At 49.2% G+C, this 56856-nt stretch carries 53 protein-coding genes, 1 tRNA gene and 1 pseudogene; 32 read left to right on the top strand and 23 right to left on the bottom strand.

Annotated elements, in window-relative coordinates; translation table 11 throughout:
• The first annotated feature begins 198 nt into the window (after window positions 1-198).
• The 15 genes from HMPREF2865_RS08640 (at window position 199) to ylqF (ending at window position 14319) form a co-directional block, all read left to right on the top strand.
• A complete protein-coding gene (locus HMPREF2865_RS08640; protein WP_070646749.1) occupies window positions 199-2424 on the top strand; it encodes a DNA internalization-related competence protein ComEC/Rec2 in 2226 nt (741 codons plus the stop codon).
• A 403-nt stretch (window positions 2425-2827) separates the two neighbouring features.
• Window positions 2828-3448 carry a phosphoribosylanthranilate isomerase gene (locus HMPREF2865_RS08645; protein WP_070646750.1) on the top strand — a complete coding sequence of 207 codons (621 nt, stop codon included), beginning with the start codon at window positions 2828-2830 and terminating at the stop codon, window positions 3446-3448.
• A 36-nt stretch (window positions 3449-3484) separates the two neighbouring features.
• On the top strand, window positions 3485-4087 hold the full coding sequence (locus HMPREF2865_RS08650) for a DNA glycosylase (protein ID WP_070646751.1): 603 nt from the start codon (window positions 3485-3487) through the stop codon (window positions 4085-4087).
• A 4-nt stretch (window positions 4088-4091) separates the two neighbouring features.
• Entirely contained in the window at window positions 4092-4502 is a 411-nt protein-coding gene (locus tag HMPREF2865_RS08655; protein WP_070646752.1) for a hypothetical protein, read from the top strand.
• A gap of 111 nt (window positions 4503-4613) precedes the next feature.
• On the top strand, window positions 4614-5816 hold the full coding sequence (trpB, locus tag HMPREF2865_RS08660) for a tryptophan synthase subunit beta (RefSeq protein ID WP_049322854.1): 1203 nt from the start codon (window positions 4614-4616) through the stop codon (window positions 5814-5816).
• 195 nt (window positions 5817-6011) lie between these two features.
• Window positions 6012-6917, top strand: a complete 906-nt coding sequence (locus HMPREF2865_RS08665; RefSeq protein ID WP_049336442.1) for a DMT family transporter — start codon at window positions 6012-6014, stop codon at window positions 6915-6917.
• A 55-nt stretch (window positions 6918-6972) separates the two neighbouring features.
• Window positions 6973-8262 (top strand): adenosylmethionine--8-amino-7-oxononanoate transaminase, encoded by a 1290-nt coding sequence (bioA, locus tag HMPREF2865_RS08670; protein WP_070646753.1) that lies wholly within the window; start codon window positions 6973-6975, stop codon window positions 8260-8262.
• Window positions 8259-8915: a dethiobiotin synthase gene (gene bioD / locus HMPREF2865_RS08675; RefSeq protein ID WP_070646754.1), complete on the top strand. Its 657-nt coding sequence runs from the start codon at window positions 8259-8261 to the stop codon at window positions 8913-8915. Before bioA ends, bioD begins: the two co-directional genes overlap by 4 nt.
• On the top strand, window positions 8905-9399 hold the full coding sequence (locus tag HMPREF2865_RS08680; protein WP_070646755.1) for a chorismate--pyruvate lyase family protein: 495 nt from the start codon (window positions 8905-8907) through the stop codon (window positions 9397-9399). The genes bioD and HMPREF2865_RS08680 overlap by 11 nt, the downstream gene beginning before the upstream one ends.
• 173 nt (window positions 9400-9572) lie before the next feature.
• Entirely contained in the window at window positions 9573-10493 is a 921-nt protein-coding gene (ubiA, locus tag HMPREF2865_RS08685; RefSeq protein ID WP_070584055.1) for a 4-hydroxybenzoate octaprenyltransferase, read from the top strand.
• A gap of 269 nt (window positions 10494-10762) precedes the next feature.
• Window positions 10763-11212, top strand: a complete 450-nt coding sequence (gene ptsN, locus HMPREF2865_RS08690) for a PTS IIA-like nitrogen regulatory protein PtsN (RefSeq protein ID WP_039862228.1) — start codon at window positions 10763-10765, stop codon at window positions 11210-11212.
• Between the two features lie 3 nt (window positions 11213-11215).
• Complete coding sequence (hprK, locus tag HMPREF2865_RS08695) at window positions 11216-12178, top strand: HPr(Ser) kinase/phosphatase (RefSeq protein ID WP_070646756.1); 963 nt, start codon at window positions 11216-11218, stop codon at window positions 12176-12178.
• A complete protein-coding gene (gene rapZ, locus HMPREF2865_RS08700; protein WP_070646757.1) occupies window positions 12159-13013 on the top strand; it encodes an RNase adapter RapZ in 855 nt (284 codons plus the stop codon). The genes hprK and rapZ overlap by 20 nt, the downstream gene beginning before the upstream one ends.
• Before the next feature lie 34 nt (window positions 13014-13047).
• Window positions 13048-13284 (top strand): lipoprotein, encoded by a 237-nt coding sequence (locus tag HMPREF2865_RS08705; protein ID WP_003684875.1) that lies wholly within the window; start codon window positions 13048-13050, stop codon window positions 13282-13284.
• A gap of 93 nt (window positions 13285-13377) precedes the next feature.
• Window positions 13378-14319: a ribosome biogenesis GTPase YlqF gene (gene ylqF / locus HMPREF2865_RS08710; protein WP_070646758.1), complete on the top strand. Its 942-nt coding sequence runs from the start codon at window positions 13378-13380 to the stop codon at window positions 14317-14319.
• A 54-nt stretch (window positions 14320-14373) separates the two neighbouring features.
• Here the strand turns inward: ylqF and HMPREF2865_RS08715 are convergent, their stop codons facing one another.
• The 8 genes and pseudogenes from HMPREF2865_RS08715 to HMPREF2865_RS08745 form a co-directional block, all read right to left on the bottom strand.
• The gene (locus HMPREF2865_RS08715) at window positions 14374-14967 is read right to left on the bottom strand and encodes a LolA family protein (RefSeq protein WP_070646759.1); all 594 of its coding nucleotides are present in this window, start codon (window positions 14965-14967) and stop codon (window positions 14374-14376) included.
• A gap of 58 nt (window positions 14968-15025) precedes the next feature.
• On the bottom strand, window positions 15026-17248 hold the full coding sequence (locus tag HMPREF2865_RS08720) for an NADP-dependent isocitrate dehydrogenase (RefSeq protein ID WP_070646760.1): 2223 nt from the start codon (window positions 17246-17248) through the stop codon (window positions 15026-15028).
• Window positions 17249-17420: 172 nt separating this feature from the next.
• Window positions 17421-18623 carry a beta-ketoacyl-ACP synthase gene (locus HMPREF2865_RS08725; protein ID WP_070646761.1) on the bottom strand — a complete coding sequence of 401 codons (1203 nt, stop codon included), beginning with the start codon at window positions 18621-18623 and terminating at the stop codon, window positions 17421-17423.
• Window positions 18624-18626: 3 nt separating this feature from the next.
• Window positions 18627-19145, bottom strand: coding sequence for a hypothetical protein (locus HMPREF2865_RS08730; RefSeq protein WP_070646762.1), 519 nt, complete (start codon window positions 19143-19145; stop codon window positions 18627-18629).
• A 124-nt stretch (window positions 19146-19269) separates the two neighbouring features.
• Window positions 19270-19419 (bottom strand): annotated as a pseudogene (locus tag HMPREF2865_RS12060) (NAD(P)-binding protein); the annotation flags it as partial.
• Window positions 19420-19546: 127 nt separating this feature from the next.
• Complete coding sequence (locus tag HMPREF2865_RS08735) at window positions 19547-21865, bottom strand: MMPL family transporter (RefSeq protein ID WP_070461617.1); 2319 nt, start codon at window positions 21863-21865, stop codon at window positions 19547-19549.
• 93 nt (window positions 21866-21958) lie between these two features.
• Entirely contained in the window at window positions 21959-22576 is a 618-nt protein-coding gene (locus HMPREF2865_RS08740; RefSeq protein WP_070646763.1) for a 4'-phosphopantetheinyl transferase family protein, read from the bottom strand.
• Window positions 22577-22628: 52 nt separating this feature from the next.
• Entirely contained in the window at window positions 22629-23141 is a 513-nt protein-coding gene (locus HMPREF2865_RS08745) for a hypothetical protein (RefSeq protein WP_234395987.1), read from the bottom strand.
• 198 nt (window positions 23142-23339) lie between these two features.
• Here HMPREF2865_RS08745 and HMPREF2865_RS08750 point away from each other — a divergent pair.
• Window positions 23340-23432 (top strand) — tRNA-Ser (locus HMPREF2865_RS08750).
• Between the two features lie 80 nt (window positions 23433-23512).
• Window positions 23513-24073 (top strand): pseudouridine synthase, encoded by a 561-nt coding sequence (locus tag HMPREF2865_RS08755; RefSeq protein ID WP_070646764.1) that lies wholly within the window; start codon window positions 23513-23515, stop codon window positions 24071-24073.
• Between the two features lie 55 nt (window positions 24074-24128).
• Here HMPREF2865_RS08755 and HMPREF2865_RS08760 read toward each other — a convergent pair whose 3' ends face one another.
• Together HMPREF2865_RS08760 and radA are read right to left on the bottom strand one after the other, a co-directional pair.
• Entirely contained in the window at window positions 24129-24935 is an 807-nt protein-coding gene (locus HMPREF2865_RS08760) for a DUF4198 domain-containing protein (protein WP_070646765.1), read from the bottom strand.
• Between the two features lie 151 nt (window positions 24936-25086).
• Entirely contained in the window at window positions 25087-26463 is a 1377-nt protein-coding gene (radA, locus tag HMPREF2865_RS08765) for a DNA repair protein RadA (protein WP_070646766.1), read from the bottom strand.
• A gap of 79 nt (window positions 26464-26542) precedes the next feature.
• Here radA and HMPREF2865_RS11780 point away from each other — a divergent pair, with 79 nt between their 5' ends.
• From HMPREF2865_RS11780 to HMPREF2865_RS08780, 4 genes are read left to right on the top strand one after another with little or no spacing between them, the layout of a single operon-like run.
• Window positions 26543-26740: a hypothetical protein gene (locus HMPREF2865_RS11780; protein ID WP_083309592.1), complete on the top strand. Its 198-nt coding sequence runs from the start codon at window positions 26543-26545 to the stop codon at window positions 26738-26740.
• A 48-nt stretch (window positions 26741-26788) separates the two neighbouring features.
• Window positions 26789-27913, top strand: coding sequence for a DNA cytosine methyltransferase (locus HMPREF2865_RS08770; protein ID WP_070646767.1), 1125 nt, complete (start codon window positions 26789-26791; stop codon window positions 27911-27913).
• The gene (locus tag HMPREF2865_RS08775) at window positions 27910-28950 is read left to right on the top strand and encodes a restriction endonuclease PLD domain-containing protein (RefSeq protein WP_049344001.1); all 1041 of its coding nucleotides are present in this window, start codon (window positions 27910-27912) and stop codon (window positions 28948-28950) included. The genes HMPREF2865_RS08770 and HMPREF2865_RS08775 overlap by 4 nt, the downstream gene beginning before the upstream one ends.
• Window positions 28951-30840 (top strand): Z1 domain-containing protein, encoded by a 1890-nt coding sequence (locus HMPREF2865_RS08780; protein WP_070646768.1) that lies wholly within the window; start codon window positions 28951-28953, stop codon window positions 30838-30840.
• 69 nt (window positions 30841-30909) lie between these two features.
• On the opposite strand, the gene HMPREF2865_RS08785 is transcribed toward HMPREF2865_RS08780, so the two are convergent.
• Both HMPREF2865_RS08785 and HMPREF2865_RS08790 read right to left on the bottom strand, forming a co-directional pair.
• A complete protein-coding gene (locus HMPREF2865_RS08785; protein ID WP_036490379.1) occupies window positions 30910-32382 on the bottom strand; it encodes a S41 family peptidase in 1473 nt (490 codons plus the stop codon).
• Window positions 32383-32597: 215 nt separating this feature from the next.
• Window positions 32598-34397, bottom strand: coding sequence for a peptidoglycan DD-metalloendopeptidase family protein (locus HMPREF2865_RS08790; protein WP_070646769.1), 1800 nt, complete (start codon window positions 34395-34397; stop codon window positions 32598-32600).
• Window positions 34398-34570: 173 nt separating this feature from the next.
• Between HMPREF2865_RS08790 and HMPREF2865_RS08795 the strand changes: the two genes are divergently transcribed.
• From HMPREF2865_RS08795 to HMPREF2865_RS08825, 7 genes are all read left to right on the top strand, one after another.
• Window positions 34571-35116, top strand: a complete 546-nt coding sequence (locus HMPREF2865_RS08795) for a CreA family protein (protein WP_070646770.1) — start codon at window positions 34571-34573, stop codon at window positions 35114-35116.
• A gap of 29 nt (window positions 35117-35145) precedes the next feature.
• Window positions 35146-35694, top strand: coding sequence for a YqgE/AlgH family protein (locus HMPREF2865_RS08800; protein WP_003680465.1), 549 nt, complete (start codon window positions 35146-35148; stop codon window positions 35692-35694).
• Window positions 35687-36142, top strand: coding sequence for a Holliday junction resolvase RuvX (gene ruvX / locus HMPREF2865_RS08805; RefSeq protein WP_070646771.1), 456 nt, complete (start codon window positions 35687-35689; stop codon window positions 36140-36142). Before HMPREF2865_RS08800 ends, ruvX begins: the two co-directional genes overlap by 8 nt.
• A 162-nt stretch (window positions 36143-36304) precedes the next feature.
• Entirely contained in the window at window positions 36305-36727 is a 423-nt protein-coding gene (locus tag HMPREF2865_RS08810) for a YidB family protein (RefSeq protein WP_070646772.1), read from the top strand.
• 149 nt (window positions 36728-36876) lie between these two features.
• Complete coding sequence (locus tag HMPREF2865_RS08815; RefSeq protein WP_039862234.1) at window positions 36877-37425, top strand: carboxymuconolactone decarboxylase family protein; 549 nt, start codon at window positions 36877-36879, stop codon at window positions 37423-37425.
• Window positions 37426-37549: 124 nt separating this feature from the next.
• Window positions 37550-38641, top strand: coding sequence for an acyl-CoA dehydrogenase family protein (locus HMPREF2865_RS08820; RefSeq protein ID WP_070646773.1), 1092 nt, complete (start codon window positions 37550-37552; stop codon window positions 38639-38641).
• Window positions 38642-38725: 84 nt separating this feature from the next.
• Window positions 38726-38896, top strand: coding sequence for a rubredoxin (locus tag HMPREF2865_RS08825; RefSeq protein WP_070646774.1), 171 nt, complete (start codon window positions 38726-38728; stop codon window positions 38894-38896).
• A 53-nt stretch (window positions 38897-38949) separates the two neighbouring features.
• On the opposite strand, the gene dapC is transcribed toward HMPREF2865_RS08825, so the two are convergent.
• The 4 genes from dapC to HMPREF2865_RS08845 all read right to left on the bottom strand — a co-directional run bounded on the left by dapC (window position 38950) and on the right by HMPREF2865_RS08845 (window position 43548).
• Window positions 38950-40140: a succinyldiaminopimelate transaminase gene (dapC, locus tag HMPREF2865_RS08830; protein ID WP_070646775.1), complete on the bottom strand. Its 1191-nt coding sequence runs from the start codon at window positions 40138-40140 to the stop codon at window positions 38950-38952.
• A 121-nt stretch (window positions 40141-40261) separates the two neighbouring features.
• Window positions 40262-41434, bottom strand: a complete 1173-nt coding sequence (locus HMPREF2865_RS08835; protein WP_004520097.1) for an NAD(P)H-dependent flavin oxidoreductase — start codon at window positions 41432-41434, stop codon at window positions 40262-40264.
• 340 nt (window positions 41435-41774) lie between these two features.
• A complete protein-coding gene (locus HMPREF2865_RS08840) occupies window positions 41775-42455 on the bottom strand; it encodes a YiaD family glycine zipper/OmpA-like lipoprotein (protein ID WP_004520099.1) in 681 nt (226 codons plus the stop codon).
• Between the two features lie 217 nt (window positions 42456-42672).
• Window positions 42673-43548 carry a YoaK family protein gene (locus HMPREF2865_RS08845; RefSeq protein ID WP_070646776.1) on the bottom strand — a complete coding sequence of 292 codons (876 nt, stop codon included), beginning with the start codon at window positions 43546-43548 and terminating at the stop codon, window positions 42673-42675.
• 161 nt (window positions 43549-43709) lie between these two features.
• Between HMPREF2865_RS08845 and HMPREF2865_RS08850 the strand changes: the two genes are divergently transcribed.
• The 3 genes from HMPREF2865_RS08850 (at window position 43710) to ileS (ending at window position 48080) form a co-directional block, all read left to right on the top strand.
• Window positions 43710-44099: a hypothetical protein gene (locus HMPREF2865_RS08850; protein WP_049331430.1), complete on the top strand. Its 390-nt coding sequence runs from the start codon at window positions 43710-43712 to the stop codon at window positions 44097-44099.
• A gap of 123 nt (window positions 44100-44222) precedes the next feature.
• Window positions 44223-45149 carry a bifunctional riboflavin kinase/FAD synthetase gene (gene ribF, locus HMPREF2865_RS08855; RefSeq protein WP_070646777.1) on the top strand — a complete coding sequence of 309 codons (927 nt, stop codon included), beginning with the start codon at window positions 44223-44225 and terminating at the stop codon, window positions 45147-45149.
• 138 nt (window positions 45150-45287) lie between these two features.
• Window positions 45288-48080 (top strand): isoleucine--tRNA ligase, encoded by a 2793-nt coding sequence (ileS, locus tag HMPREF2865_RS08860; RefSeq protein WP_070647198.1) that lies wholly within the window; start codon window positions 45288-45290, stop codon window positions 48078-48080.
• Between the two features lie 361 nt (window positions 48081-48441).
• Here ileS and HMPREF2865_RS08865 read toward each other — a convergent pair whose 3' ends face one another.
• The 3 genes from HMPREF2865_RS08865 to HMPREF2865_RS08875 all read right to left on the bottom strand — a co-directional run bounded on the left by HMPREF2865_RS08865 (window position 48442) and on the right by HMPREF2865_RS08875 (window position 49491).
• Window positions 48442-48849 (bottom strand): MliC family protein, encoded by a 408-nt coding sequence (locus HMPREF2865_RS08865; RefSeq protein WP_070461602.1) that lies wholly within the window; start codon window positions 48847-48849, stop codon window positions 48442-48444.
• 241 nt (window positions 48850-49090) lie between these two features.
• Window positions 49091-49216 carry a type B 50S ribosomal protein L36 gene (gene ykgO, locus HMPREF2865_RS08870; protein WP_003685279.1) on the bottom strand — a complete coding sequence of 42 codons (126 nt, stop codon included), beginning with the start codon at window positions 49214-49216 and terminating at the stop codon, window positions 49091-49093.
• Complete coding sequence (locus tag HMPREF2865_RS08875) at window positions 49216-49491, bottom strand: type B 50S ribosomal protein L31 (RefSeq protein ID WP_004464264.1); 276 nt, start codon at window positions 49489-49491, stop codon at window positions 49216-49218. Before HMPREF2865_RS08875 ends, ykgO begins: the two co-directional genes overlap by 1 nt.
• Window positions 49492-49664: 173 nt before the next feature.
• Here HMPREF2865_RS08875 and HMPREF2865_RS08880 point away from each other — a divergent pair, with 173 nt between their 5' ends.
• Complete coding sequence (locus tag HMPREF2865_RS08880) at window positions 49665-51161, top strand: TrkH family potassium uptake protein (RefSeq protein WP_070646778.1); 1497 nt, start codon at window positions 49665-49667, stop codon at window positions 51159-51161.
• A 54-nt stretch (window positions 51162-51215) separates the two neighbouring features.
• On the opposite strand, the gene galU is transcribed toward HMPREF2865_RS08880, so the two are convergent.
• The 4 genes from galU to ampD form a co-directional block, all read right to left on the bottom strand.
• Complete coding sequence (gene galU, locus HMPREF2865_RS08885; RefSeq protein WP_070646779.1) at window positions 51216-52079, bottom strand: UTP--glucose-1-phosphate uridylyltransferase GalU; 864 nt, start codon at window positions 52077-52079, stop codon at window positions 51216-51218.
• 127 nt (window positions 52080-52206) lie between these two features.
• Complete coding sequence (ligA, locus tag HMPREF2865_RS08890) at window positions 52207-54675, bottom strand: NAD-dependent DNA ligase LigA (protein WP_070646780.1); 2469 nt, start codon at window positions 54673-54675, stop codon at window positions 52207-52209.
• Between the two features lie 139 nt (window positions 54676-54814).
• Window positions 54815-56083 (bottom strand): cell division protein ZipA C-terminal FtsZ-binding domain-containing protein, encoded by a 1269-nt coding sequence (locus HMPREF2865_RS08895; RefSeq protein ID WP_070461598.1) that lies wholly within the window; start codon window positions 56081-56083, stop codon window positions 54815-54817.
• A gap of 177 nt (window positions 56084-56260) precedes the next feature.
• Window positions 56261-56827 (bottom strand): 1,6-anhydro-N-acetylmuramyl-L-alanine amidase AmpD, encoded by a 567-nt coding sequence (ampD, locus tag HMPREF2865_RS08900; protein ID WP_070461597.1) that lies wholly within the window; start codon window positions 56825-56827, stop codon window positions 56261-56263.
• Between the last annotated feature and the right edge of the window lie 29 nt (window positions 56828-56856).

Here is a 56856-nt window from a genome sequence, read left to right on the forward strand (position 1 = left end):
ACCGGGGTTCGATTCCCCGTGGGCGTGCCAGTTTATAAAAAAGCGCAATCTGTTTCAGATTGCGCTTTTTTGCATTTATCGGTTTTGAAATGATTTGAACCTCTCTTTTTATCTGCTCATGCAGGTTGGCGTTTGTCATAATCTACTAAAAGCATTTATTATTACGCATCTAATAATCATAATTTAAGGGAAACGTTCATGGCGTGGCGGTTTGTGTTGCCTGCTTGGGTGGTTGGGGTAGTGCTTTCGTTTGCGTTGCCGTTTGTGCCGCCATGGTGGGTTTGGTTGTCTGTAATCATTGGCGCGCTTGCGTTATGTCGAAAATTTGCTGTGGCTTGGTTGGCTCTGGCCGTCTGCATGGGCATGGCGTTTGGTGTGTGGCGGACAGGGCTGGTGTTGGCCGGGCAATGGCCTGTAGGGGAGGTGGCGGCTAAAGTTTTGATGGTTGAAGTGGCGGATATGCCGCGTGATGATGGTCGGCGCGTGCAGTTTGCGGCAAGGGCTTGGGATGAGCGTGGGCAGGCTTTTGATTTGATGTTGTCGGATTATCAGCGGCGCGATTGGATGGTGGGCAGTCGGTGGTCTGTATCGGCGCGGGTAAGGCCGGTAATCGGTGAAGTGAATGTGCGCGGTTTGAACCGTGAAACATGGGCTTTGGCCAATGGTATCGACGGCATGGGTACTTTGGGGCGCGACAGGAAACTTGTGCGGCAAGGCGGTGGTTTTGGTTTGGCTAATATGCGTGATGCGGTAAGCCGAAGTTGGCAGAGAATAGGGGACAAATATCCTGAGTTTTCAGACGGCATAGGGCTGATGCGTGCTTTGAGTATTGGTGAGCAATCGGCGTTGCGGCCGCCTTTGTGGCAGGCATTCCGGCCTTTGGGGCTGACGCACTTGGTCAGTATTTCGGGCTTGCATGTAACGATGGTGGCGGTATTGTTTGCCTGGCTGATTAAGCGAATTTTTCGTTATTCGCCGTGGATTCCGGCAAAACCGCGTGTGTGGATATTGGCTGGTGGTGTTGCCGGGGCTTTGTTTTATGCGCTTTTGGCCGGTTTTTCCGTGCCGACGCAACGCAGTGTGTTGATGTTGGCTGCGTTTGCGTGGGCATGGTGGCGCGGCAGTGGCGGCTCGGGTTGGACGGCATGGTGGCAGGCTTTGGCCGTTGTTTTGTTGTTGGACCCGTTGGCCGTATTGGGCGTGGGAACGTGGTTGTCTTTCGGTTTGGTTGCTGCTTTGATTTGGGCGTCATCAGGCCGTCTGAAAGAGTCGGGCTGGCGGTTGGCTGTACGGGGGCAATGGGCGGCAACGGTGTTGTCGGTGGTATTGCTGGCCTATTTGTTTGCTTCGTTACCTTTGCTCAGTCCGTTGGTTAATGCCCTGGCTATTCCTTGGTTTTCTTGGGTGTTGACGCCGTTGGCTTTGCTGGGTTCGGTTTTTTCTTTTGAACTTGTCCAGTTGGTAGCGGCATTTCTGGCGGAATATACTTTGCGTGGTTTGGTATGGCTGGCTACGGTATCGCCTGAATTTGCCGTCGCAGTGGCGCCTGTGCCTTTGCTGGTGTTGGCGATGATGGCGGCTTTGCTGTTATTGCTGCCTAAAGGAATGGGCTTAAAACCTTGGGCATGTCTGGTTTTATTGGGTTTTGTGTTTTACCGTCCTGCCAAGCTGGAGGAGGGAGTGGCAAGAGTTACAGTGATGGATGCAGGGCAAGGTTTGTCGGTGTTGATACAAACGCGCAACCGCAATCTTTTGTTTGATACGGGAACGGAGCAAGTGGCGCAAACAGGTATTGTGCCGAGTTTGAACGCTATGGGTGTGCGCCGTTTGGACAGCCTGATTTTGTCGCACCATGATATTGACCATGACGGCGGTTTTCAAAGTGTAGCGGCTGTCGGTACCGATAAATTGCTTGCCGGACAACCTGAGTTTTATCCGAATGCAGAGTTTTGCCAAGAAGACAAATGGCAATGGGACGGCGTAGATTTCGAGTTGCTCAGGCCGTCTGAAAATGCAGGTAAGGAAGATAATGACCAAAGCTGCGTATTGCGTGTCGTAGCAAACGGCAAAGCCTTGTTGATAACCGGCGATTTGGGCGTGAAGGGCGAGGCAGGTTTGATTGAGAAATACGGCAATGCGCTGTATAGTCAAGTGTTGGTATTGGGACATCACGGCAGCAGCACGGCTTCGTCAGGCAGCTTTTTGCATACGGTTTCGCCACAATATGCCGTGGCATCCAGCGGCTATGCCAATGCCTACAAACATCCGACCGTTGCCGTACAAAATCGTGTCCGCGCGCATGGTATTACTTTGTTGAGAACGGATTTGTCAGGAGCGTTGGTGTTTGCTTTGGGACAGGACGATATATTTCAAGGCCGTCTGAAAAAGGATAAGTTTTATTGGCAGAAGAAACCGTTTGAGTAAAAAGGATAAAAGGCTGTCTGATAGATTTTTCAGACGGCCTTAATATTTTTTATTGACGGGCATTATCCAAATTTTGTGTGAATCCAATTGTGGATAGTTTGGTTTGATATTTGATAATAAAGAATAAATTAATCGTGATGAAAAAATAGGCAATTTGAAAATAGGGTAATAATCACAAAGTTCTTAGTAATTATCAGCATGATGTTCTGTATATCAAGTGGGAGCTGAAAGCAGCACAGAGTTTGTGCGTTTCTATAATGAAGACGCTGCGCAGCTGACAGCCGCCAATATTATCGGCTGATGGTTGTTTTAAAGTTTAAGGCCGTTTGCACCTGATATTTCATGTTCAGACGGCCTTAAACTTATATAATATCCAACCCATCTGTTTAAAAAGGCAATCCCCATGAACACCATACGCACCAAAATTTGCGGTATTACCCGACCTGAAGACGCGCTGGCCGCTGCCGAATTGGGCGCGGATGCCATCGGGCTGGTGTTTTACGCCAAGAGTAAACGGGCAGTGAATATTGAGCAGGCGCAGGCGGTTGTGAAAAACCTGCCTCCGTTTGTATCGGTGGTGGCCTTGTTTGTGAATGAAAACGAGCAAACCATCCGCGAGATTTTGCGTCAGGTGCCGATAGATGTGATTCAGTTTCACGGCGATGAAGACGATGATTTTTGCCGTCGGTTTGACCGCCCGTATTTGAGGGCCGTGCGCGTACAGTCCGCTGCCGATATTCAGACGGCCTGTGCCAAATTTCCGAATGCCCGCGCCTTGTTGTTTGATGCCTATCATCCGACTGAATACGGCGGTACGGGACAAAGTTTTGACTGGACCATGTTGCACGGCAATATCGGCAAACCGTGGATACTTGCCGGCGGATTGACTGCGGAAAACGTTGCCGAAGCGGTAAAAATCAGTGGCGCGGCGGCGGTGGATGTGTCCGGCGGCGTGGAAATCTCCGGCGGGGTTAAGAGCAGGGAGAAAATGGCGGCGTTTATTCAGGCAGTAAAGGCCGTCTGAAATTTTGTTTGAATTCAAAGCAACCGGAATACAGCTATGCAAGAGCCAATCGTCGAGTCCCACCCCTTCGCAGCCTTGTTGCCGCCGCAGGCAACAGTCATGATGATGGGGACGTTTCCGCCTAAAGAAGAAAAACACGCGATGCAGTTTCATTATCCGAATTTTCAAAATGATATGTGGCGTGTGTATGGGCTGGTGTTTTTCGGCGATGCGGCTCATTTTCAAAAGCAGGGCGAAAAGGCGTTTGATGCCGATAAAATCAAAGCGTTTTTGAGTGAGAAGGGAATTGCATCCTGTCCGACCGTGTTGAAGGCAATACGCGAACATGGCAATGCTTCGGATAAGTTTTTAAAAGTGATAGAAACCGTCGATTTGGCGGCAGTCTTGGTGCAAATGCCCGAGTGTCTCCATCTTTGCACTACCGGCGGTAAGGCAACCGAAGTTTTGTTGGAGATTCAAGGCAGCGGCATGAAGATGCCGAAGACCGGCGAAACAGTGCCGTTTCCCTATGCTGGACGTGATTTGACCCTGACGCGCCTGCCTTCGACTTCGCGTGCCTATCCTTTGAGTTTGGCGAAAAAAGCGGCGGCGTATCGGGCTTTTTTTGAAATGGCTGGATTGACTGTTTTTCAGGAGTAAGGCGATGGATCGTTATGAAATCTCTTTAATGGCGTTTATGGCTTTGTGGTGGCTTTTTAATGTCGTCTCAGTGTGGCTGAAGGCCAAACAATGGCATATAAAGGTATTGCTGGGCGGAACGCTTTTGTATGTGATACAAATATCTGCAGTCATTATGTCTGTTAACGGCCTTAATTGGATATTTTTGAACATAAGCACTATAAATACCAATGAGTTGATTATTGCTTTGCTTGTGCTTAACTTTCTGGGTTGTTGGTTGCTGGCACTGTGGCTGGGGATGTTGGTATTAAAACTATGCCTGAGAAGTAAAAACGAAGAACAATATATCGCGCCTCCGTTGGGTACGGCATTAGTTGCAACATCGAGCTGTACGCTGTTATTCCTATTTTGTCTGCTGATATTATTATTCAATTAGTTGCCGACAAGATGAATGGAAAACGGCTATAATTGCTGACAATTTTACTTTCAGACGGCCTTGTACTGAATCAGGCCGTCTGAAACCATAAAACGAACAAGGAAAAATCCCATGAAAAATTATCACGCTCCCGACGAGAACGGCTTTTTCGGCGAACACGGTGGCCTGTACGTTTCCGAAACCCTGATTCCTGCTTTGCAAGAATTGGCAGAAGCCTATAAAGCAGCGAAAGAAGATCCTTCATTTTGGGAAGAGTTCCGCCATGATTTGAAACACTATGTCGGCCGTCCCAGCCCTGTTTACCATGCCGCGCGATTATCTGAGCATTTGGGCGGCGCACAAATCTGGCTGAAGCGTGAAGATTTGAACCACACCGGCGCGCACAAAGTCAACAACACCATCGGTCAGGCATTGCTCGCCCGCCGCATGGGTAAAAAACGCGTGATTGCCGAAACCGGCGCGGGTCAGCACGGCGTGGCCTCCGCCACCGTTGCCGCACGCTTCGGCATGACTTGCGATGTGTACATGGGCGCAGACGATATCCAACGTCAAATGCCCAACGTGTTCCGCATGAAATTATTGGGTGCGAACGTGGTCAGCGTCGACAGCGGCAGCCGCACTTTGAAAGACGCGATGAACGAAGCCATGCGCGAATGGGTTGCGCGCGTGGACGACACATTCTACATCATCGGCACTGCCGCAGGGCCGGCGCCGTATCCCGAAATGGTACGCGATTTCCAATGCGTGATCGGCAATGAAGCCAAAGAACAAATGTTGGAAGCCATCGGCCGCCAACCTGACGTTGCCGTTGCCTGCGTGGGCGGTGGCTCGAATGCCATCGGTTTGTTCCATCCCTATATCGAAGAAGAAAACGTGCGTTTGGTCGGCGTAGAAGCCGGCGGTTTGGGCGTGGATACACCAGATCACGCCGCACCGATTACCAGCAAAGCCCCTATCGGCGTATTGCACGGTTTCCGCAGCTATTTGATGCAGGACGAAAACGGCCAAGTCCTGGGTACGCACTCCGTTTCCGCAGGCTTGGACTACCCAGGCATCGGTCCGGAACACAGCCATTTGAACGACATCAACCGCGTGGAATACACCGTTGCCAAAGATGACGAAGCACTCGAAGCCTTTGATTTGCTCTGCCGTTTCGAGGGCATTATTCCTGCGCTGGAATCCAGCCACGCCGTAGCTTGGGCGGTGAAAAACGCGCCGAAAATGAGCAAAGACCAAGTGATTTTGGTCAACCTCTCCGGTCGCGGCGATAAAGACATTAACACCGTGGCAAAACTCAAAGGCATTGAGTTGTAAGCCTTATTGATTGAGCAGTAAAGGCCGTCTGAAAAAGCTGGGTTTCAGTCTTTCAGACGGCCTTTGTTTCCGTAATGATTCAGCGTAGTATTTTATCTGCGCAAACTCTATCAAGTATCGGCGGCTAAGGAAATTTATCCTTCCAAACTGCGCGTGTACGCTTTCTAAACCGATTATCCAAGTTATCCATTTATTATGAAACATTTGGCAATCCATCTAAAACTATTGGGCATGGCAGCGTTTTGGGGCGCATCTTGGCCGATGGGGAGGATGTTGGGACAGGCGCTGCCGCCTTTAACGGGTGGTATGCTGCGCTTTTTAACGGCGGCAATCTTGCTTTTGGGCTGGCTGTTTGCACGGTATCGGTTGCGTACTTTGGCGGTTTTGTCGCGCAAACAATGGCTTGGATTGGCACTGGCGGCGGCATTCGGGGTATTTGGTTTTACTGTGTTGTCTATGCTGGGTTTGCAGCGGATTCCTGCTTCAAGGGCGACGGTGTTGGTCACGTTCAATCCTGTGTTGACGATGTTTTTTGCGGCTTTGTTGTTTGGCGAGAAGCTCAACGGCAAGATTGTGTCGGGTATGTTGTTGGCAGTGGCAGGCTCGATATGGGCGGTCACGCATGGCGAGATTGCGGCATTTTTGTCGGGCGGCGGCATAGGGTGGGGCGAAGTGCTGGTGTTTTGCAGCCTTTGCTGTTTGGTTACTTATACGATGATAGGCAGGGCGGTGTTGCAGGGGATTGATGCGCTGACGGTCACTGTGGCCACCGCTTGGTTGGGTGCAATGATGTTGCTGCCGCCTGCGCTGATTTCAGACGGCCTGCCGTTTGGTATGCTTGCCGAAATGGACGGCAGGGGCTGGTTTGCTTTGATTGGCCTGTCTGTCGGCGCAACGGTTTTGAGCTATGCGTGGTATTTTGAAGGCGTAAAGACTTTGGGTGCCGGCAGCGCGGCGGCGTACATTACTTTGGTGCCGGTATTCGGCATTTTATGTTCCGCTTGGTTTTTGGGCGAGGCATTGCATATTTCCTTGGTTGCCGGCTGTTTGGCGGCAGTGGGCGGATTGGCGTTGATGCAGTACGGAAGACGTGCCGTCTGAAAAGGTAAAGATGTTATATAATAACGAAAATTGTCAATCTGTCTTTAAAAAGAATATGTCCGAACCGTCTTCCCTGCTCGATTTCGACCGCGCCCATCTGCTCCATCCCTATACGTCCATGACCGACCCGTTGCCTGTTTATCCGGTGCACCGTGCGGAGGGCGTGCACATCGAATTGGCGGACGGTACGCGGCTGATTGACGGGATGTCGTCTTGGTGGTGTGCGATACACGGCTATAATCATCCTGTTTTGAATCAGGCGGTTGAGGCGCAGATTAAACAGATGTCGCATGTGATGTTCGGCGGTTTGACGCACGGGCCGGCGGTGGCGTTGGGCAAATTATTGGTCGGGATTTTGCCGCAGGGTTTGGACCGTATTTTTTATGCGGATTCGGGTTCGGTTTCGGTGGAAGTCGCGCTGAAGATGGCGGTGCAATACCAGCAGGCGCGGGGTTTGACGGCGAAGCAGAATATCGCGACGGTGCGGCGCGGGTATCACGGCGATACTTGGAACGCGATGTCCGTCTGCGATCCGGAAACGGGGATGCACCATATTTTCGGCAGCGCTCTGCCGCAGCGTTATTTTGTCGATAATCCGAAAAGCCGTTTCGATGATAAATGGGACGAGGTGGATTTACAGCCTGTCCGCGCCTTGTTTGAAGCGCATCATGCGGATATCGCCGCCTTTATTTTGGAACCGGTCGTGCAGGGCGCGGGCGGCATGTATTTTTATCATCCGCAGTATCTTCGCGGGTTGCGCGATTTGTGCGACGAATTTGATATCGTGTTGATTTTTGACGAAATCGCCACCGGCTTCGGGCGCACAGGTAAGATGTTTGCCTGCGAACACGCGAATGTCGTGCCGGATATTATGTGTATCGGCAAGGGTTTGAGCGGCGGCTATATGACGCTGGCGGCGGCAGTCACTTCGCAAAAAGTTACCGAAACGATTTCGCGCGGCGAAGCGGGCGTGTTCATGCACGGACCGACATTTATGGCGAACCCGCTGGCCTGTGCCGTTGCCTGCGCTTCGGTCAAACTGCTTTTGTCCCAAGATTGGCAGGCAAATATCCGCCGCATCGAAAGTATCTTAAAAGGTCGTCTGAAAACCGCATGGGACATTCGCGGCGTGAAAGATGTGCGCATTTTGGGTGCCATCGGGGTAATTGAGCTGGAAAAAGGCGTAGATATGGTGCGTTTTCAAGCGGATTGCGTGGCGCAGGGCATTTGGGTGCGCCCCTTCGGCAGGCTGGTGTATCTCATGCCACCTTACATTATTTCAGACGACCTCTTGACCGAACTTGCCGACAAAACCGTACAAATTTTGAAGGAACACAGCAAATGAAAGGCGTTTACTTCGTCAGCGGCATTGATACGGACATCGGCAAAACCGTCGCCACCGGCGTGTTGGCAAAACAATTGTTGCAGCAGGGCAAAAGCGTAATCACGCAAAAGCCTGTGCAAACTGGTTGCCAAGACATCGCTGAAGACATCGCCGTCCACCGTAAAATCATGGACATACCCATGCAGGAAGCCGACAAGCAAGGGCTGACCATGCCCGAAATCTTCGGCTATCCCGCCTCGCCCCATCTCGCCGCCCGTCTTGACGGCAGGGCTTTGGATTTGGACAAAATCCGTACCACCACTCAAGAATTGGCGACGCAATACGAAATCGTCTTGGTCGAAGGCGCGGGCGGATTGATGGTGCCGCTGACGGAAGATTTGTTGACCATTGATTATATTAAGCAACAGGCTTATCCCGTCATCCTCGTTACCAGCGGACGGCTCGGCAGCATCAACCACACCCTGCTCAGCTTTTCCGCGCTTAAACAATACGGCATCCAGTTGCACAGCCTGATTTTCAACCATATTCACGACAGCAAAGATGAGACCGTTGCCGGCGATACCTTGGAATACCTTAAAGGCCGTCTGAAAGATGAGTTTCCCGAAGCCCAATGGCAGGAGTTGGCCAAGACAGAGGTGTCAGATGGAGCTTGATATACCGCGTGGCACGCTTTGTTCATATGTCGAAGCTTCAAGTCTTTTGTCGTCTAAGGCCGGACATCTGCTGACCGCTTCTTCGCTAACTGCCGCTCTGCGCGCATCCGGCAAGGATTTTTCAGTCGAGCCGGTGTATTTGGGTTTGACGAAGGGTGTGGAAAACGGAGACGAAATCTTTGTGCGCGATGTTTTGCTGAAACTGGACGGCGAAACAGTGATACAAGCCAGAAGTGCGTGCCGACCGGATAGCCGTCTATGGACAGAATTATTGGATTGCGGAACGCAGCCTTTGGGTGAGCGCCTGTTTGACGGTACATTGCCGTTGAAACGTTCGGATTTTGAGTTTCTTCGTTTTGAAGATTTAGACCATCCATCTTTCAGACGGCCTATTACCGCGCGCCGTTCGTATTTCGATTGGAACGGCGAAATATTGGAATTAACAGAATATTTCTTATTGAAATTAATAGATTTATACCGCTAAGGCCGTCTGAAAATAAAACCGATTACCGATGTTTGTCATAATTCTGTTATAATACAATAAATTAAATTGTTAAGATCTGTTTAATTTCAGACGGCAATACATTATAATAAGAGCTAAGGCTCTAAAAAACCGTTCCTTCCGAATCGACACATAAACAACGACACATTACATCAATGAACATAAGGCGATTTTTCCTACAATTTTTACCGCGTTACGCTGTCGGACGGATGGTGATATACGCCAAACTGATGCGTATCGACAAACCTATTGGCACACTGCTTTTGCTGTGGCCGACTTATTGGGCATTGTGGATTGCGTCTAAAGGTGTTCCCGACGCGGATATTTTTATTGCCTTTAGCGCAGGCACATTTTTGATGCGCAGCGCAGGTTGCGTGGTGAATGACTTTGCCGACCGCAATTTTGACGGTGCAGTAGAGCGCACCAAAAACCGCCCGTTTGCCAAAGGTTTGGTTTCTAAAATCGAAGCGCTGCTTTTGACCGTCATGCTGTGTCTGATGGCGGCTTTATGCTTGGTGCAGCTCAACCGCTTTACTTGGCTGATGAGCCTTCCGGCCTTGTTCCTTGCCATCACATATCCCTTTACCAAACGCTTTTTCCCGTTGCCGCAGTTTTATTTAGGACTGGCATTTTCGTTCGGCATTCCTATGGCCTTTGCCGCCGTGCAAGGCCGAGTGCCTCCCGAAGCGTGGCTGATGTTTACCGCCAATGCCTTATGGACGTTGGCTTACGACACAATTTATGCCATGGCGGACAAAGAAGACGATTTGAAAATCGGCATTAAAACTTCGGCAATCACATTTGGCCATCACGACATTACTGCCTCTATGCTTTGCCATTTTTGGTTTACGGTATTGATGGCGGTGTTGGGTATTAAAATCGGTGCAACTTGGCCGTATTGGTTGATATTGCCGATAACTGTTTATTGGCAGTATCAGCAATATGTTGTCATCCGTACGCGCAATCGCCAGTTGTGCTTCCAAACGTTTTTGGCCAACAACCGCATCGGTTTAGCGTGGTTTTGCGGATTGGTCTGCCATTATTTCTGGTTGTTTTTGGTTTCCAAACTGTTTTAAAAGACTAGGTTGAGGCCGTCTGAAAAGAAAGGGAAAAGGGGTATGCCGAACATACCCCTTTTCATTTGAATCATAGTTTGGCCAGTGATAGCATTTTTACTTTAAATTCAATATAAGCAAACAGTTGGATTATTTTTAGCTTGTTAAAAAATATCAAAAACAACATGGAAAATGTTAGCAGGGCGAGTGTAAATTACGCCTTCAGGATTGAGATTTGCACCGACAATCGGTACAATCCCATTGTTTTGCGACATTTAAAAGAGATACACATGAGCCTGATCGGCGAAATTTTACCTTTGTCCCATATCGTTTTGGATTTGGAAGTCAGCAGCAAAAAGCGCCTGTTTGAAGAGGCCGCCCAGCTGCTGGAGAATGAAGCAGAATTACCGAATACCAACGTGTTCGACTGCCTGTTTGCCCGTGAAAAGCTTGGTTCGACCGGTTTGGGGCAGGGGGTGGCGATTCCTCACGGCCGTCACGCATGCGTGAAAAAAGCCACCGGTGCGTTTATCCGCACCAAAGAGCCTGTTGCCTTTGATGCGCCCGACGGCAAACCCGTTTCCCTGATTTTCATCCTGCTTGTGCCTGAAAACGCTACCGGCGAACATTTGGAAGTCTTGTCCAAATTGGCCGGCAGATTCTCTCAAAAAGCCATCCGTGAAGCATTGATGGCCGCGACTTCTGCCGAAGAAGTACGCACACTCCTGACCGAAGAGTAATTCATGCCCAGCATATCCGTCCGCCGCCTGTTTTCCGATAATCAGCACAAACTCGAACTTGCTTGGGCTGCCGGTAATTCCGGCGCGGACAACCGTATCGGTGTCGAAGCCGATAAACCCGTCTTGGCCTTGGTCGGCCACTTAAACTTTATCCATCCCAACCAAATTCAAGTTGTCGGCGTAGCCGAAGCCGAATATTTACGCCGTCTGGAATCGGGTGAGCTCAACTATGATTTCGGCGAGCTTTTCGATATCCCCATGTCTTTGGTCATCGTCGCCAACGGCTTGCCAGTTTCGCCCAAATTACGCGATTATTGCCATACCAACAGTATCCCCTTGCTGACTTCCAAACAGGAAAGCCCGCACCTGATGGACGTTTTGCGGATTTATCTGCAACGTACATTGGCTGCTTCCACCATCAAGCACGGCGTATTTTTGGATGTATTTGAAGTGGGCGTACTCATTACCGGACAATCCGGCTTGGGTAAGAGCGAATTGGCATTGGAGCTGATTTCGCGCGGCCACAGCCTGATCGCCGATGATGCAGTCGAACTCTTCCGTACCGGCCCGGAAATGCTGGAAGGCCGTTGTCCGCCTATGCTGCGTGATTTCCTCGAAGTACGCGGTTTGGGCATACTCAATATCCGCCATATTTTTGGCGAAACCTCCATCCGTCCGAAAAAAATCCTCCAGCTGATTATTAATTTGGTTCCGGCCGACGACGGATACATGAAACAACTCGATCGATTGAGCATCCGTACCGAAACTGAATCTATCCTCAACGTCAGCGTCCGTTCCGTTACCCTGCCTGTTGCAATCGGTCGAAACTTAGCAGTATTGGTTGAAGCTGCAGTACGCAATTACATCCTTCAATTGCGCGGTAAAGACAGCACCAAAGAATTCCTCGAACGCCATCAAACACAACTCAAAGAAAACGAACAAAATCATGAAAATCGTCCTGATTAGCGGCTTATCCGGCTCAGGAAAATCCGTAGCCCTCAAACAACTCGAAGATTTAGGCTATTATTGCGTCGATAATCTGCCTTTGGAAATGTTACCTTCGCTGGTGTTGTACCATATTGAACGCGGCGAAGAAACTCAGCTCGGTGTCAGCGTTGATATCCGTTCCGGTATCAATATCCAAGAAGCGCAAGAGCAAATCCAATATTTACGTGACGAAGGACATCAGGTCGAAGTCCTTTTTGTTGAAGCAGAAGAGGGCGTTTTGGTGCGCCGCTTCTCAGAAACCCGTCGCGGACATCCTTTGTCCGGTCAAAACCTGACTTTGTTGGAAAGCCTGCAAAAAGAACGAGAGTGGCTCTTCCCGCTTAGAGACATCGCATATTGCATCGATACGTCCAAAATGAACGCACAGCAGCTGCGTTATGCCGTTCAACAATGGCTCAATATTGAACGTGTCGGCTTGCTGGTTATTCTTGAATCCTTTGGTTTCAAATACGGCGCTCCTAATAATGCCGACTTTATGTTTGATATGCGCAGCCTGCCTAATCCGTATTACGATCCGGAATTACGCCCTTTTACCGGCATGGACAAACCTATTCAAGATTATTTGGGCCAGCAGCCGTTGGTTCAAGAAATGGTTGATGACATCGACCATTTTATTAGCCGCTGGCTGCCGCGCCTGCAACAAGAGAGCCGAAGTTATGTAACGATTGCCATCGGTTGTACCGGCGGGCAACACCGCTCCGTTTATGTTGTGGAAAAACTGGCCGAGCGCCTCAAAGGCCGTTACGAACTCCTTGTCCGCCACCGTCAGGCACAAAGCTTGGCAGGACGCTAACTTGCCGTTTCAGACGGCCTCAAAGGAAGAAACCATGAAAAAAATCAGTCTGACCGCATTATCCCTGCTTATCTTGACCGCTTGTGCAACAGAGCCTGTTACTGCTTACCGTTGGCACCGTACCGGTGCAAGCGAAGCCGAAGTTTCCCGCCAAATCAATACCTGCAAATCACAAGTTCAAAATGGAACCAAACGTGGCAATACATCCAAAACGTTTGAGCAATGTATGGATGAAGCAGGTTATTACAGCTACGAGCATGGCAATCTCTAAATCCTGATTAACCGATTATCCAAATACCGAGGCCGTCTGAAAAACAATGATTTTTCAGACGGCCTCAGATACGAATAGAAAGAATAAAAAGACATGGCTATCCAATGGTTTCCCGGCCACATGAACAAGGCAAAAAAAGCCATTGCCGAACGCATTAAAAGCGTTGATATGGTGATTGAGATGCTGGACGCGCGTATGCCTGCTTCCAGCGAAAACCCCTTGCTTGCCCAGTTGTCCAAAGGCAAGCCAAAACTCAAAATCTTAAACAAGCAAGACCTTGCCGATCCCGAGCGCACCAAAGTTTGGCTCGAACACTACAACAGCCGTCAAGATACCCGCGCCATTGCGCTTGATTCTTCCGAAACCGGCGCGCACGGCAAAATTACCCAAGCCTGCCGCGCTATGATTCCGCATCGCCAAGGTATTGAGAAGCCGCTGCGTGTCCTGATTTGCGGCATTCCCAACGTCGGTAAATCTACCTTGATTAACGGTATGATCGGCAAAAAATCTGCCAAAACCGGTAATGAACCCGGTATTACCAAAGCCGAACAGCGCCTTTTCCTTGCCGACGATTTCTGGCTTTATGATACCCCCGGTATGTTGTGGCCAAAAATTATCGTCGAAGAAGGCGGCTATAACCTTGCAGCCGGCGGTGCAGTCGGACGCAACGCGCTGGACGAAGAAGAAGTGGCGCTTGAGCTTTTGGATTCCCTCCGCCGCCATTATCTGGCCCTGTTGCAAGAGCGTTATCAAGCCGACAAAGATCCAAGTAGCCATTGGGACGATACTTCTTGGCTGGAGTGGATTGCCAAAAAACGCGGTGCGGTTTTGAGTGGTGGACGGATCAACTACCAAAAAGCCGCTGAAAATATCCTGACTGATTTCCGTGAAGGAAAAATCGGCAGAATCACGCTGGAAACGCCAAACCAATGGGAAACTTGGCTGAAAAAAGCCAGACAGAAAGAGGCCGAACTCAAAGCCATTCGCGAAGCCAGAAAGGCGGAAAGAAAAGGGCAGCAGCCTTCAGCCGATTAATCTAAAAGGCCGTCTGAAATCTATTTTCAGACGGCCTTTTGTTGGGATAGACAATTACAGGGCAGTACGGCTGAAGCTGTCCAGAGCTTTATCGGTTTGGATTTGGTTGAATTGCATGATGGTTTTGTCGCCTTGCTTTTCGTCCAATTCGATTTTTCTTACCAGCGTATCGCCGTTGATTTCGATACGGTTGAAGATTTGGCGGGTAATGGTGGTTTTCGGAGTCAGGGTCAACGTCCATTTTTTCTCGTTGCCGTTTAATTTCAAATCAAATTGTTTTTCCAAACCTTGAGTATTGCCGCCCAAAAGGTCGAGGAAGAGTTTGATTTGGCGGCTTTGGCCGTTGAGCTTGCTGGCATTTGGGTTGACCCATTGGCTGCCGTTCCATTGCATGATGCCGTCTGAACGCACGCGTAGGGTGGTTTCAAATGGTTTTTGCATTTTCCAGAGCAGGCCTTTTTGTGGGACAAGGGTAAAGCTGCCGCTGGTGGTCATGGGTTTGCTGAGGGATTTGAGTTGGCGTTGTTGGACAAAATTGCCTTGCACGTTTTGCGGTTTTTGCAGGGTTTGTGCCAATTCGGCAGGGGAAAATGCCCACAAAGCCGGAGCGCTGATGAGGAGAGTAAGAGAAAGAATGGTTTTTTTCATTGTGCTTCCATAAGATTTGAGGCCGTCTGAAAGTTCAGACGGCCTTTTGTTACTTTAATTATAAGGCTGACAAGGCCTGATTAAAGGTTGCGCTTGGACGCATCGCTTGTGCGGCTTTTTCAGGATTGGCTGCGTAGTAGCCGCCGATGTCGACCGCTTTGCCTTGTACGGCAGAGAGTTCTTCAACGATTTTGGCTTCATCGGCAGTCAAAGCGGCTGCCAATGGAGCAAATGCGGCTTTCAGTTCGGCATCTTTGTCTTGCGCCGCCAATTCTTGCGCCCAGTAGAGGGTGAGGTAGAAATGGCTGCCGCGGTTGTCGAGTTCGCCCGCTTTGCGTTTAGGCGATTTGTCGTTCAACAGCAGTTTTTCGGTGGCTGCATCCAAAGTGTCGGCGAGGACTTGGGCTTTGGCGTTGCCGGTTTTTTGCGCCAAATGTTCAAACGATACGGCGAGTGCGAGGAATTCGCCCAAAGAGTCCCAACGTAAGTGGTTTTCTTCGAGGAATTGTTGAACATGTTTCGGTGCAGAACCGCCCGCGCCGGTTTCAAACATACCGCCGCCATTCATCAATGGAACGATAGACAGCATTTTCGCGCTGGTACCCAGTTCCAAAATTGGGAACAAGTCGGTCAGGTAGTCGCGCAGGACGTTACCGGTTACGGAGATGGTGTCTTCGCCGTTTTTCAGACGGCCCAAGCTGAATTTAGCGGCTTCTTCAGGAGCGAGGACGCGGATGTCGAGGCCGTCGGTATCCAGTTCGGCAAGGTAGGCTTTAACCTTGGCGAGCAGGCTCTTGTCGTGCGGGCGGTTTTCGTCGAGCCAGAACACGGCTGGTGTATTGCTCAGACGGGCGCGGTTAACAGCGAGCTGTACCCAGTCTTTAACCGGAGCGTCTTTGGTTTGGCACATACGCCAGATGTCACCGGCTTCAACGTCGTGTTGCATCAGGACATTACCTGCTGCATCAATGACTTGAACTTGGCCGTCGGCTTCGATTTCGAAAGTTTTGTTGTGCGAACCGTATTCTTCGGCTGCTTGCGCCATCAGGCCGACGTTAGGAACGGTACCCATGGTTGTCGGATCGAATGCGCCGTGTTCGCGGCAGAAGTCGATGGTTGCTTGGTAAACGCCGGCGTAGCTGCTGTCCGGAATCACGGCTTTGGTGTCTTGCGCTTTGCCGTCTTTATCCCACATGCGGCCGGAGTTACGAATCATTGCAGGCATAGAAGCATCGACGATGACATCACTAGGAACGTGCAGGTTGGTAATGCCTTTGTCGGAATCAACCATGGCCAAATCAGGGTTGGCAGCGTAAACGGCAGCGATTTCAGCTTCAACGGCGGCGCGGGTGTCCGCATCCAGTTTGTCCAGATTAGCAAGCAGGTTGCCGAAGCCGTTGTTGACGTTGACGCCTGCGGCAGCCAATTTGTCACCGAATTTTTCAAAGACAGGCGCGAAGAACACTTTGACGGCGTGTCCGAAGATAATCGGGTCGGACACTTTCATCATGGTGGCTTTCATGTGCAGTGAGAACAATACGCCTTTTGCCTTCGCGTCTTTCACTTGTTCGGCAAGAAAGGCGAGCAGGGCTTTTTTGCTCATCACGGTCGCGTCGATGATTTCGCCGGCTTTCAGGGCAACAGGCTCGCGCAGCTCTTTTTTGTTGCCTTGTTTGTCGGTGAACACGATGGATACGGAAGTCGCTTCAGGTACGGTAACAGATTGTTCATTATGAAAAAAGTCGCCGCTTTGCATGGTGGCAACGTGGGTTTTGGAGTCTTTGGTCCATGCGCCCATGCTGTGCGGATGTTTTTTCGCAAAGTTTTTCACTGCTTTAGGCGCGCGACGGTCAGAGTTGCCTTCACGCAGGACAGGGTTTACCGCGCTGCCTTTGATGCGGTCGTAGCGTTCGCGTACGGCTTTTTCTTCATCGGTTTGAGGGTCAGCAGGATAGTCGGGAACGGCAAAGCCTTTAGACTGCAATTCTTTAATCGCGGCCGTCAGTTGCGGTACGGATGCGCTGATGTTCGGCAGTTTGATCACGTTTGCATCGGGTTGTTTCACCAGTTCGCCCAATTCGGCAAGCGCATCAGGTACGCGTTGCGCTTCGGTCAGGTATTCTGGAAACGCCGCTAAAATACGGCCGGAGAGAGAGATGTCGCTGGTTTTGACATCAATATCGGCGTGGCGGGTAAACGCCTGCACGATTGGCAATAGGGATTGAGTGGCCAATGCAGGAGCTTCGTCGGTGTAGGTATAGATAATGGTGGATTTAGTCATGGGATTATTCTCTATGTAGGTTAAGTTTTTCTTTTCGGGCACATCGCGAGAAGAAACGTGCTAAGCCTATTATGGCATATTTCGGCGGATTTGGTTGTTGTTTTGATGTTATTGTTTTTTAAGTTGCGGAAAAGAAAAAGGCCGTCTGAAAAGACAGCCTAAATATAAGGACTTATCCGATAATCAAAACAGCATTGCTGCCGCCGAAGGCAAATGACGAGCTGGCGGCAATGCGTTTTTCAGACGGCCAGCGGCTGTTTTCGTCGGTCAAAGCGATGTTGGGCAGCTCGGAATCGGGTACGTTGTCCCATTGTTGCGGCGGCAGTTTGCCTTCCGGATTGTATTGGCGGTTGGCCATCAACCAAGCAAACGCGGCTTCAATCGCACCGGCTGCGCCCAAGGTATGGCCGGTGGATGGCTTGGTTGACGTGCAAAGGGTGTGGCTGCCAAATACTTCGGCAACGGCTCGGCTTTCCATGCTGTCGTTGTGCTGCGTGCCGGTGCCGTGCAGATTGATCCAGCCGATGTCTTCCGCTTTCAAACCGGCTTTATCCAAAGCGGCCTGAAAAGATTGGGCTGCACCCAAACCATCGGGGCGGGGCGAAGACATATGGTAGGCATCGCTGCTTGCGCCGTAGCCCAGCAACTGCATTTCGCCGTCAAAATCAGCATCGCGCGTCATTACGAAAAATGCGGCCGCTTCGCCGATATTGATGCCGTTGCGATTGGTAGAAAAAGGCTTGGCGATGCCGTCTGAAAGCACTTCCAAAGAGGCAAAACCATTAATCGTCAGCGGAGAGAGCGTATCCGCGCCACCACAAATCACGGCATCACACAATCCGGCACGAAGCAATCGGGCTGCGCTGATGAGGGCACGTGCGCCGGAAGTGCAGGCGGTGGAGACGGTATAGCGTAAGCCGTCCAAACCGTAAACTTGGGCGATAAATTCGGAGGGAGAAGCCATGGTGTGTTGCAGCTGTTTGAATGGAACATCCTTCCACTCACCACCTTGGACAACGTGTTGGAACAAGGGGATATTTTCGTCTGCGCCACTGGTGGACGTACCGGTAACGACAGCAATCCTTTCTTTGCCGTAACGGGCAATGGCCGTCTGAATCAGTCCGTCTATTTGCGAAAGCGCGTGCAGGATAAGTTGGTTGTTGCGGCTGCGATGCGCTTCGGGAATGTTATCGGGCAGAGGCATCAGGGTTTCTTTGACTGCACCGAAAGCATGTGTTTTGCCTTTTACCCATTGGTCTGAAAAAGTCAGAGGCGTGTTTTCAGACGGCGTGAGTAAGGCATCGGCATGAACTTGCAAGCCGCTACCCAATGCGCTGGTCAGTGCCGGACGGCTGAGATAAACAGGAGTATTCATGAATTAGTCTTCTGCAATCGGGCTGACCGTCCAGAAAGTTTGGTCGGGGAAGCCGATAAGGAATTGTTCGGAATGGTGGGCGACACACCACAAATCACGCTCGCGGTAGCTGAACACCGCGCCTTTGCCGTCAGGGCAGAAGCTTTGATGGGTGGCGTTTTGTTGGCGGGCTTCAGGGTAAAGCGTGGCGGCGTGTTCGGCGGCCAAAAGCGGCAACAAGGCGGCAAACAGTCGGCGCGAACTGGCATTTGGCATCACAAAGCCGTCGTTTTTCCAGCCTTTGGTACTGACCGATTGACGCGATACCGGCGCCCCCAGTGCATCGGTTTGGACAAAGCGAATGCCGTCTGAATGAGGTTCGACTGCCAAGAGATTGGTTTGAACGGTTTGCCCCGCCGCATTAGTCTGCTCAAGTTTGAACCATTGGCCTTCTTTGGAAAGCGGCGGCAGCGTTTGCGGATGGGGGAGCGAGGTCGCGCATGCTGAAAGCAGCAGTGCGGCAAGCAAAGGGATAAATCGCATAAGGTTTTATCTATCGGTCAAAATATTTAATGGTGTGGATGAAGTTTCAGACGGCCTGTTCCGTTTTCAGTCTAGGCCGTCTGAAAGGCATTCGTCCTTTATTCTACCTTCAAATCGCCCACCAATGCGGCAGCAGGCTCTCGCTGATGACAAAGCGCAGGAAATGTTGTTTTTCCAATACGCAAACTTTAAAGCCTTGTTTGTTCAGCAAAGCGGAAGCAACCGAACCTGAAGAGCCTTAGCCGATAACGGCAACGTCAAATTCGACGGGTATTTGAAAATACCTTTGATTTTAATAATGCTTAAACCGCTATATGAAATTTTTCAGACGGCCTTTTGCAATTTGGCGATAGAAGTCGAAACAAAATATAGCTTCAATTTTAATCGTCTTCATCTTTTGTCTAATTTTTCAACAATGTGCCTGCCAGCCAAATATTGAATGCCACACCGATGGTAACCGTCATGCCGAACGCGGCAACAGCGGGCGTGTTGCTGATGGCGAGCAGGGCAAAGGAAATGGCTGTCGTCGCGGCGGCAAGCAGCATACCGCCTAATTTTGCCGGGGCGCTATGGTGTGCTGTGGCAGCATAGACGGCATAGTCCACGCCGATGGCGGATACTAAAAGCAGTCCGAACATGGCAAACAGGCTGACGGGAATGCCGGCCAAACCGAGTACGGCAACGGTGCAGATGGCGGCGGCCAGCGGCACGGCAAGGATTTTGCTGCCGCGTTTGAAACCAAACATTTTCCACAAAAGTAACCATGCCAACGCATAGGAAGCCAGTTTCAACCATGCGGCCTGATTGCGCGTGTGGTGGAAAAGCTCGTTTAAGTGGGCGCGCTTGTCTGCCCAATGTACGCCGGAGACGTGTTGCGCCACGGCGCGTACGGCGGCTTCATCGGTCATGCCGTTCAAACGCACGACGGCAGCAAAACGGCCTGGTTCCACTTCGCCCAAATACAAGGAACGCCAAGCTTCTGCCAAATCGGTATTCAGGCCGTCTGAAAGCGACAATGGTTGCGTATCAGCAGCTTGCAGCAGGGCATCGCGTACGGTTTTGCGCGGAATACCTATTTCGGTAAGCGGTTTCCAGCTATCAGGCAACTTGGTCAATTCGCGCAGGCGGTTTTGCAGTTTTTGCTGCTCCGTTGTTGGCAGGATGAATTGGTCGGGCGATTGGATCCCGGAAAGTTTGCCTTGCGCGATTAAGGGCTGCAGGGCGCGGCCGAGTTCGGCGGTTTTCTTCAATAGGGCATCTTCGCTTTGTGCTTCGGCCACCAAATATTTGCCGCCAAAATCCGTGCCGCTCAACTGGCCGATCTGTTGTACTTCGGCCAACATCGCGGTCGGCATATTGACCCATTGACGGATGTCGTCACGCCAGTCGCTGCGCCACAGCCCGACTGCCAGCAAAATTCCGCCCACGATTAACCAGCCGCGTTTGTGCAGGCGGTTTTTCAGACGGCCTGACAAGGAGTAGAGCTTTTCGGTTAATGCGGCAAAAGGCACGGTTTTGGCACGGTAGCGGCGAAACAGCGGCGGCAGCCATAAAACGGTGGCACCAAACGCGCCAAATAAGGCAAAGCCTGAAAATACGGCGGTTTGGCGAAGTACAGGCAAAGGGGTGAACCACAGCAGCGCGTAGCCCAAGACGGTAATTGTCAGGCTGACGGCAAAACTTGGCAAGACATGTTTCATTGCCGATTCAGCCTGCCAAACGGTCTTTTCAGACGGCCCAAATACCGACGGAGCAAGCCAGTGCAACGGGAAATCCACCAACATCCCCACCAAGCTGGTGCCGATAACGATGGTCAGGATATGCACTTCGCCGAATACTAATAAAGCGACCGCCAATCCGGTCAACATACCAGCGGCCAGCGGCAAGGACAGCAAAAATACTCGGCCGCTGCGGAAGACCCACAACAGCAGCGCAAAGGTCAGCCCAAGCCCGACCATACTCATCAACCGGCTTTCTTTTTCTGCGGCTGCTTTGGATACGGCGGTGAACAATGCGCCACCTGCGTTTAAGGTTTCCGCGCCGTTTTCCGAAGCGATTTGACGGCTTTGCGTCATCAGCGGTAAGAGGGCGTCGTTGCCGGAAAATTGATCGCCACCTGCGAGCCGTCCGCGCAAAAATACCCAAGTTTTGCCTTTGTCTTCGGCAAACAGCATGCCGTTGTCCATGTCCCACTGCAAACGGCTTTGCGGATTGGCTTTGTCGGCAACAAAGCGTCCGAAGCCCAGCCAGTCTTGTTCTAAAGACAAAGGGGAGGGGGCGGCAAACGGATTGGCTGCGGCTTCTGCACGCGCTTGAAAATAGGCTTGCGGCTGCTCAAACAACAGGCGGATTTCGTCTTGCGGCAAAACCGCCAAGCTCAGCTTCTGCATATCCGCCCGCACTTTGTCCAAATTCGGCGTCATACTGCTGTCGACTTGTTCAAATATGCCGCTTTTGCGCCATGCGTCGGCAATTTGTGAGGCCGTCTGAAAAGCGGTTTCGGCATCGGTACTGCCGGCAAGCAAAATAACTTGCGAATTGAGCTGCGCTTCTGCGGCTTTATCCGCGGCCGTCAGCAAGGCATCGGGTTGCTGCTCGCTTGGCAACAACGCGGTCAAATCGGTTTGGATACGCGTTTGTGAAGCAAAGGCATAAACCAAAAACAGGGTAAGAAACAGGATAAGGGCAGTATAGAGGCGGTTTAGGAGGCGAAGATTCATCGTTCAGACGGCCTTTTGCAAATGCTGCTGTTGGTGTGTGGAATAAGTAAAAGTGCAGTAAATTAAATCAGATTATTATTATTTTGTCAGTTGTTAGATAGTTTGCCGGTCGGTTAAATCATTGGATTTGAGCGAACCGAAAAACTGCCATTGCAGAGCGACGGCTTTTCCCTTCCAAACGCAGGCAAGTGCCATCGTATCCGCCAAAATCGCGCTTGTGCCGTGCCAATCGGTTTGCTTTCCAGCGCGTAAACCGACGGGTTGCCCTGAATCGAAAACATAGCCGACCGATTTCATGTCTGACGGGAAATCCAAATTCGCCGCTTTAATCAATGCTTCTTTGAAACACCACAATCGGTAAAACGTTTCAGACGGCCAGTTTTCCGTTTCCAAAAAGTCTTGTTCTTCCTGAGTGCAGACCAAAGCCGACAACGCTTTGAAATCGCGCGGGCGGATAAATTCGATATCGACACCGGCTATTAAGGGATGAGGCGCACACAATAAAGCGGCAAAGCCCTTACTGTGGCTCAGCGATACAGTCGGTAAATCGGTTTGCTGTTTTAATGCGCGGCTGACTTGCCAGTCTTGACGTTGCGCCAGTTGCGGCGTGGCAGCCAAACGTTGTGAATCAGCTGCGTTTAGAGACGCATGGTCGTAGCAGGCGGCAAAAGAGGGATCGGCCAGCAGACAGTGAAGGGGTGTCGTATCCATAAAATAGAAAAATGCCAAACTTCATATTGAAGTCCGGCATTTTTGACATTACTTAGTGGAAGCTGCCTTTTAAAACCACACGGCTGTTGAATGTAGCGATGTGGCATTCGTACTCGTTACCGCCTTTGGTTACTTTGTCAAAGTAGCTAACCAGGTGAACGGATTTGGCTTTTTTGCGATGTGCAGTGCTTTGGAAGCGTTTAACCGCGCTCAGGAATGCGCGTTGGCAGGTTTCATCAGGGGTTTTGCCGACTGAGTTGGAGATTTGACGGGAAGTCAAAGTTGCGCCGGATGTACTGCCGTAGTGAACGCGGATGCTAGGATCCAAAGCGGATTTGGCTTCGGCAGAGTTCAAAGCTACATCGACTTTACACATATAAATGTCGTTTTGACCTTTGCCATTGACTTTATGGCCTTCACCCATGCTGCGGCAGGCAGAACCGGCGGCAGTTGTTTTTGGAGTAGAAGTTTGAGAGGAGGAAGTGGATGGTTGGGAATTGCCGGATTGTGAGCACGCGGCAAGCATCAGGGCGGATACGGCAACCAAAGCAGAAAAACGTAACATACGAACTCCTTTGTAATAATGGGCGTAGAAAAAGTTTACAGAAAGCAGAATCATTTTAACATATATGAAAGAAGTATAAAAACAGAATGGTGCAAAAAATATTATATTTTTATTTAAATGATTTCATGGTGTTAAGAAAGTTTGGGGCGGTCATGCTTGACGAAGGAGGGCAGAAAGCGTATATTGCGGTCTTCCTTAGGAGTAATGGCTGAGAGGCTGAAGGCACTTCCCTGCTAAGGAAGCATGTGGGGTCAACCTGCATCGAGGGTTCGAATCCCTCTTACTCCGCCAAATATGAAAGACACCGTTTATACGGTGTCTTTTTTATTATCCGGAATTTCTTGGAATCTAAGGCCGTCTGAAAGTGTGAAATGAACGATTTGATTATCCTAAACAAGCCTTATGGCGTGATTTGCCAGTTTTCTGCACATGAAAAACATCAGTGCCTTAAGGATTTTGTCGAGAAACCGGGATTTTATCCGGCCGGACGTTTAGACACGGACAGCGAGGGTTTGCTACTGCTGACCAATAATGGCCGTTTGCAGGCGCAGATTGCCGACCCGAAATTTAAGCAGGTTAAAACTTATTGGGCGCAGGTGGAGGGTTCTCCAGATGAAGCCAAATTGGATTTATTGCGCCGTGGAGTAGATTTGGGCGATTTTGTCACCCGTCCGGCCGAGGTCAGGGTATTGGAAGAAGGCGAAGCGGATGCTTTATGGCCGCGCGTGCCGCCGATTCGCGTGCGTAAGTCTGTGCCTGATTTTTGGGTGGAAATCAAAATTTCGGAAGGGAAAAACCGCCAAGTGCGAAGGATGACGGCGAAAGCAGGCTTTCCGTGTTTGCGCTTGGTTCGCGTGGCAATAGGCCGTCTGAATCTGTTTGATTTGAATTTGGAATTGGGACAATGGCAGTTTGCACCGCATCGTCCTTAAATAGAATGAATAAAGGCCGTCTGAAATATTCAGACGGCCTTTTGTTATGGAAAAATTAATGATGTGAATGACCGATCTGGAAGGTCATTGTGGTGTAGTTGGCCTGTTTTTGGCACACGCTTTGATCGGGGAAATCGGCTTTGTGTTCTACGCTGGCTTTCCAGAAGCCTTGGCGCAATGGAATGATGCTGACTTCGCCTTTGTCATCGGTGGTATCGGAGAAGGCTTGGGCTTCGGTTTTATGGGTTTTGCTGCGGTCGCTGGTGTCGAAGCCGTCAAATGTGGCGGTAACGGTGGCGTTAGGCAGTGGCTCGCCATTGAAGAGGACGCGGACTTTGAAGCGTTCGCCGACGTGGACGTTGGCAGGGTTGTCCAAAGGAACGATTTCCAAATGTTGGCCGACTTGCTTCGTGATGATGGCGGTATCTGCGCTTTCGTGGCCGACATTGACGATGTTTTTACCGAACATACGGGTTTGTTCGCAATAGCTTGCATCAGGCATTTCTTTGATGCTTGCCTGCTTCCAGCCCGCGCTGTTTTTTGACCAGAAGGTCGGTTGGTATTCGGCGGTTACCAAGTAGCTGCCGTCTTTGACCGGCAATTTGCTGCGGTATTGGTAATTGTATGTGCCTTTTTGAATCATGTTTTCTTTGCCTTTTTCAGTCACCAGTTGCATAGGTTTGCTGAAAATGTGCAGGCGGTCTTTGGTGATGGGCTCAAGCTCCGGGAATTCACCATAGCCCAATTCGGCTTCAAGGTATTCGCCGCCATGCGTGTGGGCGGTTTCAACCCAAACGCGGTGGGCGTGTGCGGCAGTGCTGAACAGGAAGGCAGATGCGATAAGCAAAGCAGTTTTTTTCAAGATTTCTCTCCGATTTTCGATGTGTAGAAAAGATAGAATAAAGCGTTCGTTATAATATAACAAAATTATTTAAATTTAAAGAGAGGCCGTCTGAAAACTTTCAGACGGCCTTTTAGATGATTGTTTTTTTGAATCAGATTATCGAAACGGTTTAGTCCCCGTCACGACAAACATCAATCGCTTCCTGCAAACTGCTGACGCCGTAGATTTTCAGGTTCGGAAATTCTTTGGCATTGCGCGGCATATTGGCTTTGGGGACGATGGCGCGTTTGAAGCCGAGTTTTTCCGCTTCTTTGAGCCGCTCTTGTCCGCGTGCAACAGGGCGGACTTCGCCGCTTAAGCCGATTTCGCCGAAAACCACGGTTTTTTCGGGCATGGGGCGGTTGCGGAAGCTGGAGAGCATGGCGAGGATGACAGCAAGGTCGGCGGCGGGTTCGCCGATTTTGACGCCGCCGACGGCATTGAGGAACACGTCTTGGTCGAAACAGGCGATGCCGCCGTGACGGTTGAGGACGGCGAGCAGCATGGCGAGGCGGTTTTGTTCAAGGCCGACGGTGAGTCGTTTGGGGGTAAAACCGTGTGCATCATCGACCAGTGCCTGAATTTCGACCAAAAGCGGGCGGCTGCCTTCCTGTGTGACCAAAACACATGAACCTGGGGTGTCGTCACGGTAGCTTGCAAGGAAGATAGCGGACGGGTTGGATACGCCTTTCAAACCGTTTTCGGTCATGGCGAATACGCCCAATTCGTTTGCTGCGCCGAAACGGTTTTTGATGGCGCGTATCATGCGGTAGTTGGAGTGTTGGTCGCCCTCGAAATACAGCACGGTATCGACCATATGTTCCAGTACGCGCGGGCCGGCGATCGCACCGTCTTTGGTAACGTGTCCGACCAATATCATGGCGATGCCCATCTGTTTCGCCATACGCGTCAGTTGGGCGGCACATTCGCGCACCTGAGACACGGAGCCTGGGGCGGAAGTGATTTGGTCGGAATACATGGTTTGGATGGAGTCGATGACGACGACTTCGGGCTGATGCTGTTTCAAGGCCGTCTGAATCGCTTCCATACGGATTTCGGCAAGCAGGTTCACGCCTTCGGTAGGTAGTTCTAAACGCTGTGCACGCAGGGCGACTTGTTGGGCGGATTCCTCACCGGAAACGTACAGCACTTTGCGGCTTTGCGCCATTTTGGCGATGGTTTGCAACAGCAACGTAGATTTGCCGATGCCGGGGTCGCCGCCGAGCAGGATGACTGCGCCATCTACCAAACCGCCGCCCAATACGCGGTCAAGCTCGCCCATGCCGGTCGGATTGCGCGGCACTTCGGTGGCGGTGACGGCGGAGAGGGATTGGACGGTCGAGGTGTCTGCCGCCCAAGATTGGAAGCGGGCGTTTTTCGGTTCGGGCGCGGCAAGGCTTTCCTGAAGCGTGTTCCACTCGCCGCAATGCGGGCATTTACCCTGCCATTTCGGGGAAGTGCCGCCGCATTCGGTGCATTGGTAGATGGTTTTGGGGGCTTTTGCCATGATGTTTTCCCTGTGGAAGATTTGATGTGTGAAAAGGTCGTCTGAAAAGTGAGGAAGGTTTTCAGACGGCCTTGGGATTATGAATACTTTATTTATAATTTCAAGTATTCATCACTTGTTTAATGCAGCGGCATTTGCTGTTTTTTTGCGGCATAATAGGAAAAATTTACATGGAAATTTTAGAAAAATGATTTTATTTCAAAATAACGATGGTAAGCTTGCCTTGCCTTGCCTTGCCTTGCCTTGCCTTGCCTTGTCTTGCCTAGTTCTCTATTAAAATCCCTTCAAGGGTTTTTATCAAATCTATGCATAGGAGTGAAATCCTATGCCATCTAAACAAATCGCAAATTTTAATTCTTCTGACAATAAACCCAGAATTCTATCTCTATTTTCAGGATGTGGAGGTTTAGATTTGGGTTTTCACCAAGCTGGTTATGAAACTGTTTGGGCGAACGATTTTTCCCATTGGGCTTGCGAAAGTTTCCGTAAAAATATCGGCGATGTCATCGTAGAAGGTGATATTGAACAAATAGATCCTAACGATCCAACTATTCCCGATTGCGACATCATTTTAGGCGGATTTCCTTGCCAAGATTTTTCTATGATTTGGAAACAGCCAGGCCTAGAGGGTGAGCGTGGCAATCTTTATAAAAGCTTTTTACGTTTTGTAAATGCAAAAAAACCGAAAGTTTTTGTTGCTGAGAATGTGAAAGGTTTGTTGACTGCTAACAAGAAAAAAGCCATCCAGCAAATTATTACCGACTTTGAAAATTGCGGTTATTACGTTCAGGCGAAGCTGTATAACTTTGCTGAATTTGGCGTACCTCAATTTCGTGAACGTGTGCTAATTGTCGGAGTACGTTTGGATACAGGATTTGATTTTCATCATCCAGAACCGACGCACAATGAAACTGGCGAAAATGGCTTAAAACCATATGTAACTGCTGGTCAAGCGATATCTAATATTCCACAAGATGTTAGTAATAATGAATTGTTGAAAATTAGTGAGCAAACTCGTAAACGTTTAGAACTAATCCCAGAAGGAGGGAACTATAGCGATATTCCTAAAGAGCATCCTTTGTATGTAAAAAGTATGTTAAGCCTTGTTTATCGGCGAATGCACCGTGATAGACCTTCTACAACAATTATTGCTGCGGGTGGCGGTGGTACTTGGGGTTATCACTTCCCTGAACCGCGTGCTTTTACTAATAGAGAACGAGCAAGGCTTCAAAGTTTTCCTGATGATTTTGAGTTTGTTGGTTCAACGACGGAAGTACGTCGTCAGATTGGCAATGCGGTACCGCCTCAAGGCGTGGTTGAATTAGCAAGAACCCTCTTACCAATTTTTTCAGGTAACTATAAAAAAGTAGATTTATATAAGAAATTAAAAGCAGAGAAGGACGTTTTATTTCATGACCGACTAAGCAAAATTCGAGGGGGAAAACGATGAATACTGTTTTTTCTAATATTGCTAATGCACGAATTACAGATAAGCCATTAAATAAAGTTTGGATGGATTTATTTATGTCTGCCAATGAAATTTTAATGGCAACAGGCTATGTTTCTAATGATGCAGTCAAAGAGTTACATAAAATTTTAGAAGATAGCGAACATAACCAGAAAATCAAATTATTGGTTGGTATGCATTATTTAGAAGGGTTTAGTCGTCCTCAATACAACAGTCTTTGTGAATTAAATTATTTTTTGCAAGATAAGCAACGTGGGGCAGTATACGTTTCTCCACGTGTGAAATTTCATGGAAAAATGTATTCGTTTAAGAATCAGAATGAAACTCATGGATTGATTGGTTCTGCTAATCTTACTTGCTTTTGGGATAATACTGAGCGAACCTATGAAACAATGGTTCATTTGAATGATGTTCAGACGGCATCTAAATTACATAAAAATATAGATCAGGTTATCCAGCAATTGGGTGTGGCTATTAATCAAGTAGCAAAACCAACTGATTTTAAAGAACATAATGTTCATTTGGAGAATTGTCTGGGAGTTGAAAAAGTAAATGATTCTATACTTGAGCAACTTTTTTCACAAATATCGACTTATCACTTTGATTTACCAGTTAAAACTTTCCCAGAAAGCAGTTTAAACCGATTTTTTGCCAAAGGCCGTAAAAATAAACGCGGATTTTATTTACCTAGGCCATGGTATGAAGCAGAGTTGATTGTATCAACAAAATTTTTAGGTGCAGAAGGATACCCAAAACAAAAAGAATTTACTGTTATCACGGATGATGGTTGGCAATTTGAATGTAATACCACAGGACAAAATGGTAAAAATTTCAGTTCAAAAGGTGATCAAACCATATTTGGTAAATGGGTTAAAGGACGTTTAGAGGCGGCTGATTGTTTAAGAACAGGGGAACCTGTCACAGAAGAGACTCTACATAAATACGGTAACGATCATTTTGAGTTCCGTTCAACCGACAATCCTGATGTTTGGCTACTCTCATTTAAGGGGAAAAACTAAATGTTGCAAACCTACTTGAATCAATTGACCCCTCCTGAATTAGCTGATTCTGTTAAAAATACCGTTGATGGTTTTATGGGGAAATTATCACAAACCGAGCCGAAAACCGCTCAAAATGTTTTATTGCTGGGCAATGTTCAAAGTGGCAAAACGGCACAGGTTTTGGGTGTGTTAAGTGCGCTGGCTGATGATGGCGACCACAAAGTTTTTTTGTATCTTACTACTGACAGCGTAGATTTGCAGGAACAAACAGTCAAGCGCGCCGAAGCTAATCTGAAAAATTTTATTGTGTTGTCTGAAAATGATGACCGAAGTTTTATACAGGTAATGAAGGCAAATAATCCCATCTTGGTCGTGATTAAAAAGAATTCTCGTGTATTGAAACGTTGGCGTAATTTGTTTGCCAGTCAAAGTAGCCTGAAAGGCTATCCTTTGGTTATTGTGGACGATGAAGCCGATGCTGCCAGCCTAAATACTAATGCTGATAAGCCAGATAAAGATACCAGTACTATCAATAAACTGCTAAATGACATTAAGAATTCCTGTTGTCAAAGCCTATTTATTCAGTTGACCGCCACACCTCAATCGCTTTTATTGCAACATGAAGAATCTGATTGGCAACCTGAATTTATCTATTTCTTTGAAGCTGGTGAAAAATACATCGGTGGCAACTTTGTCTTCTCTGATCCTCCAAGCTATATCGTTCGCTTCATTGACAGTGAATTGGACGATATGAAAGATACGAGTGGTGAAATTGCCGAAGGGGTAAAACAGGCATTACACAGTTTTCTGCTTACTTGTGCAGAGTTTGCTTTATGCGGTAAAACCAATTGTAATTTTGCTTTACATCCAAGTTATAAAATCCAAGACCATCAAGCCTTCTCTCAAAAAATCCAAGCTTTTTTAAATGATTTGGTACAAGCGATTAATAGCGGGGAGAATCTTGCAGACAGCTTTAAAGAAGACTATTTGGATTTACAAAAGACCAAGCCTGATATTCATCATTTTGAGGAAATTTATGAAAAACTAACAGAACTTTTAGAAAACAAGCAAATTTATACTCTCGTCGTCAACTCGCAGACAGAATCAGATTTTGATTTAGAAAGAGGCTTTAATATTATTATTGGTGGGAATGTGATTGGACGAGGCTTAACTATTCCAAAACTACAAACGGTTTATTATAGTCGCACAGCCAAAAAACCGAATGCAGATACTTTCTGGCAACATTCGCGTATTTTTGGATATGACCGTGATAAATCATTATTACGACTTTATATTCCGTTTGATGTCTATTACTTCTTTGTACAACTCAATCAAGCAAATAATCTGATTATTGAGCAGGCAAAAAATTCAGACGGCAATATTCAGGTTATTTATCCGAAAAATATTAATCCGACTCGAAAAAATGTATTGAAATTCGACAGTATCAATCAAATTGTGGGTGGGGTGAATTATTTTCCACTTCATCCAAACGAGGATAATTTGTTGGAGATTAACAAGATTTTGCCTTCTATTTTGAAAGATGAAATTCAATCTGATTTATATCAAATAGATATAGAAGATTTATTCTTGGTTCTAGATAAATTGGGTCATTATGTCCCAGACGACTGGAATAAGGAAAAATTTATTGCTGGTGTAGAAGCATTAAAGGCACAACGTCCAAGTTTTAAAACCTATATTTTGATCAAAACTGGACGTAAACTTTCTCGAGCAACTGGCACAATGCTTTCGGAAGACGACCGTAAATTAGGAGAAAAATATCCTAATGATTTATTCCTTACACTTTATCAAGTAGTAGGAAATAAAGACAAAGGTTGGCAGGGAGAAGATTTTTGGTTGCCTAATATTAAGTTGCCATATAAGGGACTGGTGTATTGGGGAGTGAAATAACATAGAAAAGGTCGTCTGAAAACAATCATATCGTTTTCAGACGACCTTTTTTATTGAGAAATAACAGGTTTATTTTTTACTGTCTTTATCTGCATCTTTTTTCGGCGCAGGTTTTTTCGCTGCCAAGCCCAAAGATTTTTGCCATTCGGCTGGATTTTTCACCAAGTCCAAGGCTTTGCGGAGCTGATCGTCTTTGGCCGGATTGGGAATGCGGCGGCTGGAGATGTCTTCGTCTTTGTCTTTTTTGGACTTGTCTTTATCGGCTTTGGTTTCTGTGTTGGCAGGCGTTTCGTTGCTGCTGTTGACGTCTTGGCCACCCAGCGGATTGCCGATATGGCCGACCAAATCAGCTTCGCGGCTTTCAAAGGCGCGGTCTTTGTCTTTGACTTCAACGTCAGGAACAATGCCTTGCGCTTGAATCGAGCGGTCGTTTGGCGTGTAGTAAAGGGCGGTGGTCAGTTTGACTGCGCTGCCGCCAGAAAGCGGAATCAGGGTCTGTACTGAGCCTTTGCCGAAACTTTGTGTGCCGACGACGACGGCGCGTTTGTGGTCTTGCAATGCACCGGCAACGATTTCGGAAGCGGAGGCTGAGCCTGCGTTAATCAGGACGGTCATAGGAATGGTTTTCAGCTCGGCAGGCAATCCGGCCAACGGGTCTTTGCCGCTGGTGGTAATGTAGTCTTCGGCAGTTGCTTTGAGTACCATGCCTTCTTTTTTGTTGCGGCCTTTAGTGCTGACAACAGTTACGTCAGGTTGCAGGAAGGCTGCGGATACGCCGACTGCACCGTTGAGCAGGCCGCCCGGGTCGTCGCGCAAGTCGAGGATGATGCCTTTGAGCGGGCCTTTGTTTTCTTTGACAAGGGCTTGTGCGGCTTCGTTGAGCGCTGCAACGGTGCGCTCTTGGAATTGGGAGACGCGGATGTAGCCGTAGTCTTTTTCAAGCAGATGATGGCGCACGCTTTTGACTTTGATGATGGCGCGGGTCAGGTTGACGACGATGGGTTTGTCGGCATTTTTGCGTGAAAGGGTCAGGGTGATTTTGGTACCCGGTTTGCCGCGCATTTTTTTGACGGCTTCGCTGACGGTCAGGCCGCGTGTAGAGGTATTGTCGATTTTGACGATGAAGTCGCCGCTTTTCACACCGGCGCGTTCTGCCGGAGTGTCTTCAATCGGGGCAACGACTTTGACGAAGCCGTCTTCTTGTCCGATTTCCATGCCCAGGCCGCCGAATTCGCCGCTGGTGGATTCTTTCATTTCGGCATAGCCTTTTTTGTCCATATACTCGGAATGCGGATCGAGATCGGACACCATGCCTTTCATTGCGCCTTCAAAAAGCTCGGCATCGGGTTTGTCTTGGTAATAGTTGGCTTTGATTTGGCCGTACACTTCTGCCATGGTGCGGATGGTTTGCACGGGCAGAGCCTCGTTGTCTTTTTTGTCTTTTTCGGCGGCAAAACTTTGTACACTCAGACTGAGGGCGATGCCGCTAAATGCGCCGAGAGTGTAGATTGCAACTTTTTTCAAAGTGGATTTTGTTGACATTCGTTTGACTTTCTTTTTGTGTACGGTAAGCAAAGTGGTTTTTGTTTTCTCTGAACCCGTTGACTTTATGTGATTTAAACGCTTGGAACAATAAGTTTAAGGTAAAAGTTTGTTGTTTAATGTGCTGAACAGGCGTGAAAATCGTGTTTTATTGTAGTTTATGATGAAAATTCAGACGGCCTGAAGGGGAAAATTCACTCAGGCCGTCTGAAGCATCAGTTAATCCATGAAAGCGGATTCATGACTTGTCCGTTGTAGCGGACTTCAAGGTAAAGGCCGGTTTCGCCCGACGGCAAAGTGCCGCTGGTGCCAATCTTGCTGCCGGCATTGACGGCGTAGTTTTGGGCGATGTCGATTTCGTTCAGGCCGGAGTAAATGCTGACATAGCCGTCGCCGTGGTCGAGAACGACTACTTTGCCGTAGCCTTCAAGCTCGCCGGCAAAAGTAACCGTGCCTGAGGCAATGCTGCTGACCGGAGCAGGAACAGTATTGTAGAACACGCCTTTCCAAACTTCGCCATCGCCGCGGTCTTGACCGAACAGACCTGCCAGTGTGCCGTTGACCGGTTTTTTCAGACGGCCTTGCATACGGCTGAAGCTGTTGGCGTTGCTGACGGTAAAGCCTTGGGTGTTCGGGGCTTGCAGTTTCATGTCTTCGTCAGTTAGCGTGGACATGGCGGCGCGTTCGGCTTCGGCTTTTTGCTGGGCGGCAGCCTGCTCTTTGCGGGCTTTTTCAGCGGCGGCCAAACGGGCTTCTGCGGCTTTTTTACGTGCTTCGGCTTCGGCTTTGCGTTGCTCGGCTTTGCGTTTTTCCAAATCTTTCAAGAGATTGTTGAGGCGCTGCTCGTTTTCTCTGTGGTTGATTTTCTTTTGCGCTTCCTTGGCCATTTGCGCGTTTTGACGGCGGCTTTCGGCTTGTTCGGCGGTATTGGTTACGCCTTGTTGACGCAATGAAGCCTGAATATTGGCTTGCAGTTTTTTCAGGTAGGCCAATTCATTGTTGATTTTTTGCTCTTGCGCTGCCAGCTCTTTCTGTTGTTTTTCCAAGTCTCTCATGACTTGGTCGTTGGCGTTGTTGATATAACGCGTGTAACGCAGAAAGCGGGTTTTTTGACCGGCATCGGCGTTTTTCAGGAAGAGGGCGACCGCGTTGGGCTGGCTGTTTTTATAGTTGCCGGACACAAAGCGCGAAATTTGGGCGCGCGTGTTGGACACTTCGGCTTTCAACTGGTTGGCATCGGCATTGAGTTTTTGGAATTTTTCCCATGCGTCGCGTTGTTTGCGGTTGATGCCGGAGAGGTTGTTGCGTGTTTGTTGCAGCTGTTTGAGCGTGGCATTGACATGGATAATGAAACCCTCGTTGCGTTTGGCAAAGGATTTCTTGGTTTCCATGTCGTTGGCAGCGGCAGTTACGGCTGCTTTGAAATCGTTGTCGGCTGAAGAAGTGGCTTTGGGCTCAACTTTAGGCTCGGCTTTTTTGTTTTGCTCTTTGGCTTTTGTGTCTTTTTTGTCGTCAACAGCTTTTTTAGCAGGTTCTTTGGCTTTGGTTTCCTTAGGTTCTTCTTTTTTTACGGGTTCTTTGGCTTTGCTGTCTTTTTTATCTTCAGCAGTTTTTTTGTCTTGTTCTTTGGCTTTGCCGGATTTTGCAGCTGCGGCTTTTTTGTCTTTTGCTGTTTCTTTAGGCTCTTCGGCTTTACGGTTGGCCTTTTTATTGTCGGCAGCGGATTCGGCGGCTTTAGCCGTTTTGTTTTTGGCTGAAGCGCGTTCGTTTTTGTCGGCGGTTTCCTTCTCTTTGGCAGCTTTGGCTTTAACCGCTTTTTTGTCTTCCTCTTTTTCTTTTACCGCTTGTTTTTTTGAGGTTTCTTTTTTTACATCTGCCTTAGCAGCTTCTTTCTCTTTTTTTACGGGCGCAGCTTTTTTGACGGCAGCCGCTTTTTCTTTCGGCGCGTCTTTGGCAGCATAGGTTGGCAGGGAGAAACTGAGCAACAGGGCGAGAATGAGGGGTTTGTAACGCATGGTTCGATCTTGCTATCAAAGTAGGAACAATAGGACGGATTATACTGTCTGTCAGGCCGTCTGAAAATAATATCGGGTTGCAATATGGACGAACGGTCTTATATAGTAACGATAGAGTGGGCGGACGGGGTTTAGTCTGCCTGGAAACTGACAGTCTGCATCGACAGGATATTATGAAAAAATATTTATTAGTAGTGTTGGGCGCCATGGTTTTGGCGGCTTGCGGTGACAATACCGATAAAATCGGACGCGCCAGTACGGTGTTTCATATGCTGGGTAAAAACGACCGTATTGAAGTGGAAGGTTTTGACGATCCTGATGTGCAGGGGATTGCCTGTTATATTTCGTACGCAAAAAAAGGCGGTTTGAAAGAAACGGTCAATCTGGAAGAAGATGCCAGCGACGCATCGGTTTCCTGTGTACAAAGTGCGGAAGTCATCCGTTATAACGAGGCTGCGGTTTTGAAACCGCGACAAGTGTTCAAACGCAGTGCCAGCATAGCATTTAAGAGCCAACAGATTATCCGCTACTACGATCCGAAACGTAAGTCTTTTGCTTATTTGGTATACAGCGATAAAATCGTTCAAGGTTCGCCGAAAAACTCTTTGAGCGCGGTATCGTGTTTTGCCCATGCGAAAACCGATACGCCGGTACCGGCAGGCGGCGCGGTTTACGGTGCGTGCGTGGTGGACGCGCCGGTTGCCGACGGACAAAAATAATAAAATCAGCTTAATAGATTAAGAAGAATATGAATTTAGCCAACCATTTCCTGATTGCCATGCCTCATATGGACGATCCGTTTTTTACGGATACGGTCATTTATGTATGCGAACACGATGAAGAAGGTGCGCTGGGCATCGTCATCAACAAGCCTTCGCCGATTACCATGGACATGATTTTCGCCGCCGCCGACCGCAATATCCCATTGCGCCTGCAACATGAAAACGTGATGATGGGCGGGCCGGTTCAGATTGAGCGCGGCTATGTCGTGCATACGCCGATCGGTCGCTGGCAAAACAGCATGGTGGTAACTGATAATGTGGCGTTGACTTCTTCGCGCGATGTAATTGAAAACTTGTCTAAAGAAGGTGCGGTGGACAAGGCTTTGATCAGTATTGGTTATTCAAAATGGGGCAAAGGGCAGTTGGAGCGCGAGCTGGCAGAAAATGTTTGGTTGACCGTCCCTGCGGACGAGCATATTCTTTTTGATGTGCCATACGAACTTCGTTATGCCGCCGCTTTTGAAAAATTGGGCGTTAATCCGAACGCCTTGGTTTCAGGAGTCGGCCATGCCTGATGCACCAAAAGGCACGGTTTTGGCCTTTGACTTCGGCGAGGCGCGTATCGGCGTGGCGCAGGGCGATGCCGAGTTGGGCATGACCCATCCGCTGGCAACGGTAACCGGCAACAGCAATGATGAAAAATTCGAGGCCATTGCCAAGCTGGTCAAAGAATGGCAACCCAAGTATTTTGTGGTCGGCCTGCCGACGCATACCGACGGCACGGAGCATGAGCTGACCCGTTTGAGCCGCAAGTTTGGCCGCCGTTTGCACGGACGTTTTAATTTGCCGGTTTATTGGGTGGACGAAAGGATGTCTTCCCTATACGCGGAAAGCCTGCTTGCTGAAGCCCAAGTTTTTGGTCGAAAACAAAAATCCGTGCTTGACCAAGTAGCCGCACAGGCGATTTTGCAAGGCTTTTTTGAAGGTGGCGCGGCCGAGTTTTTCAATGGCCGCGAAGAATAGCGTTATTTATCATAAAGGCCGTCTGAAAATGGGTTTCAGACGGCCTTTGTTTTGTTACGGCTTTGGGATAAAAGAGGTTTAGTTTGGTTAAGCCTAATTTTTTCAGCACAAATTTTGCTACACTCCGTTTTCTTTTTTAGACACAAATACAAGGAAAAAGTTATGGCACTCATGGACAATCTTTTGAATGCGGCTACTCAAATGTTGGGTGGCAACAGCGAAAACGGCGCACAAGGTTCTCTGACCGATATGGCGATGGATTTGGTGAAACAGCAAGGCGGCGTGGGCAACCTGATCAACCAACTGCAACAAGGCGGTTTGGGCGATGCCCTGAGCAGCTGGATTTCCAACCAATCCAGCAACCTGCCTGTGTCCGGCAGCGACCTGCAAAATGCTTTGGGTAGCGATACGGTAAACCAAATCGCGCAAAAATTCGGCGTGGATGCCGGCCAAGCAGGCGATTTGTTGGCAAAAGTGTTGCCAGACTTGGTCGATAAAGCGACGCCTAACGGCACGGCTCAAGATGCGGATGGCTTCGGCTTGGACGACATCGCTTCTATGCTACTGAAAAACTTTATGAAATAATGAGTTGAATCATTTGATAAGGCCGTCTGAATCCGTTCAAACGGCCTTATAACTTTTGGTTCGCGGTAAATAACCAATAAGTCTTTTTCTGATGGAGACGGATGGCTTATGATGTGCACTTCATTTCACCAGATAAGAAGGTTATACACATGTCCCGCTTGACCATACACACAGTCGAAACCGCTCCTGAAGCCGCTAAACCACGCATTGAAGCCGTATTGAAAAACAACGGCTTTATTCCTAACCTGATCGGCGTTTTGGCCAATGCGCCTGAAGCTTTGGCGTTTTATCAAGAAGTTGGCAAGCTGAATGCGGCCAACAGCCTGACTGACGGCGAAGTCGAAGTTGTCCAAATTATCGCCGCCCGTACCAACGAATGCGGTTTCTGCGTTGCCGGCCACACTAAACTGGCTACCCTGAAAAAACTGTTGTCCGAACAATCCATCAAAGCCGCACGCGCGTTGGCTGCGGGTGAGTTTGACGATGCCAAACTGAGTGCTTTGGCGACATTCACCCAAGCCGTTATGGCGAAAAAAGGTGCGGTATCCGACGACGAGCTGAAAGCATTCTTCGATGCCGGTTACAACCAACAGCAAGCCGTTGAAGTAGTTATGGGCGTTGCTTTGGCAACCTTGTGCAACTACGTCAACAACCTTGCCAAAACTGAAATAAACCCTGAATTGCAGGCATTTGCCTAATCTCATCAAAGGCCGTCTGAAAATTCAGACGGCCTTTTAGTAAAAAGCAAGGATATCCTTGTTGCCAAGAATAATTCATGAGTAGAACCATCTACGCTTCAAACCTTATTCAGAGGAAAAAATCATGACACGCGAAGCTTTACTGAACAATGTTGCCGAACTTGTTAAAAACAAATTAAAACCATTGGTGGACGACATCGACCGCAAAGGTCTGTACCCGAAAGAATTTATGCTGGAATTGGGCAAAATCGGCGGTTTTGCCGCAACCGGTACGGTTGAAGAAGGCGGTAACGGTTTGGGTTTGGCAACGCAAATCGCCGTATTGCGCGAAATCGGTAAAGAATGCGGTGCGACTTCGTTCAGCGCATGGTGTCAGGCGGCTTGCGCGTGGTATCTGCATCAATCGCCCAACCAAGCGGTCAAAGACAAATACTTAGCCGATATTCTGCAGGGCAAAGTCTTGGCTGGTACGGGCATGTCCAATACCGTCAAACACCTTGCCGGTATTGAAAAACACAATCTGCAAGCCGAGCGCGTTGAAGGCGGCTACAAAGTCAACGGCGCTTTGCCTTGGGTATCCAATATCGGCGAAGACCACATTTGGGCGAATACCGCCCAAGTCGGCGACAGCTATGTGATGTTTATCACCGGCGGTCAATGGGAAGGCGTTACCCTGCAAGATTGCCCTGAGTTTTGCGGTTTGGAAGGCACGCGCACTTACAGCCTGAATTTTAAAGACGTGTTTATTCCCGATGAAGATGTGATTGCTTCGCCTGAGCAGTTCCAGTCTTATATTCCGACCATTAAAGCCGGTTTCATCTTGCTGCAAGTGGGTATCGGCGCCGGTGTGATTGACGGTGCGCTCGGCATTATCCGCATGGCCAACGTGGTAAACGCTGAAGTGAACGCTTACCTCGACCACAGCTACGATGATTTGAAAGCTGCGTTGGACGACGCATGGGTGGAAACCGAACGTCTTGCCGATGAGGCGTGGAACAACAAACCTGATACGCTGGCAACCTTGAAACTGCGTGAAGCGGCTGCCGTATTGGCATTGAACGCCACTCAATCTGCCGCATTGCATGCAGGCGCGAAAGGTTATCTGATGCGCAGTCCGGCGCAACGCCGCGTCCGCGAGGCCATGTTTGTCGCCATCGTAACACCGGCCATCAAACACCTACGCAAAGAAATCGCCGCTTTGGAAGCAGCGCAATAAATTCAAAATATCAACAATAAAACACACGAAAGGCCGTCTGAAAATACGGTTTCAGACGGCCTTTTAAAATAGAAGGAACACAAAATGGCTCAATATATGTGCGGCCCTTGCGGCTGGATTTACGATGAAGATGTCGGCGACTCCGAACACGGCCTGCCGGCAGGTACCAAGTTCGAAGACATCCCCGACGACTGGAAATGCCCTGAATGCGGCGTAGGTAAAGAAGATTTCTACCTTCTGGACTTCACCATATAAATTACCCGATTATTTAATAAAAAGGCCGTCTGAAATTTCAGACGGCCTTTGTTTTATCGGCGGTATAAAGCAACCATGGTTTCAGCCGCTTTAACACAGCTTTTTACATCGGCAACCAAAGCGATGCGGACGTAGCCTTCGCCCGGATTGCCTTGCTCGGTATCGCGGGCGAGGAAGCGGCCGGGCAACACTTGGATAGCGGCTTTCTGCCACAGGTTGCGCGTAAATGCCAAGTCGTCGCCATCGGGAACTTTCAGCCAAATGTAGAACGACGCGTCAGGCAGTTTGACATCGAATGCCTGTTGCAAAATCGGAATGACGCGGTCGAATTTTTCTTGGTAGAGGCGGCGGTTGGCAATGACGTGTTCTTCATCGTTCCAAGCGGCAATGCTGGCGCGTTGGACGGGAATGCTCATCGCGCTGCCGTGGTAGGTGCGGTAGAGCAGGAAGTTTTTGAGCAACTCGGCATCGCCTGCGACAAAGCCGGAACGCAAACCGGGGACGTTGGAGCGTTTGGACAGGCTGGTGAACATAATAATGTTGCGCGTGCCGCGTCCTAATTGCGCCGCAGCCTGCAAGCCGCCGATTGGTTTGTTGCCGTCAAAATAGATTTCGGAATAGCATTCGTCAGAGGCAATAACGAAGCCGTATTTGTCTTGCAAATCAAAAATTTCTTTCCAGTCTTCTAATTGCAGGACGCTGCCGCTCGGGTTGTTGGGCGAGCAGACGATCAGGACTTTGGTGCGCCGCCATACGTCTTCGGGCAGACTGCTCCAATCAGGGTTGAAGCTGGGCGCCGGACAGTTGGCAAAATGGATTTCGCCGCCGCCCAAAATAGTCGCGCCTTCGTAAATTTGATAGAAAGGATTGGGGCTGATAACGACCGGTTTGGGGCCGTCTGAAGCCGGATTTAAAACGGTTTGGATAAAAGAGAACAAAGCTTCCCGGCTGCCCAATACCGGCAGGATTTCATTGTCGGGATTGAGTTTCAAACCATCATAACGGCGGGCCACCCATTCGGCGCAGGCTTGGCGCAGTTCGGGCAGGCCTGCGGTCAGCGGATATTTTTCCAGTTCGTGCAGGGAGGCGGTCAGCGCGTCGGTGATGACTTTGGGCGTCGGGTGTTTCGGCTCGCCGATTTGCAGATGAATGGGCGTCACGCCTTCGGGTGCATCAATGCCTCGCATGGCTTCACGCAGGCGGGCGAAAGGATAGGGTTTGAGATGGTTTAATAATGGGTTCATGATGTTTCTGCCGGATAAATTAGGCAATAATCTTAGCATTTTTTAGATGGATTGGGACAAAAAGGCCGTCTGAAAACAGGGTTTAAATGTTTTTCAGACGGCCTTTTGAATATTGATGCGTTTATTTGGCAGGGACGACGGGCAGGGAACCGTTCAAAAGATAATGAATGGTTTCTTGAACCGTACGGATGGCGTTGCCAAACGGCAATGGGTCTTTACCGCGGAAAAACAGGCCTTTATCGACTTCGCCGCGGAATGCCGCAGAAAGTTGGATGTCGATACAGAATTGACCGGCTTTGGCCAAACCGTCGCGCAAGCCGCAGCTGGTCAGGCAGTTCAGGCCTTGTGTGCAACGGCGCGGATCGTTTTTGGCATTGGCTTGCAATTTGGCCTCGCGTTTGATGTAGTTGTCGAGGAATTTTGTGCGCACGCCGCGTGCAGGCAAACCGGCAACAGACATGAATTCAACCACTTTTTCGGTTTCCGCACCGGCCAGCGTTTTCTTGAAGTTGATGTGGGCATCGCCTTCTTCGGTCACGGCAAACGCGGTACCGATTTGAACGGCGGACGCGCCCCAGTTTTTCAAGGCTGTTTTGACTTTTTCAAAGTTTGCCATGCCGCCGGCGAGTACCAACGGGATTTTTTCGCTTTCCAAGCCCAAGTTTTTGAATACTTCAAACGTTTCTTCAATAACGCGTTTGAACTCGAATTTGGCATCGTTCACGCCGTCAACGGTTGCCGCGCCCAAGTGGCCGGCTGCGTGGGCTGGGTGTTCGATAACGATGGCATCGGGCAAAATGCCTTTTTTCATCCAACGTTTTAAAACGATGTTGATGCCGCGTGATTCGGACAAAATAGGGAAAAGGGCGACATCTTTGTGGTAGCCCTCGGCCATTTCCGGCAAATCCAAAGGCAAACCTGCGCCCATCACAATCGCGTCTGCACCAGATTCGCAGGCCTGACGGACGTAGGCGGCATGGTCTTTGACGGCTTTCATGACGTTGACGGCAATCATGCCTTTGCCTTCTGAATCGGCTTTGGCTTTTTTGATTTCACGGTCAAGCGCGATGCAGTTGAGGCGGGTGTATTTTTCTTCGCTGGAATCGATTTTTGATTCGGCCAGCAAATCTTCGTGCAAGTGGCGCAAATCGACGCTGGCGATGGTACCTACGCCGTTTTCGCGCGCAACCGCGCTGGAGAGTTTTGATGCGGAAACGCCTACACCCATACCGCCTTGTACGACGGGAATCAGTGATTTGCCACGGATAATCAATGGGTCAAAGTTGTTTTGCATGGATGCTCCTTCATAGATTCTGGATGGTGCCGTCTGAAATCCTATGAAATGGATTGGATAACGGGCTGATGTGTATATAAATAAGTGTGTTTTTCGCCGCCGTTTTTCAGACGGCATGAGGCGTGTTTTTAAAATTTTAGGAATTATACTCTAAGTTAATGTAAAAATTAGAGTATTAATACAGTTTTTTTGAAGGAAAAATTGAAAAGTCTTGTTAATAAAGGAATAAATTTTATGATGGATTGAATTGAGGAGGAGAAATTGCAAACAAAATCTACAGAGAAAAAGGCCGTCTGAAATTTCAGACGGCCTTAAGTATGGGAATCGGACAGATGTCGGATTACATTTGTTTTTTAGCGGCATCAATGGCGCGTTGGTCAGGGTTGATCAAGATTTCAACGCGGCGGTTTTGTGCGCGGCCTTCAACAGTAGCGTTGGAGGCGATTGGTTGACGGGAGCCGTAACCGAAAGTGCTCAAACGGGTGCTGCTTACGCCACGGGATTGCAGGAAGGTGGCAACAGATTCGGCGCGGTTGCGAGACAATGGCTCGTTGATGGCGTCGTTACCGGTGTTGTCGGTGTGGCCGTTGATGGTCAAAGTCGTGTCAGGATATTGAACCAAAGTTTGCGCGGCAGCAGACAAGGCGCTTTGAGCATGGCCGCTCAGGGCAGCGCTGCCGGTAGCGAAGGTTACGTTTTCAGGCATAACCAGTTTGATTTGGTTGCCTTGACGTTCAACTTCGATGTTGGTGTTGGCCAGGCTTTGACGCAGTTTTTTCTCTTGGTAGTCCATGTAACCGCCGATACCGGCACCTACTGCACCACAAGCCAATGCGGAGTTACGCGCGCCTTTACCACCATGGGTCAGCGCACCAACGATGCCGCAAACAGCCGCACCACCCAAACCGTACATGGCGGTTTTGCTGGCGGATTGTTGGCCGGTAACAGGATCAGTTACACAGCCGGTGAGCGCCAAAGGAATCGCAGTGGCAATAACGGTCAGGGGTTTCAAGAATTTCATGTCGTATCCTCTTTTTAGATGACGGCCCGGGCCGTCTGAAAAAATGAATAAAAACCGCGTGGGTCATTACGGATTTATGATACCCAATATCCGAAACGCAAAAGAATGGGTTTAACCCGATATTACGAAAATATTTGCCAGTTAACATAATTCTGAAGCATTTCTGCATTTCTCCGACAGTTTGGTCATTTTGCCGCGAAATAACAAGCAAAGTTTTTTACAGTTTCTTCCGTTTTTTCTTTTTGCGGCGATACCAGTTGACGAATGCCCATTTCAATCTGACCTTGACATCGTATCCCACTGAACCTGCACCCAGTATGAACAAAACGGCGGAAACGGGCAGGGCGAAATGATGGCCGACCAAATGATAACCCCATACGCCAACCACGCCGCCCAGTAAAAACGACAGCATCAAGCCGCTTAAAAGCCACATTTTCGGTTTGTTGACGCGGACGTGCGGCAGGCGCGGATGATGTTGTTTGGAATAATAAAGTGCGCGTGAAATTTCAATGCCCAAATCGGTTGCCGTGCCGGTCATATGGGTGGAGCGGATGGCGCCGCCGGAAAGAAGCGTAATAACCGTATTGTGCATGCCCATAATAAAGCACAATAAAAACAATGCTAAAGACGGCATAATAAAATCAGAGCCGCCAAAATTCCATTCCATCGCGGCAATGCCGAACCAACCGAATATCAACAGATAAACTGCTTCCAGCCACATGGAAAATCCAAAGCTGCCACGGAAACGCATTTGCTGCGTCCACAAAATCACCCAGCCCGAATGCGCGGCTCCGGCAACAAAACACAACACGCTGATTGTGGCAATAATGGCCACACTCCACTCTTGAAGATACAAAACATCTGCCAACAGCGACATTGAGCCGGTAACGTGGGAGGTATAACGTGAGAATGCGAAGTAACCGCCGGCATTAATCGCACCGGCAAGAAAGGCCATGATGTAGCCTAGCCGTCTGAAACGGGCATCGGAAATATTGTGTTCGTGCAGGTACGGGCGATCCGCCTGCCAAAATGGCGGCGTGTGTTGCCTATGGTGGCGCGGTCGGTAAGAGTGGGGCCGTTTGTCGTCGTTCATTGATTGAGGGTAGGAGCGAGCATTTATATTGGGTGTATTTTATATGCAACTGCCTGCTGCCAAGAACAAATAATATGAAAGTGTCCCCAAGTTGCCACACTTGCCCATTACAAGATGAGGGCGTACATTAATAGCTATACATGACTATAAGGAAACATCCGATGAATCCTATCCGCCTGACTTTATTGATTGGTGCTGCCGCATTACTTGCCGCCTGCGCCACCACGCCTGAGCAAAAAGCCGCACGCGCCCAAGCGCAGAAACGCTATGAGCAGGATCTTCAAGTACATCTTGCTGCCCAATGCGATCAGGAGACTGCCGCGCTGATCCGCCGCAAATTTGACGAAGAAGGCAAACCCGGTGCCGCAACTGCGGAACAAAAAGCCTTCCGCCTCAAATATATCGACAAAGTTTCCGATCCGATGTTCCAAGCCTGCTACAAAATGGCATGGCAAAACTATATTTCTCAAGAACAGCTGCGCGAAGCCCGTTACTATCGTTATTACGACGATTGGGGCTATCCGTTTGGCCGTTATCCTTGGTGGTGGTAAGGTATTAACAAACTTTAGGGCCGTCTGAAAGCATATATTTATTGGTTTCAGACGGCCTAAGGTTTATTGAAACGGCAATAACGTTTACAATAGCCGCCTATTCAAACACAATACCCACCACCCATGAACATCTGGCTTGGACAGCGACACGCGCCCAAATTTCCGCAAGGAGCCGCCGTAACCATCGGCAACTTTGACGGCGTACACCTCGGGCACAAACATATTCTACAAAAACTCAAACGAGAGGCAGACCAGCGGGGTCTGCCTGTTGTCGTTGTTGTTTTTGAGCCTCAGCCCAAAGAATTTTTTGCGCGCAAAGCCGGGAAAAAGCTGCCTTATCGCATCAGTCCACTGCGTACCAAATTGCGCCTTTTGCGTGAAACCGGTTGTGTGGATGCCGTTTGGGTCTTGCGTTTTAACCAAGCTTTCTCCGATATGAGCGCACAAGCGTTTATCGACCAGCTTTTGCGCCAAACGCTTAACACGCGTTATTTGTTGATTGGCGACGATTTCCGTTTCGGTGCCGGCCGTGAAGGCTGTTTTGAGCTCTTGGCTCAACAGCCCGATATGCAAACCGAACGCACGCCGTCCGTTATCGTTGAAGACATCCGCACCAGCAGTACCGCCGTCCGCCAAGCCCTTTCAGACGGCAAGTTGGAATACGCCAAAAAACTGTTGGGGCACGATTACGTGTTAAGCGGCAAGGTCAAGCACGGGCAAAAGCTCGGCCGCACCATCAACGCGCCTACCGCCAACGTCCAGCTTCCCCCATATCATTATGCGCTAAGCGGCGTATTTGTCGTCGAAGCAGACGGCGCATTCGGTACGCGCCGGGGCGTGGCCAGCTTTGGTTTTAACCCCACTGTCAGCAACAACCGCTCGCAAAAGCTGGAAGTCCATCTGTTCGATTTCAACGGCGATTTGTACGGCCAACGCATCTTCGTCCGCTTCCTGCACAAACTGCGTGACGAGAAAAAATTTGAGAGTATCGAAGCATTGAAAACCCAAATTTTGCAAGATATGGAAGATGCAAAGGTTTGGAAGCCATAGAAACGCTTCTAGAAGCTTATAAAATCAAGACAATTGGGCTACAATAAGTCCTTTGAATTTTTTCAGACGGCCTGTTCTTTTCAAAATGAGCAATCAGGCCGTCTGAAACCGAAATACCGCAACAATAGAGATCAAAAAATGACCGATTACAGTAAAACCGTAAACCTGCTCGAGAGCCCGTTTCCAATGCGCGGCAATCTTGCCAAGCGCGAGCCTGCATGGCTGAAAAGCTGGTACGAGCAAAAACGCTACCAAAAACTGCGCGAAATCGCCAAAGGCCGTCCGAAATTCATTCTGCATGACGGTCCTCCGTATGCCAACGGCGACATCCACATCGGTCATGCCGTCAATAAAATTCTCAAAGACATCATTATCCGCAGCAAAACCCAAGCCGGTTTTGACGCGCCTTATGTACCGGGTTGGGACTGCCACGGTTTGCCTATCGAAGTGATGGTAGAAAAACTGCACGGTAAAGACATGCCTAAAGCCCGTTTCCGCGAATTGTGCCGCGAATACGCCGCCGAACAGATTGCACGTCAGAAAAAAGACTTTATCCGCTTGGGTGTGTTGGGCGACTGGGACAATCCTTACCTGACCATGGATTTCAAAACCGAAGCCGATACCGTTCGTATGCTCGGTGAAATCTACAAATCCGGCTATCTCTACCGTGGCGCGAAACCTGTTCAATTCTGCTTGGACTGCGGCTCTTCATTGGCCGAAGCGGAAGTGGAATATAAAGACAAAGTATCACCTGCGATTGACGTTGCCTATCCGTTTAAAGACACTGCCGCGCTTGCCGCCGCATTCGGTTTGGCAAGTATTGAAGGCAAAGCGTTTGCCGTTATCTGGACAACCACGCCTTGGACTTTGCCTGCGAGCCAAGCTGTTTCAGCTGGCGCAGACGTGGTGTATCAATTGATTGATACGCCTAAAGGCAAATTGGTATTGGCCAAAGATTTGGCAGAAGATGCGCTCAAACGTTACGGCTTTGCTTCAGACGACCTGAAAGTATTGGCAGAAACCACAGGTGACAAGCTGGAAAACCTGCACATGAACCATCCGTTCCTCGAACGCGATATTCCCATGCTCAATGGCGACCATGTGACCACCGATGCCGGTACCGGTTTGGTGCATACTGCGCCTGCGCATGGTCTGGAAGACTACGCTGTCTGCAATAAATACGGCATCGAGCTTTACAACCCTGTCAACGCCGAAGGCAAATACATCAGCGAAACACCTCGTGTCGCTGGTATGCGCGTTTGGGAAGCCAATCCCGTCATCCTGCAATGGCTGGAAGAAACCGGCAACCTCTTGGCAAGCAGTAAAATCGAACACAGTTACGCACACTGCTGGCGCCACAAAACGCCGTTGATTTACCGTGCGACCGGCCAATGGTTTGTCGGTATGGACAAAGCAGGTGCCGATGGTAAAACCCTGCGCGACAAAGCCATCAAAGCCGTTGATGACACCGAATTCTTCCCATCATGGGGTCGTGCGCGTTTGGAAGCCATGATTGAAGGCCGTCCTGACTGGGTGGTTTCTCGCCAACGCTATTGGGGCACGCCGATGACTTTCTTTGTTCACAAAGAAACCGGTGAGCTGCATCCGAACACTGCCGAGCTGTTGGAAAAAGTTGCCCAAAAAATCGAAGAAAAAGGTATCGAAGCATGGTTCTCTCTTGATAAGAGCGAACTCTTGAGCGCGGAAGATTGTGAAAATTACGACAAACTTTCCGATACCATGGACGTATGGTTTGACTCAGGCTCGACGCATTATTCCGTTGTGAAACAACGCGAAGAATTGGAATGGCCGGCTGATTTGTACCTTGAAGGCAGCGACCAACACCGCGGCTGGTTCCAATCGTCTATGTTGACCGGTTGCGCCTCATCCATGGGTCGTGCGCCATACAAACAGCTGCTGACCCACGGTTTCGTGGTTGACCAAAACGGTCGCAAAATGTCGAAATCCATCGGTAACGTCGTCGCGCCGCAAGAAGTCTATAACGAGTTCGGCGCCGACATCCTGCGCCTGTGGGCGGCATCCACCGATTACAGCGGCGAATTGGCAATTTCCAAAGAAATCCTCAAACGCGTAACCGAAAGCTACCGCCGCATCCGCAACACCTTGAGCTTCCTGTTTGCCAACCTGAGCGATTTCGACCCGTTCGAACACACCGTACCGCAGGCAGACATGGTTGAAATCGACCGCTACGCCTTAGTATTGGCGCGTCAGCTGCAAGAGCGTCTGGCGGGCGACTTCTACCCGCGCTATGCCTTCCACTTCGCTGTGAAAGACATTGTCGCCTTCTGCTCGGAAGACTTGGGCGCGTTCTATCTCGACATCCTGAAAGACCGCCTCTACACCACCAAAGCCGACAGCCACGCCCGCCGCAGTGCGCAAACTGCCCTGTATCACATCACACGCAGTTTGGTTCTGTTGATTGCTCCGATTTTGTGCTTTACCGGCGAGGAAGCATGGGACATCATCGGTGGTGGAGAAGAAGACAGCGTCCTCTTCCACACATGGCATGAGTTCCCGTCTATCAATGAAAAAGCCGAAGCCGAATTGGTGAAAAAATGGACGGCAATCCGCGAAGCACGCGAAGCGGTAACTGCCGCCATCGAGCCTTTGCGTACGGATAAAACTGTCGGTTCTTCATTGCAAGCCGAAACCGAAATTACGGCTCCGGAAGAAATTGCCGACTATCTGAACACTTTGGGCGAAGAATTGCGTTTTGCTTTGCTGGTGTCTAAAGCTGAAGTGAAAGTAGGTAATGAACTTGCTGTAACCGCTAAAGCCAGCGATGGTGAAAAATGCGAACGCTGCTGGCACTACACCCACGATGTAGGCGCAGTTGCAGGCCATGAAACCATCTGTAAACGTTGTGCCGACAACGTTGACGGCAAAGGCGAAGACAGACATTACGCTTAATGGTTTGGTCTAAATAAAGGCCGTCTGAAAACTTTGGAAATAGGTTTTCAGACGGCCTTTGTTTTCGTATAGCGAATAGATTTTGAAGGGTAATTGGGATTTGTAGTTTTGATAAATAGATATAGTCAGTATAGGTATAGTGGATTTGACGTATATTGAGAAATATATTCTCGTAGAAAGCACTTTTCAAAGGGCCTTACTTATCCGTGGGGTATGGATGTATTTTGAACCTTCAAATAGCCTCATATTTACATTTTCTCATTGAACGGAAACTATATTTCTCTTTCGTTTTATCCAATATAAAAGGCCGTCTGAAACAAGTTTTCAGACGGCCTTTAGTTATTCTATTGCTTAGTAGAAATTAGCGGGCAGAGCAAGAAGTTTCTACTTTGTTGCCGTATGGGTCAGTGAAGCCGAAGAATGCTTCGCTGCCTTTTTGATGCCATTCAGCGCCTTTGCCGAACAGGCCTTGGTTGGCAACATAGCGTTCGCCTGAACCTGCAACGGCAGAAGACAGGGTGGCAACTTTGTCATCCAGACGCAGTTCAACTTGGTTGGTGCTCAGGTTGCGGACTTGTACAGACAGGCCGTTTTCGCAGCTGAATGATTGAACACGGCCATGGTTATGCATGTCATGATGTTGGTGGCCATATTCGTGTGCATGATTGTGCTCATGACGTTGACCATGGTCATGGCGATGGGCTTCAGGTGCGGCACAGGCAGCGAGGCTCATGGCGGCGGCAATTGCAAGCAGGGCTTTTACTTTCATTTTTGACTCCTATGGTCAGTGTTTAAGGAAGAATGTAGCGGCATGTTATAAATATCTTTATGGCTTCACAATAGGGATAACCATTATTTACTTTTTCTTCCTGTTTTCGGGAGTATGGCAGGATTCTTTGTAGTTTTGATATGAATGATTAATGCCGTTTGAAAAAAAACCGCACTTGCGCTAGAGGTAAACGAAAGTGCGGAAAATTCAGAGAGTTACATTGAAAGAAGGATAGAACAGCTTAACGCTGGCGTGCTTTAAAACGGGGATTGCTCTTGCAAATGACGTACACTTTGCCTTTTCGGCGGACAATTTGGCAGTCGCGGTGTCGTTTTTTTGCAGTTTTTAGGGATGAGAGGACTTGCATCATTTATCCTTTCTGAAAGAAGACATCATGGATTGGTAACGTTGGTTGAACTTGCTGGCGCGGCCTTCGACATTAACGTTGCGTTGTTTGCCTGTGTATACGGGGTGGGATGCGGAAGAGGTATCAAGAGAGAAGAGGGGATACTCTACTCCGTCTTTCCAAACCATGGTTTTTCCGTGGGTATTGGCACATGAACGGATGAGCCATCCTTGGTCTGCGCCGCTGTCGTAAAACAGGACGGTACGATAGTTGTCTGGGTGGATATCGGGTTTCATTTCTTTCTCCAGTGAGTGTTATGGTATAACATTATACTCTTAGGAAAAGAGCAGGCAAGTGTTTTTTGGTTTTTCTTTATCACGGGGTTGCGGCATTTTGATAAAATATGCTGTTTCAGACGGCCTTTTTTTCATGAGGCCGTCTGAATATTTTGTTTTCTGATGATAGGGATATGATGTATTTGTATAAGGGTTTCAGATTGGGCGGTGCGGTAAGCAAGGTGATGCCGATTGTCCATGTATTGTCCAAGCTGGGGCTGTTGTTTTCATTGCTGTTGGCCGTGCCGACACTGATGTCGTATTTTTATCACGACAGCGCGTTTCTCGTGTTTGCCTATACGGCTTTGACCGTATTGCTGGTGTCGTGCGTTACTTGGGTGCTGACGCTGCGTTTCAACCGTGAATTGCGGCCGCGCGACGGATTCACCCTGGTACTGATGCTGTGGCTGGCTTTTGCTGTCGTGGCGGCGATGCCGATTTATTTCTATATGCCGTCCATGAGTTTTACCGATGCATTTTTTGAAGCGATGTCGGGGCTGACGACGACAGGTGCGACAGTGATTTCCGGCTTGGATACGCTGGCGCCGTCGGTGAATTTTTGGCGACACATGCTCAACTGGCTTGGCGGTATGGGTATTATCGTGCTGGCTGTGGCGATTTTGCCGATGTTGGGCGTGGGGGGGACGCAGCTCTTCAAAGCGGAAATTCCGGGTATGGATAAAGAAAGTAAGATGGCGCCCCGTATTTCGCAAGTGGCCAAACGGCTGTGGTTTGCCTATGCGTTGACAACTGCTGCGGCCTTTGTATCCTTGCATATTGCCGGCATGGGCTGGTTTGATGCCTTGTGTCATGCGATGTCGGCTGTGGCCTTGGGCGGTTTTTCGACACATGATGACAGCGTTGCATATTTCAATTCTGTAGCAGTCGAATGGACGTTGATGTTTTTTACTGTCTGGGGCGGTATCAATTTCGCCAGCCACTTTACTGCGTTGGGCAACCGCTCTTTGCAGGTGTATTGGAAAGATGAGGAATGCCGTTCCATGTTGCTGGTTTTGTCGGGCAGTATTTTGATTTCGGCATTGTATTTATGGCAGCAGGATGTTTATCAAAGCCTTGGCGAAGCTTTACGCTTTGTCAGCTTCAACTTTGTGTCCATCGGATTGGCCAGCGGTTTCTCCAATGCTGACTTTGCCCAATGGCCGCTGATTGTGTCGTTGTGGATGTTTTTCCTGTCGAACGTATTGGCAAGTTCAGGCTCTATGGGGGGCGGTATTAAAAACGTGCGTGCGTTGGTATTGTTCAAATTCAGCTTGCGCGAAATGCTGATTTTGTTGCACCCACGCGCGGTTCGTACGGTAAAGGTCAACAACCGTTCTATTCCGGATCGCATGGCGCTGACTGTCATGTCGTTCATCTTTATTTATTTTATGACGGTCATTGTATTCAGCTTTTTACTGATGGCGGCAGGCTTGGACTTTTTATCCGCCTTTACGGCAGTCATTGCCTGTATTACCAATGCAGGACCGGGTTTGGGGGCAGTTGGTCCGTCGCATAATTATGCTGCGTTGAGCGATGTGCAGAAATGGCTGTGTACAGCGGTGATGTTGTTGGGACGCTTGGAGATTTTTACCGTTCTGATTTTGCTTACTCCGGCATATTGGAAGAAATAAGTTTGAGAAAAAGGCCGTCTGAAATTTCAGACGGCCTTTTCATAATGGCTGGGCTTAAGCGTATTGTTTGAGCAATTCTTTGAATTGTTCGCCAGTTTCAGGGTGTTTCAAACCGTAAGCCACGGTTGCTTCAAGGTAACCCAATTTGCTGCCGCAGTCGTAGCGTTTGCCATCAAAAGTATGAGCCAATACAAACTCATGGTCGAGCAGGCGAGCGATACCGTCTGTCAGTTGGATTTCGTTACCTGCACCGCGAGGCAGGTTGGTCAACAAGTCAAAAATACGCGGAGTCAGGATGTAGCGGCCGACAACGGCGAGGTTGGAAGGCGCTTCTTCCGGTTTGGGTTTTTCAACAATGTTGATAATACGTTGATAGTTTTTCAGCTGCTCGACTTCGACAATACCGTAAGAACCGGTTTGGGAATGATCGATGGTTTCAACGCCTAAAACGCTGTTGCCGCTTTGATTATATACGTCAACCATTTGTTTTAGCGCGCCTTTAGGCGCATCAATCAAATCGTCTGCCAAAATAACGGCAAAAGGTTCATTACCAACGGCAGCCTGCGCGCACAATACGGCATGCCCCAAACCCAATGCTTCAGTTTGACGGATGTACATGCAGGTAATGTTGGGAGGCAGGATATCGCGAACGTGCTCCAACAGCTTGTCTTTTTGACGCAATTCCAATTCGGTTTCCAACTCGTATGCTTTATCGAAGTGGTCTTCGATACTGCGTTTGTTACGGCCGGTGATGAACACCATTTCAGTACAGCCGGCCTCAACCGCTTCTTCAACTGCATATTGAATCAGAGGTTTGTCTACGATAGGCAGCATTTCTTTGGGGCTGGCTTTGGTTGCAGGCAAGAAACGGGTGCCCATACCGGCAACGGGGAAGACGCATTTTTTAATGGGTTTCATATTATTATCCTATTTTAACTGTGGGTTTATACCCCAAAAAGTGTAAAGATGTAGTCGTATGTAATGATAATACCACATGATAAAGTATCAGACGGTCTGAAAAGGAGGATTGGTCATAGATACTGTCTTATCCCAGCAACGACAGCAATTCCTCTTCGCTCAAGATGGCTACGCCCAAAGTTTGGGCTTTTTCCAATTTACTGCCTGCGGCTTCTCCGGCGACAACGTAGTCGGTTTTTTTGGATACGCTGCCGGAAACTTTACCACCTGCAGCCTCAATCATGGCTTGGGCTTGGTCGCGTTTGAGCGTGGGTAAAGTCCCTGTTAATACAAAGGTTTTTCCTGCTATGGTCTCATTGATGCCGTCTGAAATCGTTTCATCTTGAAGATTAGATAGCGTTTGAGCAAAGAAAGTTTTCATATTTTCAAGCAGGGCTGCGTTTTGCGGTTTACTGCGCCATGTTTGCCAATCGACAGGCAATGCTTTGTCGGTTTGCAAACCTTCTATGTTTTGTCCGGCAAGCTCCCACAAGGCCAGCGCTTTGGTTTCGCTGATTTTAAAATCAGGCAGGCGGGCAATCCAGCGTTGCGGCTCGGCATGGCGCAACGGCGGGATAGTGACAGCCTGGCTTTGTGGGGCAACACCTACAGCCAGCAGCTCGTCTATCATTGCCTGTTGCGCTTCTTGGGCAAAAAAGTGGGCGATGGAGCGGGCAACCACCGTGCCGATATCGGGCAGGCAGGCGAGGATGGGTTCGGGGGCATAGCGGACGTGTTCCAGTGTGCCGAATGCCTGTGCCAGTGTTTTGGCGGTGCGTTCGCCGACGTGACGGATGCCGAGGGCAAAAAGGAAGCGCGCAAGTTCGGGCATTTTGCTGGCTTCTATGCCTGCAAGGATGTTTTCCGCCCATTTGGTCGGCTGTTTTTTACTGGTTTTGCTAAGCGGGGCATTGCCGGTCTCGCTTTCAAAGTCTTCAATCTCACTGTTTAATGATTTTTCCTCATTAGTCGATGCTTTATCCGCTGTTTCCTTCATTTTTTGCAGGGTTGGAATATCGAGGCGGTAGAGGTCGGCGAAATGACGAACCAAATCTTGTGCTACAAGCTGCTCGATTTGTTTTTGACCGAGTCCGTCGATGTCCATGGCTTTGCGTGAGGCAAAGTGGATTAAACCTTGTGCGCGTTGTGCTTGGCAAAGCATACCGCCACTGCATCGGGCAACTGCTTCGCCTTCTTCGCGTTCGATTTCGCTGCGGCAGATAGGGCAATGGGTAGGCAGGCGGTAAGGTTTGTGAAGCGGTTCGGCTTGCGCTTTAGAAGGTGTTTCGGCAAACAAATCGTCTTGCAGGCCGTCTGAAACGGAAATATTGGTCTCCTGCATTGGGCGGCGTTCAAAAATCACGCGCACCACCTCGGGAATGACGTCTCCGGCGCGGCGCACGACGACGGTATCGCCAACGCGCACGTCTTTGCGCGATACTTCGTCCTGATTGTGCAGGGTGGCGTTGGTAACGGTAACGCCGCCGACGAATACAGGTTGCAGGCGGGCAACCGGGGTTACTGCACCGGTGCGCCCGATTTGTACATCAATGGCTTCGACAATGGTCAATGCTTCTTCGGCAGGAAATTTGTGGGCAATGGCCCAGCGCGGTGCGCGTGAGATGAAACCGAGTTTTTCTTGTTGTGCCAGACTGTTGACTTTGATCACCATACCGTCGATTTCATAAGGCAAAGTAGGGCGTTTTTGCTGCATTTTTTCGTAAAATGCCAATACTTCGTCGATATTTTGGAAACAGCCGAAATTACCATCGGGCAGGCTGAAACCAAGCTCTTTACAGTAGCTCAGCTCTTGCAGGTGTTCTTCCGCGACAAAACCGCCTTGTTGTCGGGCGATGGAATAGGGGAAGAAATGCAGTTTGCGCTGTGCAGTAATGCGCGAATCGAGTTGGCGCAGACTGCCGGCGGCGGCATTGCGCGGATTGGCGAAAGGTTTTTGTCCGTTTTCAGCTTGTCGTTCGTTTAAGGCGGCAAAATCGGCTTTAAGCATCAGTACTTCGCCACGGATTTCGATAAGCTCGGGAATGTTTTCTCCATGCAGGCGAAGGGGGATGTTGGATACGGTTTTGACGTTTTGGGTAACGTCTTCACCTGTGGTGCCGTCGCCACGGGTTGCCGCTTGAGTCAATACGCCGTCGCGGTACAGCAGGCTGATGGCCAGACCGTCAAATTTAGGCTCGATAACGTATTCCGGTTTTTCTCCGTTTAATCCGCTACGAACGCGCTCATCAAAAGCATACATTTCGGCATGGTCGAACACGCCATTTTCATCTTGTGGCGAGAAGGCGTTGGTCAGCGACAGCATCGGTACTTCGTGGCGCACTTCGGCAAAGCCTGCCAAAGGCTCGCCACCGACACGCTGGGTCGGGCTGTCAGGCAGTTTGAACTCGGGGTAGTTCCGCTCCAATGCTTCAAGCTCGCGGAACAATTTGTCGTATTCGGCGTCGGGTATGCTGGGCGCGTCTAGGGTGTAGTATTCGTAGGCATAGCGGTTGAGGAGGTCGGTCAGGTATTTGATACGTTGTGCGGTCGGATTCATGAGCAATCGAAATAGAGTTTTCAGACGGCCTGATGATAGAGAGGCCGTCTGAAAATCGATGAATATTGAAGATGAAGGGATTTTACCTGAAAAAAGCGGATATGCCGTCATTGCATATCCGCTTTTTGATTGGGGAAGTTTAAGAGAACAGGCGCAGGGCTTGTTTGCTGCCGGGTTTGATGCCGACTTTAAGCATTTCTTCCTGACGGGCCAAAACGTAGTTGCGTACGTCTTTGAGCCATTGGGTGGAAACTTCTTCCATTTGGTCGTTAACCAAATCCAAGCTGAGTTGGCCGGAAAGTTTGACTGCCAAGTCCATGAATTTGTCGAAAGTTTTTTCGCCGGCAGGAACATGCGGAATATCCAGAAGCATGCTGAAACCGCGGTAGGCTTGGTTGTCCAACAGTGGATTGGTAAATGGTTTGTTGTCCAAAGTATGGATAGAGAACAGTTGAGGGTTGTTGTTGTCACCGAAATGGAACGCGCCGTCTTCGCCCAGTTTGAAGCCTGTATCTTCCACGGCGGCACGCAATTCTACGCCGCTGATATTGGAATGGGAAACCAAGTGAATGGCGATGGTTTGGTCAACACGCGCACAGAATTGGTCGAGGGCTTGCGCGACTTCGGTGAAAGCATCCAAGTCGGTATGCAAAACTTTGCCGTCCATCAGTTGGGCAAAAGCATCAACCTGTTGGTCGAAGTGTTGCAGCTCTTCACGCGCTGCCAAACCGTTACGGCTGACAGCTTGCAGGCCCATAACGAAGCCTTGGTAGTAAACGCCCGGAATCGGCTCGGCAACGCGGAAATGGTCGTCCATGGTGCAACCGATGATTTGGAAGCGGTGTGTGCTGGAAAGGCGCGGCAGTGCGTGCAATTCTTGGGCTTGTTTCAGGGAGATGTAGGCCATGTAGTCGAAGCGCGGGTCAAACCAAGGCAACTCGACTTGAGACAATTCGTCCAAGCTGATCAATGGTACTTGTGCCACAGGTTCGGCTTCGGTTTCAACCGGAGCAAAAGCGGCTTCGGCAGGATTTATAGTAATTTCGTTGTTCAAACCGATAACGGTGTGTTGGACTTTTTCTTCTGCGGAAAAGTCGTCTTCCACGGCCAGCTCGACATCGGTTTTAAGTTGGGCAGGATGAGCCAGTTTGGCTTTTGCCGCGTAGATTTCATCTTGCTCTTGCAGGTTGCGCAATGCCTCTTCGGTTTTTTTGTTTTTCTTGATAAACAAACCTTGGCCGCCGGTTTCTTTGCTGTCGCGGACGTGCTTGGTTTTGCTGGTCAAAAGTGCATCCTTATCGGAATGGCCGAATTGTTCGCGCACTTGTTTGCGGTATTGGTTTTCCTGGTACATATTGTAACCGATGACAGCCAAAAGGGCGGCGAGGGCTAAGACGATGAAAATCATGGAGTAATCACTTTTTAAAAAGGCAGCATTCCGTCTTTTTCAGGGTGCGGAATCTTGCTGCGTGGGAAGTTCGTTGGAGCCGGACTTTATGCGTCCGAATGAATAGCTGAATTATAACGAAAATAAACGGTTGTGACAGCATTATGTCTGCCAATCAGTGTTCAGGCCGTCTGAAAGTTATCCGTGCCGGATGGGGAAACCTGCTTTTTGAAGGCGTGGCCAATCGAAGAAATGTCCAGGATCGGTTTTCCTGTCCGGAGCGATGTCCTGATGACCGGTAATGGCCTGAATCGGGTAATGTTCGGAAATGGCGGTCAGCAAGGCTTGCAGGCTGGTGTATTGTGCTTCGGTAAAAGGCTCGAAATCGCAGCCTTCCAATTCGATACCGATGGAGAAGGTATTGCATTTTTCTCTGCCTTGAAATGACGATACACCGGCATGATAGGCCATATCGTCGCAGGAAACGAATTGGACGGTTTCGCCCTTACGGCTGATGAAAAAATGGCTGGAGACGCGCAGGGTGTGGATGATGCTGAAAAAAGGATGCTCGTCAGGGTTGATTTGGTTGGTAAACAATTTTTCCACCGCACCCGTGTTGTACTCAAAAGGAGGGAGGGAAATATTGTGGAGGACAACCAATGAGATGTCTTCATCCGGTTCTCGCGGGCTGAAATTGGGCGAATGAGTTTGACGTGCATTCAGCCAACGGCCGCTTTGCCAAGTGTTTTTTGAAGGAGAATTCATGGTTTCAGACGGCCTTTCGGGATAGGAAA

The organism is Neisseria sp. HMSC073G10 (assembly GCF_001812605.1).
Taxonomy (GTDB): Bacteria; Pseudomonadota; Gammaproteobacteria; order Burkholderiales; family Neisseriaceae; genus Neisseria; species Neisseria subflava_A.

What these genes read in the sequence shown, in the direction of transcription:
- ylqF (WP_070646758.1), top strand. Translation starts at nt 13,378, where the DNA reads ATGGCTATCCAATGGTTTCCCGGCCACATGAACAAGGCAAAAAAAGCC.
- HMPREF2865_RS08770 (WP_070646767.1), top strand. Translation starts at nt 26,789, where the DNA reads ATGCCATCTAAACAAATCGCAAATTTTAATTCTTCTGACAATAAACCC.
- ileS (WP_070647198.1), top strand. Translation starts at nt 45,288, where the DNA reads ATGACCGATTACAGTAAAACCGTAAACCTGCTCGAGAGCCCGTTTCCA.
- HMPREF2865_RS08845 (WP_070646776.1), bottom strand. Translation starts at nt 43,548, where the DNA reads ATGAACGACGACAAACGGCCCCACTCTTACCGACCGCGCCACCATAGG.
- HMPREF2865_RS08740 (WP_070646763.1), bottom strand. Translation starts at nt 22,576, where the DNA reads ATGGATACGACACCCCTTCACTGTCTGCTGGCCGATCCCTCTTTTGCC.
- ubiA (WP_070584055.1), top strand. Translation starts at nt 9,573, where the DNA reads ATGAACATAAGGCGATTTTTCCTACAATTTTTACCGCGTTACGCTGTC.
- HMPREF2865_RS08800 (WP_003680465.1), top strand. Translation starts at nt 35,146, where the DNA reads ATGAATTTAGCCAACCATTTCCTGATTGCCATGCCTCATATGGACGAT.
- trpB (WP_049322854.1), top strand. Translation starts at nt 4,614, where the DNA reads ATGAAAAATTATCACGCTCCCGACGAGAACGGCTTTTTCGGCGAACAC.
- HMPREF2865_RS08745 (WP_234395987.1), bottom strand. Translation starts at nt 23,141, where the DNA reads ATGTTACGTTTTTCTGCTTTGGTTGCCGTATCCGCCCTGATGCTTGCC.
- HMPREF2865_RS08895 (WP_070461598.1), bottom strand. Translation starts at nt 56,083, where the DNA reads ATGATTTTCATCGTCTTAGCCCTCGCCGCCCTTTTGGCTGTCATCGGT.
- HMPREF2865_RS08795 (WP_070646770.1), top strand. Translation starts at nt 34,571, where the DNA reads ATGAAAAAATATTTATTAGTAGTGTTGGGCGCCATGGTTTTGGCGGCT.
- HMPREF2865_RS08705 (WP_003684875.1), top strand. Translation starts at nt 13,048, where the DNA reads ATGAAAAAAATCAGTCTGACCGCATTATCCCTGCTTATCTTGACCGCT.
- hprK (WP_070646756.1), top strand. Translation starts at nt 11,216, where the DNA reads ATGCCCAGCATATCCGTCCGCCGCCTGTTTTCCGATAATCAGCACAAA.
- HMPREF2865_RS08655 (WP_070646752.1), top strand. Translation starts at nt 4,092, where the DNA reads ATGGATCGTTATGAAATCTCTTTAATGGCGTTTATGGCTTTGTGGTGG.
- HMPREF2865_RS08825 (WP_070646774.1), top strand. Translation starts at nt 38,726, where the DNA reads ATGGCTCAATATATGTGCGGCCCTTGCGGCTGGATTTACGATGAAGAT.
- bioA (WP_070646753.1), top strand. Translation starts at nt 6,973, where the DNA reads ATGTCCGAACCGTCTTCCCTGCTCGATTTCGACCGCGCCCATCTGCTC.
- HMPREF2865_RS08835 (WP_004520097.1), bottom strand. Translation starts at nt 41,434, where the DNA reads ATGCAAAACAACTTTGACCCATTGATTATCCGTGGCAAATCACTGATT.
- HMPREF2865_RS08840 (WP_004520099.1), bottom strand. Translation starts at nt 42,455, where the DNA reads ATGAAATTCTTGAAACCCCTGACCGTTATTGCCACTGCGATTCCTTTG.
- HMPREF2865_RS08780 (WP_070646768.1), top strand. Translation starts at nt 28,951, where the DNA reads ATGTTGCAAACCTACTTGAATCAATTGACCCCTCCTGAATTAGCTGAT.
- HMPREF2865_RS08785 (WP_036490379.1), bottom strand. Translation starts at nt 32,382, where the DNA reads ATGTCAACAAAATCCACTTTGAAAAAAGTTGCAATCTACACTCTCGGC.
- ampD (WP_070461597.1), bottom strand. Translation starts at nt 56,827, where the DNA reads ATGAATTCTCCTTCAAAAAACACTTGGCAAAGCGGCCGTTGGCTGAAT.
- HMPREF2865_RS08725 (WP_070646761.1), bottom strand. Translation starts at nt 18,623, where the DNA reads ATGAATACTCCTGTTTATCTCAGCCGTCCGGCACTGACCAGCGCATTG.
- rapZ (WP_070646757.1), top strand. Translation starts at nt 12,159, where the DNA reads ATGAAAATCGTCCTGATTAGCGGCTTATCCGGCTCAGGAAAATCCGTA.
- HMPREF2865_RS08850 (WP_049331430.1), top strand. Translation starts at nt 43,710, where the DNA reads ATGAATCCTATCCGCCTGACTTTATTGATTGGTGCTGCCGCATTACTT.
- radA (WP_070646766.1), bottom strand. Translation starts at nt 26,463, where the DNA reads ATGGCAAAAGCCCCCAAAACCATCTACCAATGCACCGAATGCGGCGGC.
- galU (WP_070646779.1), bottom strand. Translation starts at nt 52,079, where the DNA reads ATGAAACCCATTAAAAAATGCGTCTTCCCCGTTGCCGGTATGGGCACC.
- HMPREF2865_RS08730 (WP_070646762.1), bottom strand. Translation starts at nt 19,145, where the DNA reads ATGCGATTTATCCCTTTGCTTGCCGCACTGCTGCTTTCAGCATGCGCG.
- dapC (WP_070646775.1), bottom strand. Translation starts at nt 40,140, where the DNA reads ATGAACCCATTATTAAACCATCTCAAACCCTATCCTTTCGCCCGCCTG.
- HMPREF2865_RS08875 (WP_004464264.1), bottom strand. Translation starts at nt 49,491, where the DNA reads ATGAAACCCGATATCCACCCAGACAACTATCGTACCGTCCTGTTTTAC.
- HMPREF2865_RS08865 (WP_070461602.1), bottom strand. Translation starts at nt 48,849, where the DNA reads ATGAAAGTAAAAGCCCTGCTTGCAATTGCCGCCGCCATGAGCCTCGCT.
- ykgO (WP_003685279.1), bottom strand. Translation starts at nt 49,216, where the DNA reads ATGCAAGTCCTCTCATCCCTAAAAACTGCAAAAAAACGACACCGCGAC.
- ribF (WP_070646777.1), top strand. Translation starts at nt 44,223, where the DNA reads ATGAACATCTGGCTTGGACAGCGACACGCGCCCAAATTTCCGCAAGGA.
- HMPREF2865_RS08880 (WP_070646778.1), top strand. Translation starts at nt 49,665, where the DNA reads ATGATGTATTTGTATAAGGGTTTCAGATTGGGCGGTGCGGTAAGCAAG.
- HMPREF2865_RS11780 (WP_083309592.1), top strand. Translation starts at nt 26,543, where the DNA reads ATGAATACTTTATTTATAATTTCAAGTATTCATCACTTGTTTAATGCA.
- HMPREF2865_RS08680 (WP_070646755.1), top strand. Translation starts at nt 8,905, where the DNA reads ATGGAGCTTGATATACCGCGTGGCACGCTTTGTTCATATGTCGAAGCT.
- ligA (WP_070646780.1), bottom strand. Translation starts at nt 54,675, where the DNA reads ATGAATCCGACCGCACAACGTATCAAATACCTGACCGACCTCCTCAAC.
- HMPREF2865_RS08735 (WP_070461617.1), bottom strand. Translation starts at nt 21,865, where the DNA reads ATGAATCTTCGCCTCCTAAACCGCCTCTATACTGCCCTTATCCTGTTT.
- HMPREF2865_RS08665 (WP_049336442.1), top strand. Translation starts at nt 6,012, where the DNA reads ATGAAACATTTGGCAATCCATCTAAAACTATTGGGCATGGCAGCGTTT.
- HMPREF2865_RS08820 (WP_070646773.1), top strand. Translation starts at nt 37,550, where the DNA reads ATGACACGCGAAGCTTTACTGAACAATGTTGCCGAACTTGTTAAAAAC.
- HMPREF2865_RS08815 (WP_039862234.1), top strand. Translation starts at nt 36,877, where the DNA reads ATGTCCCGCTTGACCATACACACAGTCGAAACCGCTCCTGAAGCCGCT.
- HMPREF2865_RS08640 (WP_070646749.1), top strand. Translation starts at nt 199, where the DNA reads ATGGCGTGGCGGTTTGTGTTGCCTGCTTGGGTGGTTGGGGTAGTGCTT.
- bioD (WP_070646754.1), top strand. Translation starts at nt 8,259, where the DNA reads ATGAAAGGCGTTTACTTCGTCAGCGGCATTGATACGGACATCGGCAAA.
- HMPREF2865_RS08790 (WP_070646769.1), bottom strand. Translation starts at nt 34,397, where the DNA reads ATGCGTTACAAACCCCTCATTCTCGCCCTGTTGCTCAGTTTCTCCCTG.
- HMPREF2865_RS08810 (WP_070646772.1), top strand. Translation starts at nt 36,305, where the DNA reads ATGGCACTCATGGACAATCTTTTGAATGCGGCTACTCAAATGTTGGGT.
- HMPREF2865_RS08775 (WP_049344001.1), top strand. Translation starts at nt 27,910, where the DNA reads ATGAATACTGTTTTTTCTAATATTGCTAATGCACGAATTACAGATAAG.
- HMPREF2865_RS08645 (WP_070646750.1), top strand. Translation starts at nt 2,828, where the DNA reads ATGAACACCATACGCACCAAAATTTGCGGTATTACCCGACCTGAAGAC.
- HMPREF2865_RS08720 (WP_070646760.1), bottom strand. Translation starts at nt 17,248, where the DNA reads ATGACTAAATCCACCATTATCTATACCTACACCGACGAAGCTCCTGCA.
- HMPREF2865_RS08650 (WP_070646751.1), top strand. Translation starts at nt 3,485, where the DNA reads ATGCAAGAGCCAATCGTCGAGTCCCACCCCTTCGCAGCCTTGTTGCCG.
- HMPREF2865_RS08715 (WP_070646759.1), bottom strand. Translation starts at nt 14,967, where the DNA reads ATGAAAAAAACCATTCTTTCTCTTACTCTCCTCATCAGCGCTCCGGCT.
- ptsN (WP_039862228.1), top strand. Translation starts at nt 10,763, where the DNA reads ATGAGCCTGATCGGCGAAATTTTACCTTTGTCCCATATCGTTTTGGAT.
- ruvX (WP_070646771.1), top strand. Translation starts at nt 35,687, where the DNA reads ATGCCTGATGCACCAAAAGGCACGGTTTTGGCCTTTGACTTCGGCGAG.
- HMPREF2865_RS08755 (WP_070646764.1), top strand. Translation starts at nt 23,513, where the DNA reads ATGAACGATTTGATTATCCTAAACAAGCCTTATGGCGTGATTTGCCAG.